Source organism: Nitratireductor sp. GCM10026969, from assembly GCF_042660605.1.
Lineage (GTDB): Bacteria > Pseudomonadota > Alphaproteobacteria > Rhizobiales > Rhizobiaceae > Chelativorans.
Genome location: NZ_JBHSUM010000027.1, coordinates 1 through 41,539, shown reverse-complemented (window position 1 = coordinate 41,539; position 41,539 = coordinate 1). Strand labels below are relative to the sequence as shown.

The window sequence follows — 41,539 nt, the reverse complement described above, 5'->3', positions numbered from 1 at the left end:
GTCCGCTTCCGCCCGGCCGCTGTCATGCGGCGCCACGCCGAAGAGCACCTCCGCCGTCTCGGTGCGCCCGGAGCCCAGAAGCCCGGCAACGCCGACCACCTCGCCCTTGTGGATGTCGAGGTCGAACGGCGCGATGCGCCCCGTGCGCCCGAAATCGCGGAAACGGATCGCCGGCGCTCCCTCCGGGCGGTCGGTGCGGCCGCTTTCGCGTGTCTCCTGCTCCAGTTCGCGGCCGAGCATCATGTTGACGAGCCGCACGCGGTCGAGATCGGCCGTCGCTTCGCTGCCGACAAGCTGGCCGTTGCGCAGGACGGTGATGCGGTCGCTGATCTGGTAGACCTGGTCGAGGAAATGCGAGATGAAGACGATGCCAAGCCCCCGCTCCTTCAATGAGCGCACGACGTCGAACAGCATGCGCACTTCATGGGCATCGAGGCTGGCGGTCGGCTCGTCGAGGATCAGGACCTTGCCGGAAAGCATCACCGCACGGGCGATCGCCACCACCTGTTGCACCGCGACGGAATAATCTTCAAGGTTCCGCCCCACGTCGATATCGAGGGCGTATTGCGACAGCACCGCGCGTGCGCGCGCCTTCATGGCGCGGCCCGAGATCATGCCGAAGCGGGTCGGCTGGTGCCCGAGGAAAAGGTTCTCCGCCACCGTCAGGTTGGGCAGGAGGTTGACCTCCTGATAGACCGTTCCGATGCCGTGGCCCTGCGCCTCCAGCGTGTCGCGCGGGTCAATGACGCTCCCGTCTAGGACGATGTCGCCGCTGTCGCGCCGATAAGCGCCGGTGAGGCACTTGATCAGCGTCGATTTGCCGGCGCCGTTCTCGCCGAGAAGCGCGTGCACCTCGCCCGCCTGCAGCGTGAAGTCCACCCGGTCGAGCGCAACGGTGCCGGGGAATGTCTTCGTCACGGCCGTGGCGCGAAGGCGTGGCTGGCTCTCGCTCACTCCGGTCCTCCCGTATCTTTCTCACGGAGTGCGGTTTCGGACGCGCCGCCGAATGCGTAGGGCGGCGCGTCCCGATCGGCCAATTGGGCCAGGTCGAGCGGCGTCAGGCGCCGGTCAGTAGCCCAGATCCTTCTTGGCTTCGTAGACGGCCATCGGATCGTCTTCCTGGGTGTAGAGCTTCGATTCCGTCTGGATGAACTTCGGCGGCATGGTGCCGTCGTTCAGATACGCTTCCAGCGCATCGAACGCCGGGCCGGCCATGTTCGGCGTCAGCTCCACGGTGGCGTTCGCCTCACCGGCGGCCATGGCGGTGAAGATGTCCGGAACCGCGTCGATGGAGACGACCAGGATGTCCTCGCCGGGCTTGAGGCCCGCTTCCTTGATCGCCTGGATGGCGCCGACGGCCATGTCGTCATTGTGGGCGTAGAGCGCGCAGATGTTCGTGCCGCCACCTTCGGCCTTCAGGAAGCTTTCCATGACCTCCTTGCCCTTCGTGCGGGTGAAGTCGCCCGTCTGGCTGCGGATGATGGTGAGATTGTCGTGGCCGGAGATTGCCTCTTCGAAGCCGTTCTTGCGGTCGATGGCGGGCGATGAGCCGGTGGTCCCCTGGAGCTCGACGATGTTGCAGTCCTCGCCATTCACCGCTTCGACCAGCCATTCGCCGGCAACGCGGCCCTCGTGCACGAGGTCGGAGCCGACGGCGGTGAGATAGAGGTCATCGGGCGCGTCCACCATGCGGTCGAGAAGGACGACCGGGATCTCCGCCTCCTGCGCCTCTTCCAGCACCGAGTCCCATCCGGTCGCCACCACAGGCGCCAGAAGGATCGCGTCCACGCCCTGCGCGATGAAGGAGCGCAGCGCCTTGATCTGGTTTTCCTGCTTCTGCTGCGCGTCGGCGAATTTGAGGTCGATGCCGCGCTTCTCCGCCTCCTGGCGCGTCAGCGTTGTCTCGGCGGCACGCCATCCCGATTCCGACCCGATCTGCGAAAAGCCGATTGTCTGTGCCGCCGCCCCGGACGCCATCAATGCCATCGACGCGAGCGCCGCCGCGCCGAGCCATACTTTCCTGGAAAGCATCTTTCTCCTCCCTGCTTGAAATTGGGCAAAGCCCATGCAGGAAAAAATCATATTATATGCTTTTTGTAAACGGCGAATGGAATAACGGTCCTCGGAGAATCGCGTCGGTTGTAAGACCGGAAGTTCAAGCCGCATGACGAGCCTGCCCTCTCCCCGTCAGTCCTGACCTAAACGGCCTTGCGCAGCAGCGCCACATCCTTGACTGGGATTACACACTGCCACCCGAACCGCCGGGCGAGGTGGTGTATCGTCTCTTCCTTGTAGAAGACGACATGGGTGGGGTCGCGGCGATAATGCCAGTTGGCGAAGCGCGCGTCTTCGGTTCGAAAGCAGGTCATGAGCCCCAGCCAGCCACCGGGTTTCAGGAGCCGGTCCAGCCGTTCGAACTCCACCGCCGGCTCGTGAAAGTGTTCAGCCACCTCGCTGCAGACGATGAAATCGTAGGTGACCGCGAGCGCGGACGGGTCGGGCGCGAAGAAGGGATCGTAGAGACGCATTTCGTGGCCGCGTTCGCGCAGCATCGCCGCCAGCGCCGGCCCTGGCCCGCACCCGTAATCAAGGCCCAGGCTGGCTGGCTTGAGGCGGGCCGCCAGCGGATCGCACAGTTTCGAGAGAAACCGGCGGTAGCGTGGATCGTCGGGATCGTTTTCGTGATGCCGATAGTGGGCCTGTTCCTCTTCGCGCGAGGGCAGGCCGTCCGCGTCGAGCACGACCGCTTCGCACCGCAGGCAGCGCCGATAGTCCCGCTCTCCGATGGATGCGAACATCTCGGTGGCCGATGACCGGCAGACGCGGCAGCGGCGGGACGGGGCCGCGGGATGGTCCGGCATGGAGGATGTTTTCTTCAGCATGGCCATGCCCTTTGCGCCCTAGTATCCGGTGCTGCAAGCGCTTTCATCTCGTGAAGACCTCATGGGGGAGACACGGCCACGAAGTCGGCGGACAGCGCACCCGAGGCGATCACCAGCCCGATGCCGCCGTCTCTGAAAGCCAGCTCGCTTTCGTCACGGGCTTCGATGTCCACGTCGTCGACGCGCGCCTGGATGATGTTCCCGACGGCGCTAGCAGTCACCTGCATCCGTTTTTCCAGAGCGAGGTCGAACGGCGTGCTCGCCAGCACCTTAACTTCCTCGTCACGTACGCGCACGATCTCCAGCCGGTTCTCACGAGTGGCACGCACGCCGTAATAGCGTCTGAGGCCCTGCACACGCAGTGCCACGCCGCCAAAATCGCCCAAGTGCAGCACGCATTCGGTCTCTACGCGATAGTCCGTCCAGTCCCGCGTGCCATGGATGATCATCCCTTCGCCCCGTGCCTGCGAAATGCGGAAGCTCTCGGCGAAGCGGTCGGAAAAGGAATCGACGGCGTTGACCCAGGCCCGGTGCCAGAAATCGCTCTTGCCCGGCGGACGGCGCAGCACGACGTCCGGCGAACCGTCCCAGCGCAGATAGTCGAGCAGCACTTTGCCCTCTACGCCCGACGTGTTTGCGCCAAGCGCGATGCCGACCGCGCCGATGGGCTGGCCATCGAAAGACGGCACGCGCCATTCGAGCGTCTTCGCGCTGCCGGGCGCAAGCCCGACGCGGGCGCAGTCGACGTCGCGCAGTCGGCCGTCCTCGTCATAGACACTGAGGCGCAGACGTGCGGCGACCGTGCCTTGGTTGGACGCCGGTGCGACAAGTCGCGCCTTGAGGTGCTGGCCGGGCGAAAGCAGCGGCGTCGCCATCAGCTCGTAAATGTCCATCACACCCACCTCCGGCGGCGCAAAGGTGGGCGTGGTGACCGCCGCCGGCTGACCTTCCGCGAGCGCCTTGTAGTGGATGGCGAGAGCCCTCGCGCCGGCGAACGGTTCGTTGGAGAGCCTCACCCGGGTTTCGGTGCCCTTCTGCGGCCGGAAGCCCTGAACACTTCCGGGCAGGGAGAAGTGGAAGCGTGCGCCGTCCTTCGGCGGCTCGATGCCGTCGCGGCCGGCGAGCCTGACACCGAGGTCGGCCAGATGATAGCTGACGCGCACCGCGTCGTTGACGGCGTTACCGCCGTCGGCCGAGGAGATGAGCAGCCGGTCGGCCAGGGGTCCGCGCCAGTCCGGTCCCGCATCGAGCCCTTCGAGCCCGAGCATGATGCCCATCAGGCACCCCACATTGCCGGCATTGCAGTCGGTGTCCCAGCCGGACGTGTTGACGATCGTCTGCGCCCTGGCAAAGTCGTCCGGCGCGTAGAGAATGGCCATGATCATCAGGGCGTGGTTCGGTACCACGTGGCAGATGCCGGGATACTTGTCGTAGCCGTAATGGTTCTCGATCGCTTGCCGCGTGGCCTGCCAGTCCGCGTTCTCTCCGCGCCAGCGCCGCACGTCGCCGATCAGGCGCGCGATGCGGCTGTCGGCGGGGATCACGGAAAGACCCGTTTCGAGCAGTTGGTCGACATCGGTCGTGTTGAACGCTGCGGCCTCCATCGCCGCCCACAGCTTGGCGGCGAACACCGCCTCGCCGTCATGGCTCACCCGGGCTGCCTGTTCGGCCAGGCGGGCGGCGAGATGCGGCTGGCCGGGAGCGACCAGCGCCCAGCCGTCGATGAAGATCTGGGCACCGATTTGCTCGGCGATAATCTTTCCGTTGGTGGCGATCGCGCCGGAGGCCGGGGCCTTGATGCCGTGCTTGAGGTTGAGCCAGGCCGTGTGCTCGGTCGAGTTGCCGTTGCCGCCCCACCAGAGCGTCGAGCGGCCCCCGACAATGAAATTGAGCCAGGTCTTGCCGATCTCCTCCGCCGACAGTTCCGGTGAGATGCCATGGTCATCGAGCGCCCGCACGAAAGTGAAGGTGCCGGAAACATCGTCATCCGTCACCACCAGCGGCTGGCCGAGACGCTCGTGAACGTAGTAGGCGATCGGCCCGAGTGTGCGCATGATCCTTGCGTGGCTCCAGCCCTCGATCGGGCGGCCGAGATAGACGCCGATCAGCTTGCCGAGCACCCCGGCATAGACCCGCTCCAAATAATCCTCGGGAATGCGCGTCATTTCCCTCATCACCTGACCTTTGCATGACGGTCCATTCTAGGCCTCGTCGTCGTGCCAGGCCATGGGAGAGCAGATAGCGAAAGGCCGCATTTTCTGCGCGGGTTCGGGGATTCCCAGGCTGAGGTCGTCGCCGTTGTCGCGCAGGCGGTCTGGGGCATGGCCGAGATCTCTGCCCGGACCGGCCATGTCGCCTCAACGGAACCGTAGCGGCGCTCTCCGGTTCGGAGGGGCAGTAGCGACGACAGGAGGAAGCCATGGCCTTCACCCTCGAAAGCCCCGCCTTCAGCGATGGCGGGCGCATCCCGGACAAGTATGCCCGAGATGGCCAGAACGTCTCGCCCCCGCTCGTCTGGAAGGATGCACCGGCCGGCACCAGGAGCTTTGTGCTGGTGGTCGAGGACCCGGACGCCCCTTCGCGCCTGTTCCGTCACTGGGGCGTCTACGACATCGCCGCCGAGCGCGACCGTCTGCCGGAGGGCACGACGGCTGGTGCCAAGACCGAGAGTCTCGGCCATGGCGTGAACGACTTCGGCAACCCCCATTATGACGGGCCGCAGCCGCCCAAGGGGCACGGCGTCCACCACTACCACTTCCGCCTGGTCGCTCTCGACACCGAGACTCTGCATTGCGACGGCAAGGCGAAGGTCGGCGACATGCTCGAAGAGGCACGGCCGCACATCATCGCCGAGGCCGAACTCGTCGGCACCTATGAGAACGGGTAGGCCGATGCGCGCGCTCTCGGGAAAGCCGGATTGCTGCTGGACCGCGAATGCCGGACCGACGGCATACCCGCCGCTCGAAGGTTCGATCCATGCCGAAACGGTGGTGGTGGGTGCCGGCATCGTCGGTCTCACCGCCGCGCTGCGCCTGCTCGAAGCCGGGCGCTCGGTCATCGTGCTGGAAGGGCTCGCGGTCGGCCGGCAGGTGACGGGACGCTCGACGGCAAAGATCACCACGCAGCACCGCCTCATCTATCGCCACCTGATGGACAGCCTTGGGCGGGATCGTGCGCATGATTACGCGACGGCGAATATCACCGGCGCCGAACAGATCCGCCGCTGGATCGATGAACGCGGCATCGCCTGCGCGTTCGAGCAGAAGCCGGCCTACGCCTATACGCAGGATCCCGCCATCCGGGCGGAGATCCAGGCCGAGGCCGAGGCCGCGCGCAGGCTCGGCCTGTCGGCGGAGGTGGTGGAGCGCGCGCCGCTCCCCTTCGAGACGGCGGGCGCGCTCCTGTTCCCCGACCAGGCGCAGTTCAACCCGGCGCAATATCTGATCGGCCTCGCCGAAGCGGTTCGCGCCGCAGGCGGGCACATCTTCGAGAACAGCCGCGCCCGGCTCATCGGTGAAGCGAGCCGCTGGCGCGCCGTCACCGACGGCGGCACGGTGCATGCCGAAAACGTCGTCGTGGCGACCAACATGACCGTCAAGAGCCCTGTCGGCATGGCGCATCGAACCCAACCGCGCAGCCATGTGGCGATGGCCTTCCGCATCGAGGAACCTTCTGTGATCGACGGCATGTTCATCAGCATCGAGGAACCCTCGCGCTCGCTGCGGACCGGCCGCGATACTGACGGCCATTTCCTGGTGGTGCTCGGGCCGCACTTCAGAACCGGCCAGGACGGCGACGTTGCCGCGCGGTTTGTCGAACTGGAGGACTGGACCCGCGCCAACGTGCCGGTCGGCGAGGCGCTCTGGCGCTGGTGCAACGAGGATTACGACACGGCCGACCGCGTTCCCTACGCCGGCGAGCCGGATCCCGAGAAGGCACCGGGCTTCTATATCGCCACCGGTTTCAATGCCTGGGGCATCAGCAACGGCACGGCGGTCGGCATGATGATCGCCGATCGCATCGCCGGCCGTGAGAACCCGTGGACGGCGCTCTACGACCCCACCCGGCCGTACCCTGAGGACTTCCATAAGAGCGGCGACAGCCAATCATATGTCGACAGCCCCGACGAGATCGCGCCGGGAGACGGTGGGGTGATCGCCCGCGGCGAGGAGAAGATCGCCGCCTGGCGGGACGAGGGCGGTAATCTGCACACAATGTCGGCGCACTGCACGCACAAGGGCTGCACGCTCACATGGAACAATGCGGACCGGACTTGGGACTGCCCCTGCCACGGCTCGATCTTCGCCACCGACGGCTCGGTGATTCACGGGCCGGCGCGCGTAGACTTGCCGAAGTTGGACCTCTGACCGATGACGAATTGAAGCAGGTTACCGATGCGCATGCCGGCCCGCCCCCAGCTTGCCAAGGGCGAAGGTGAGGGCACGCATGATCGTCTCCATCCAAGCCTGTCCCGCGCCTCTCGGCCTCAGTACGCCGGTGGATCGCTGGCGGGGAAGGATTCGATCGAGCCCTCTTCGACGACATCCCGGGGCGGCTTGTGCCCGCGCGCCGGCTGTGCCGAGGCGGGCAGTCCTTCGAGCTTCCGGTCCGTCTTCTCCTTGCCGAGCAGGAGGCGCCGGAGCACGTATTGCAGTATGCCGCCATGGCAGAAATAGCGGAACTCCTGGGGTGTATCGATGCGCACGCGCACCTTGAAGTCGGTGCTCTTGCCGTCATGCGCGCGGGCGCGCACGGAGAGCCCGGAATCGCCGGCCAGACCGTTCTCGACGGCTTTGGCCAGTCCCTCGACATCGAAGGTCTCGTGCCCGTCGAGGCCAAGCGTCTCGATGGAATCGCCTTCGGCGAACTGCAAGGGAAGCACGCCCATGCCGATCAGGTTCGAGCGATGGATGCGCTCGAAGCTCTCGGCGATGACGGCGCGCACGCCCTGAAGCGCGACGCCCTTGGCGGCCCAGTCACGGCTCGACCCGGAGCCGTACTCCTTGCCGGCGAGCACCACGAGCGGCGTGCCTTCCTCCTTGTAGCGCATCGCCGCGTCGTAGATCGGCATCATCTCGTCGCTCGGTAAGTGGCGCGTGAAGGGGCCTTCCATATCGGGGACGAGCCGGTTGCGGATGCGCACATTGGCGAAGGTGCCGCGCACCATCACCTCATGGTTTCCGCGCCGCGCGCCGTAGGAGTTGAAGTCCTTGGGTTCGACCCCTTCGGCCACGAGATAGCGGCCGGCCGGCGAATCCTTCTGGATCGAGCCCGCCGGCGAGATGTGGTCGGTCGTCACGCTGTCGCCGAGCATGGCGATCACCCGCGCGCCGGTGATTTCCTCCATCTTCTCGGGAGCCTCCTTGGCCATGCCGTCGAAGAAGGTCGGCTGGCGGATATAGGTGGACTGCGGGTTCCACGGATAAAGCTCGCTCGATTCCACCTCAAGCGCATCCCAGCGCGCGTCGCCCTCGTAGATCCGGTCGTAGTTGCGATGGTACATGTCCGAACCGATGGCATCGGCGACCACACGCTCGACCTCCTTGCTCGAAGGCCAGATATCGCGCAGGAAGACCGGCCGGCCTTCCGTATCTTCGCCGAGCGGTTCGGAATAAAGATCGATATCGATCCGGCCGGCGAGCGCGAAGGCGACCACGAGCGGCGGCGACATCAGATAGTTCGCCCGCACCTCGGAGTTGATGCGGCCCTCGAAATTGCGATTGCCCGACAGGACCGAGGCGACTACCAGCCCGTTCTCCTGGACCGCCTCGGAGACTTCCGCCGGCAACGGCCCGGAATTGCCGATGCAGGTCGTGCAGCCATAGCCGGCCAGATGAAAGCCGAGCGCCTCGAGAGGCCGGGTTAGGCCGGCCTTGTCGTAATAGTCGGTGACGACGCGCGAACCCGGCGCCAGCGAGGTCTTCACCCAGGGCTTGCTTTTCAGCCCCTTCTCCACCGCCTTGCGGGCAAGGAGGCCCGCCGCCATCATCACAGAGGGGTTGGACGTGTTCGTGCAACTCGTGATGGCGGCGATCACCACCGATCCGTGGCCAAGCGCATGCGTCTCCTCGCCGAGGCGGACCTCGGCGAGTTCCGACACGTTCTCGTCGTCCTCGCCCCAGACCCCTTCGGCATGGCCGTGCGTAGTCCGGCCGCTGGCCGCACGCTTCTGTGACCGTGCAGGAGCGTTGGGACGCAGGGACGGCAAGGCGTCCTGAAACGCCTCCTGCGCGTGTGAAAGACGAATGCGGTCCTGCGGGCGCCGGGGACCGGCGATGCTGGGTTCGATCGTGCCGAGGTCGAGCTCCAGCGTGTCCGAATAGACGGGCTCCGGCGAGTCCGGCGTGTGAAACAGCCCTTGCGCCTTCATATACGTTTCCACGAGCGCGATCCGCTCCTCCGGGCGCCCGGTGAACCGCAGGTAATCGAGGGTGACCTTGTCGACCGGGAAGATGGTGCAGGTGGAGCCGTATTCGGGCGACATGTTGCCGATCGTCGCCCGGTCGGCCAGCGCAAGGCTGGAAACACCCGGCCCGTAAAACTCCACGAACTGCCCGACAACGCCCTTCTTGCGCAGCATCTCGGCCACCGTCAGCACGAGGTCGGTGGCGGTCGACCCCTCGGGCAGCGCGCCGGTGAGGCGGACCCCGATGACGCGCGGGATCAGCATGGAGATCGGCTGGCCGAGCATCGCCGCTTCGGCCTCGATGCCGCCCACGCCCCATCCCAGGACACCCAGCCCGTTGACCATGGGTGTATGAGAGTCGGTGCCCACCACCGTATCGGGATAGGCGAGCGGCGGACCGTCTTCCCGGCGCTCTTCATCGCCGCTCAGGCCAAACACCACGCGCGCGAGATATTCCAGGTTGATCTGATGGCAGATGCCGGCGTTGGGCGGTGTGGCGGTGAAGTTGGCGAAGGCCTCGCGGCCCCATTTGATGAAAGCGTAGCGCTCGGCATTGCGCTTGTAGTCGAGCTCTTCGTTGCGGTCGAAGGCCTGTGGGTTGCCGTAGGCGTCCACCTGGATGGAATGGTCGATCACCAGTTCGACCGGCTGCTGCGGATTGATGGCCTTCGGATCGCCGCCGAGAGCGGCCATGGCGTCGCGCATCGCCGCCAGGTCCACCAGCGCGGGAACGCCGGTAAAGTCCTGCAATAGAACGCGCGCCGGCATGAAGGCGATCTCACGCGCGGTCTCCTCGTCCGGATCCCAGCCGGCGAGCGCGCGGATGTCGTCAGCGGTAACGGTCGATCCGTCCTCGTGGCGCAGGAGGTTTTCCAGCAGAATACGCAGAGAATAGGGCAGGCGGTCGATATCGAATCCCTGCGCCTTGAGCGGCGTCAGGCTGCGATATCGGTAGATCTTGTCCTTGACGCGGAGTTCGGAAGCCGTTGCGAAACTGTCCACGAGCTGCCTCCTGTCGCTACAGTGGGTACTCGGCGTTCGAGCGCGGTCGTTCCCTCCCGCGGCCCACAGTTCTTGAACGGCCGCGTGCGGAGGAAAGTTCCCTCCGGCGGGCGAGCGATCAACCCACGGTCCGCTGTTGGGGCGGCGCCGTGGGCTTCATAATCTGGCTGGACGGTTTATCCTTGCTCAGTCTCGACCGGTACGAAGAGAGTGTTTTCGCCACGAGCGACCCTCAAGAGGACCGGTCGTTCCTGCTCGCGGGCCTCTTCCCAGGCAGTGGTGAGATCCTCCACCTGTTCCACCGTGTCGCCGCCGGCCTCCAGAATGACGTCGCCTTGCTGCAGTCCGGCCTCGGCGGCGGGCGTTCCAGGCTGAACCCGCTGGATCATGACGCCCTGTCCCTCTTCCAAGCCGAGTTCGCGCCGCAGCAGCTCCGGCAGCCCGGTGACCGCTACGCCCATGCTCGCACCGTCGGGCTCGGTGGCAGGCTCGGCGTTGGCGGCAGTCTGCTCTACCTCGCGGGTGGCGAGTGTCAGGTCGACCTCGACCGTCTCGCCGTCACGGATGATCGACAAGGTGATCTCCTCGCCGGGGCTGCGCTCGGCGACCGCGCGGGAGAGTTCGCCCGGGTTCTCCATGGATTCGCCGCCCAGAGCCGTGATCACGTCTCCGGCCTGCAGTCCCGCCCGGGAGGCCGGGCTATCCGGCTCGATGTCGGCGACGAGGGCGCCGTCCGTGGATTCAAGCCCGAGCGCCTGGGAGATGGCGTCGGTGATGGGCTGCAGGCTGACGCCGATGAAGCCGCGCTCGACCGAGCCCGTTTCGATGAGCTGCCGCACGATCTCCTGGGCGGTATTGGAAGGGACGGCGAAGCCGATGCCGATATTGGCGCCGATGGGCGAGAAGATGGCCGTGTTCACGCCGACGACCCGTCCCGCCGCGTTGAACAGTGGTCCGCCGGAGTTGCCGCGGTTGATGGAAGCGTCGGTCTGGAGAAAGTTGTCGTAGGGGCCAGCCTGGATGTTGCGCGAGCGCGCGGAAAGGACGCCCACCGTCACCGTGCCGCCCAATCCGAAGGGGCTGCCGATGGCGATGGTCCACGCACCCGGCTGCAACGTATCGGAATCTCCCCATTCGGCGACCGCAAGGTCTTCGGAAGGTTCCATCTTCAGCACCGCCAGATCGGTCGCCGGGTCCGATCCCACCAGTTCCGCCGATCGTGTGCTGCCGTCCGACAGGCGGACGTCGATGGTGTTCGCCCCCTGGATCACGTGGTTATTGGTCACCACGTGGCCATCCTGGCTGATGATGAAGCCGGAACCCAGGGCCACTCCCCTGGGCGGACCGCGATCCGGTTCCTGCTCTCTTCCGAAGGGATTTGGCAGGATGTCTTCGATCGAGGGTTGCTCCTCGATGGGACGATCCGCCGTAATCGCCACCACCGCGGGTGTCATTTCCTCGACGATCCCAGTGAAATCGACCGGTACGTCCTGGGCGGTTGCCGGTACGGGCGCCAGCGGCAGGCATGCGATGGCTGCGGCTGCGACCGCGCCGTGCAGAAACTTAGGGGCCATGGCTTTCCTCCAGTGCTGCGTGGCCACATGCAGGGCAGGTGATCCGCCCGGCGCACGCCGACCCAAGGATTTTTCTGCGGATTTGTTCCTGACGCGCACTGCACGGTGCGCGCATTCGCTGGGCCCGTGAGGAGGAGTTTCGCGCCCCTGCACCAGGCGGCACAAGCCCTCAGGTTCCCTTGTCGAGCGCCAGGCGCGCCCCGAACGCGATCAGCGCCGTGCCGAAAAGCCATTGCTGCATACGCCGCCAGAGCGGTCGCCGCGCCAGGAAGGCGCCGATCCGGTCTCCTGCGATTGCGTAATGCACATCGAAGACGAAGCCGGTGGCGACCAGCACCGCACCCAGAAGCACGAACTGTCCGTAAACGCCCCCATTCTCGACGCGGAGGAACTGCGGCAGGAGAACGGAACAGAAGATGAGCGCCTTCGGGTTGAGGAGGTTGGTCAAGAGACCGCGCAGGACGGCGCGGCGCAGCCCGGCGGCGGGGCCGGCCACGCCCTTTGCGGCACCGGGCGGCAGCGAGGGCGCGCGCAGGATATTGTAGCCCAGCCAGGCGAGGTAGAGAGCGCCGATCAGGCGCACGGCTTCGAATACAGATGGCGAGGAACGCAGCAAAGTGGCAAGCCCCATTGCCGCAAGCGCCACGTGCACGGCCCGCGCCACGCCGAGCCCGATGGCAATGGCGAAGGCTTGGCGGCGCCCGCCAAGGGCGCCTGTCTGCAAGAGCAGAAACATGTCGGGACCGGGTAGAAGATAGGCGATCGCCAGCGCGCCCACAAACAGGATGAGTTCGGACATGACAGGTCTCCATCGACGTGACGAGGCCGCGAACTTAGCCGAGGCGTACCGGACATGTCCTTGCAAAGATGCTATTGAATGGGGACATATCTGGTATGTTATGCCAAAAATGAGCTGGGAAAAGGACGTTGATGCCAAGTATGAACCTGGACGCGATCGACCGGAAGATCCTGGCCGCCCTGCAGCGCGACGGGCGCCTTTCGAATGTGGAACTGGCCCAGGAAGTCGGCCTTTCGCCCTCGCCGTGCCTGCGCCGGGTCCGGCTGCTTGAAAAGGCCGGCATCATTTCCGGCTATCACGCGACGCTTGATCGCGCGGGCCTCGGTCTGGGCCTCACGATCTTCGTGGGCGTGAAGGTCGAGCGCCATCACGAGGAGGAGGCGACGGCCTTTCGCGAGGCGGTGATGGCCTTGCCGGAGGTGGTCTCCTGCCACCTGGTCTCGGGCGAAGCCGATTTTCTGCTCCAGGTGGTGGTGCCCGACCTTGCGGCTTACGAGCGGCTGCTTCTCGGCACACTGCTGAAGCTGCCGGCCGTCAACGATATCCGCTCGAACTTTGCCATACAGACGGTGAAGGACCGCGCTCCCCTGCCGCTGGACCACCTGTCGGGCGGGCGCTAGGGCATGCAGGCAAGCGGATCACTTGCCGTCGTATAAATGCGGCAAAAACAAACAGACAGAGCGGAGGGGCGAGCGCATGCCGCTCCAAGCCTTATTCGCCCAGCAGGCGCTCGACAACCGGCTGCAGCGTGTCCGGGGTGATCGGCTTGCCGACGGTGGCATCGATCGTTGCTCCGTACGGCAGGTCGGACGACGCGGCGGCATCGGCGATCATGAGAACGCGGGGCAGTTTTCGTTCCGAGGCCTTTCGATGCCGAGCGAGTTCGCCAAACAACTGCTCCGCGGCGGGTTCGCCGAGAGGCCCGTCGATGATGACAAGCAGCGGCTGGCTCTTGCGCAGCGCTGCCGGCGCGGCTTCCGGCGTCACCGCTTGCGAGCTCAGGTAGATACGTTCGATCGTCCGGCCGATGACAATGCGGCTGATCGGGGAAGCGGCGACGATGAGAGCCTGCTTCGACCGGATCTGGGCCGCACCGAACGAACCCCGGCCACCTGCAGCGCCGGCCCCTCCCGCGTTTTGATCGTGCATGCTTCCTGACCGTTGATGCCCGGGCGCGATGCCCGGTTGAACGCGGGCGCGATAGTTGGCATTCGCCGAATTTTGTCAATCCGTATAACTGTACGGGTGTGCCCGGAACGCATGGGTAAACGCCCCGCGGGTGACCCGCGGGGCGTTGTCGCCCGGAGAAGACGGCGTCAGTCGCCCGTCAGGCCGTTGGTGACGATCACCGGCACAAGCAGATCGCCCCAGTTTCCCTTGCCGCCATGGTGGCGCGCGGAACGCACCAGTTCGACCGAGACGCCGGCCTCCACGGCCTGCATCACGGACTGGTTGAGACGATGCAGGTCGTTGGCGACCCGGCGCACGATCGCCTGCTGGTCATTGTTCATCGCGCTGGCCTGCTCTTCAGCCCGTTCCTTCACATGGGTTCTTTGCATCATCACTGGCTTTCTCCCGCTTTCTACTCCGCCGCCGGGCGGAACTGGTCGTGTTCGGTGGATTCTCCCATGGCCGTCGTGGAGGACTGGCCGCCCGTAATCGCCATGGAGACCGCATCGAAATAGCCGGTGCCCACTTCGCGCTGGTGCTTGGTTGCCGTGTAGCCGTACGCTTCCGCGGCGAATTCGGCTTCCTGCAGCTCCGAATAGGCTGCCATCTGCCGCTCGGCATAACCGCGCGCCAGTTCGAACATGCCGTGGTTGAGCTGGTGGAAGCCGGCCAGCGTGATGAACTGGAACTTGTAGCCCATGGCGCCAAGCTCGCGCTGGAACCTCGCGATCGTGGAGTCGTCCAGGTTCTTCTTCCAGTTGAAGGAAGGCGAACAGTTGTAGGCGAGCATCTTGCCCGGATGGTGCCGGTGAACGGCCTCCGCGAAGCGCCGCGCCTGGTCGAGGTCCGGCTTCGATGTCTCGCACCAGATGAGGTCGGAATAGGGCGCATAGGCGATGGCGCGCGCGATGCAAGGCTCGAGCCCGTTCCTGATGCGGTAAAAACCTTCCGGTGTGCGCCCGGCTTCGTAGTCGACGAAGGGCCGGTCGCGCTCGTCGATGTCGGAAGTGATCAGTTTGGCGGCCTCCGCGTCCGTGCGGCAGATGACGAGGGCCGGCACGCCCATCACGTCCGCCGCCAGCCTTGCCGCGGTGAGGTTGCGGATGTGCGCCGCCGTCGGGATCAGCACCTTGCCGCCCAGATGCCCGCACTTCTTTTCAGAAGCGAGCTGGTCCTCGAAGTGGACGCCCGCCGCGCCGGCCTCGATATAGGCCTTCATGATCTCGAAGGCGTTGAGCGGCCCGCCGAACCCGGCCTCCGCATCGGCCACGATCGGTGCGAACCACGTCTCGACGGACAGTCCCTTGCCCTCTGCCGTCTCGATCTGGTCGGCCCGCTGGAAGGTACGGTTGATGCGGCCCGCCAGCTCCGGCCCGGCATTGGCGGGATAGAGCGACTGGTCCGGATACATGGCCGAGGCCGTGTTGGCGTCGGCGGCAACCTGCCAACCGGAAAGGTAAATCGCCTTCAACCCCGCGCGCACCATCTGCATCGCCTGGTTGCCGGTCACCGCACCGAGCGCGTTGACGAAATCATCCTCGTGGAGAAGCCGCCACAGCCGCTTCGCCCCTTCCTCGGCGAGTGTGTGCCGGATCTCGATCGAACCGCGCAGCCTGCGCACTTCCTCGGCCATATAGGGCCGCTCGATGCCTGCGAAGCGACCGTCCGCAGCGCCCGGAACGAGGTTGTAAAAATCCGTCATGCAAAGCCTCCGTCAAATGCTTGTTCTCACTGTACCGGAACGGCGGCTCATCCCCGCAGCCGTTTCCTGTGACAGGATTTACGCTGCACTGCACCGAAAATCACGAGGATTGCGGTATGGACGGAGTGGAATAAGGTGGATCTGTATTGCTCTTCACAGCCAACGGAGTAATTTTGTAAACTTAGTAAAACAGGAATTGCCGACGGCTCCATCGGTGCTGTAAAGAACTGTAAAGAGAGATTCGATGGCATCGCAGAAGATCTTTGCTGGCCCGCGCATCAGGCGCATCCGCAATGCCAAGGCGCTTACCCAGACGGCCATGGCCCAGGCCCTCGGCATATCGCCGTCTTATCTCAACCTCATAGAGCGCAACCAGCGGCCGCTCACGGTCCAGCTTATCCTCAAGCTCGCCTCGGTTTACCGGGTGGATCCGGAGGAACTCCACGGCGAAGCCGGCGCGTCGATCACCGCATTGAAGGAAGTCTTTTCTGACCCGCTGCTTGCCGGCGAGCTGCCGGGCGAACATGAATTGGTGGAAATGGCCGAAGCGGCGCCCAATGCAGCGGCGGCGCTCGTCAAGCTCTACCGCGCCTATCGCGAGCAGGCGGCGCGACTGTCGGACCTTTCGGAGATGCTGGCGCGGGAAGGGCGTGCGACTGCCATTTCCGCCGCGCGTCTGCCGCTGGACGAGGTACGCGAGACCTTCGAGCGGCATCCGTACCATTTTCCTGCCCTCGAGGCGGAGGCGGAGGCCTTCCACCGCCTGCTCGAGCCGGGCGAGGATCTTGCCGGCGCGCTGAAGGCGTGGCTCAAACGCGAACACGGTATCGCCGTGCGCGTTCTGCCGGCCGCCACCATGCCCAACTGGCGCCGCCGCTACGACCGCCATTCGCAGCGCCTGTTCGTCTCCGAACGTTTGGCAGAACCCGACCGGTTGCGCGAGATCGCCATGGAGGCGTGCCTGATGCGCATGCAAGTGGCGATCGCGGCCGAAATCGAGACGCTGAAACTCGCCTCCAACGAGGCGCGGCGGCTCGCCCGCTTCGAGCTGGGCCGCTACGCCGCCCAGGCGCTGATGATGCCCTATCAAGCCTTCCTGGCCGCTGCTGAACGCGCGCGCTATGATATCGGCGTGTTGGCCGCGCGTTTCCGGGTTTCCTTCGAGCAGGCGGCAGGCCGGCTCGTCACCCTGGCGCGTGAGGGAGCATCGGCCGTGCCCTTCTTTCTTCTGGAGGTGGACAATGCCGGAAACCGACTGCGTCGCGCTGGCGCTGAGGGCTTTCCCGCGAGCCGCTTCGGCGGCGCCTGCCCCAAGCTTGCCGTTCATGCCGCTTTTGCAGAGCCCGGGCGGGTTCTGGTGGAGGCGGTCACGATGCCCGATGGCGATGCCTTTCTGACCCTGGCGCGCACGGTGGAAGGCCCGCAGGCCGCCTTTGACGAACGCCCGCGCCGCACCGCGCTTCTCCTGGCCTGCGATCTGGCGCACAAGGACCGGCTCGTCTACGCCGATGCCCTTTCCGCCCGCGCGGTGGACGACCCGTTGCCCATCGGCCCTGCCTGCCGGCTGTGCGAGCGTCCGGGCTGTCTGGCCCGCGCCGAACCGCCGGTCACGCGCCCGCTGGGTCTCGATGAAATGGTAACGGGACTGAGCGCCTTCGATTTTCAGTGACTGTCGTCCCGCTTCGCGTTGCGCGGTACGCGGGGCAATAGACTGCATCTCAACCTGGAAGGCGAACAACGAATTCAGAAAGGGCCTATACCGACTGATCTTGGTGCGCCGATTGCTTTCAACCCCGGCCATGGTGCTAAAATCACTGTGAAGAGGTGAGGCGATGAGCAATGACGTGAAGGCTTTGCGGGTGCGTGTGTCCGGCCGTGTCCAGGGCGTCAGCTTTCGCTATTGGACGTTGCGCGAAGCCGAGGCGCTGGGGCTTTCGGGCTGGGTTCGCAACGAGCCGGACGGCACGGTGAGCGCACTTATCAAGGGCGCGGAGCCGGCCGTGGACGCGATGCTGGAGCGGCTGCGCGAGGGGCCGAGCGCGGCGCGGGTCTCGCAGGTGACGAGCCAGTCCGCCGATCCCGCCGAGGCACCGCCGGATTTCCGTATCACGGGTTGAAGCCGAGCATCCCCCATTGACAAGCTAAGGGGCCCCGGCGCAGGCTTCTGGCAACGACAACAGCGCAAAGGCGTGTCTTGCATAGTGTAAAGAGCGGGTCCGCGGGAGGGCGGACATCGCGGAAAGCCAAAACCGCGGCGGACGAATCCGCTGCCACCGCTGGTCCGCTTCACGATAGCGGATTCCTTTCCCCCGATCATAAAGCCGAATACGAAGCCTTCGTCGCCGAACACCCCGATCTGGAGGCGGTGGAGTTTCTGCTCGTCGACCCAAACGGCGTCATCCGCGGCAAGTGGGGACCGGGCGACGGATTGAACAAAGCCTATCAGGAGGGAGTGAATTTCCCACTGTCGCTGCACGGGCTCGACGTCTGGGGCCGCGAGGTCGCCGAGACGGGTCTGCACATCGAGTCGGGTGACCGCGACGGCTATTGCCGCGCCACGCGCGGTTCCCTCGCCATCGTGCCCTGGGCCAAGCGCAAGACCGCGCAGGTGCTCCTGCAGACCTTCACGCCCGAGGGCGAACCCTTCATGGCCGATGGCCGGCAGGTGCTGAAGCACAAGGTGGCCGAGATCAACGCCAAGGGCTACTATCCCACGGTCGCCTTCGAGCTGGAATTCTACCTCCTCGATCCGGAGACCGACTGGGACGACGGCATGCCTGCCCCGGTGGGCGCGGTCGCCGGCCCGGACCGGCTGCGCATGTACGGCCTCGATGATCTTGCCGAGCACGCCGCGCTCTTCGACATGATCCGCGATGCGGCGGATGCGCAGAACCTGCCGATCGACACCATCATCAAGGAGGCGGCACCCGGCCAGTTCGAAGTCAATCTGCGCCACCGGGACGACCCGCTGCGCGCGGCCGACAATGTCATCCTGCTGCGCCGCATCGTAATGGGCTGTGCCCGTGCGCACGGGCTCACCGCCACCTTCATGGCCAAGCCCTTCATCGAATATGCGGGCAATGGCATGCATGTGCACGCCTCCATGTGCGACTCCGACGGCAGGAACATCTTTGCCGGCGAGGGCGGCCGCAGGCGCCTGGAATCGGCGGTTGCCGGCCTGCTCACCACCATGCCGGAATCGCTGCTCCTGTTCATCAACACCTGGAACGGCTTCCGCCGCATCACGCCGGGCTCCTACGCGCCGACGCGCGCTGTGTGGGCGGAGAACAACCGCTCCGTGGCGGTGCGCATTCCCGTTTCCTCGGAAGAGAACCGCCGTGTCGAGCATCGCATCGCCGGCGCCGACGCCAACCCCTACCTCGTCATGAGCGCCATCCTCCAAGCCATGGTGGAAGGAATGGAAAGCGGCGCCAAGGCGCCGCCGCCGGTCGAGGGGAACGCCTACGACGCCGACGGTCCCGAACTGCCCGACGACATGGACGACGCGCTGCAGCTCACCATGCGCTCGCGCTTCGTCGACCGCGCGCTGGGCCCGTTGCTGGCCAAGGTCTACCGCGACCTGAAGCGCGCCGAAATCGTTGCCTTCTGGAGCGAGATCACGCCTCTGGAGCGCACCACATATCTGTGATGCCGGAGGAAAATTCCTTCTTGTCGCACTGCGAAAACGAAAATAGGCTTTAAGCCAAAAGCCGGTCGACCCGGGCGGGAAGGCAGGCCGATAGAAGCCGAAAAAATGGGAGTCCGTTCATGATGAAAAGAGCCGCTCTGCTCTCCGCCGCCTCCGTGGCGACGGCGATGCTCGCGACAGGGGCGCTGGCCCAGGATCGTGTCGTGCACGTCTATAACTGGTCCGACTATATCGACGAATCGATCCTGGCGGATTTCACGGCCGAGACCGGCATCGATGTCGTCTATGACGTGTTCGATTCCAACGAGATCCTCGAGACCAAGCTGCTGGCCGGCGGCACCGGTTACGACGTGGTCGTCCCCTCGGGCGAGTTTCTGGGGCGGCAGATCCAGGCCGGCGTCTTCCAGGAACTGGACAAGTCCAAGCTGCCGAACATCGACAACATGTGGGACATGATCGCGGAGCGCACGGAGGTCTACGACCCCGGCAACGCCTACTCGGTCAACTACATGTGGGGCACCACGGGCATCGGCTACAATGTCGCCGACGTGCAGGAAGCGCTCGGCATCGACAAGATCGATTCGTGGGACGTGGTCTTCGATCCCGAGAAGCTCTCGAAGCTGGCCGATTGCGGCGTCCATGTGCTCGATGCGCCGGCCGAGACGGTGCGCGCGGCGCTGCACCATCTCGGTCTTGATCCCGATTCCCGCGATCCGGAGGACCTGGAGAAGGCGGAGGAGCTTTGGCTGTCCGTCCGCCCCTATATCCGCAAGTTCCACTCCTCCGAATATATCAACGCCCTTGCCAATGGCGACATCTGCCTGGCTGTGGGCTGGTCGGGCGACGTTTTCCAGGCCCGCGACCGCGCCGCCGAGGCCGGCCAGGGCGTGGAGATCGCCTATTCCATTCCCAAGGAAGGCGCGCAGATGTGGTTCGACCAGATGGCCATCCCCGCTGATGCGCCGCATCCGGAAGAAGCGCATGAGTTCATCAACTACATCATGCGGCCGGAGGTGATCGCCAAGGCGTCGAACTATGTCTATTACGCCAACGGCAACGAGGCCTCGCAGGAACTGCTGGATCCGGAGGTTGTCGAAGACCCTGCCGTCTACCCCGATGCCGAGAGCCTCGAAAAACTCTACACCACCACGCCTTACGATCCGCGCACCCAGCGTCTGGTGACGCGGCTTTGGACCAGGGTCGTCACGGGGCAGTAGCGGCAAACGGCCGGGGCCCGCTCCACCGCGGGCCCAAGCCGCCACGATACGGGGACGCGGAGCGGGAATGACATCCCTTGGCAGCACGCGCAGGAGCTTCGCCCCGTGGGCCGATCCATCCGCGCAGCCTTATATCCACTTTGACGGCGTCACCAAACGCTTCGGCGATTTCACCGCCGTCGACACCCTTTCGCTCACCATTTATGAGCGCGAGTTCTTCGCGCTCCTCGGCGCGTCGGGCTGCGGCAAGACCACGCTTCTGCGCATGCTGGGCGGCTTCGAGCAGCCGAGTTCCGGCCGCATCCTCCTCGACGGCCAGGATATGCAGGGCATCCCGCCCTATCGCCGCCCCGTCAACATGATGTTCCAGTCCTATGCGCTCTTTCCGCATATGAGCGTGGAGGCAAACATCGCCTTCGGGCTGAAGCAGGACGGGATGCCGAAGGCTCAGATCGCCGAGCGCGTCGCCCAGATGCTGAAGCTGGTGAAGCTGGAGCGCTTCGCCAAGCGCAAGCCGCAGCAGCTTTCCGGCGGTCAGCGCCAGCGTGTGGCACTCGCCCGTTCGCTCGCCAAGCGGCCGAAGGTGCTGCTCCTCGACGAGCCGCTGGGCGCGCTCGACAAGAAGCTGCGCGAGGAGACCCAGTTCGAATTGATGGACCTGCAGCACGATCTCGGCCTCACCTTCGTCGTTGTCACCCACGACCAGGAAGAGGCGATGACCATGGCCGACCGCATCGCCGTGATGGACAGGGGCCAGGTCCTGCAGGTCGCAACCCCGGCGGAGATCTACGAGGCGCCGACCTCCCGTTTCGTGGCCGATTTTGTAGGCAGCATCAATATGTTCGAGGGCACGCTGCACGAGGATGGCGGGCGGCTGGCGATCAACGACGGAAATGGCTCTGCCTTCCGGATTGAAGATGCTGGCAGCGCGGCGGCCGGCGAGACAGTCTGGCTTGCCGTGCGCCCTGAGAAGGTCCGCGTTTCGCGGAACCGACCGGAGGCGGACAATGCGCTCGAAGGCGAGATATGGGACATCGCCTATCTAGGCGACATGACCGTCTACAACGTCAAACTGGACGATGGCCGGATCGTCAAGGCGAGCACCGTCAACAGCACGCGCCGCCTCGACGACGCGCTCACCTGGCACGACCGCGCCTGGATTGCCTTTGCCGCCGATGCCGGCGTGGTCTTGAAACGGTAGGCGCGATGAGACGGCTCCTCTCCTCCATCGGCAGCCGTCTCGTCATCGCGGTGCCCTATCTGTGGCTGTTCGTCTTCTTCCTCGTCCCCTTCGTCATCGTCTTCAAGATATCGCTGTCGCAGACCGCCATTGCCATGCCGCCCTATATACCGGTCTTCGACCTTGGGAGCGGCATCTCCGGTTTCCTGGAGAACCTGCGCGCACTTTCGCTTGAAAACTATCTCTGGCTGGCCGGTGATCCGCTTTATGTGAACGCCTATCTTTCCAGCCTCTTCATCGCCGGCGTTTCCACCTTTCTGACGCTGCTGGTGGGTTACCCGCTCGCCTATGGGATGGCGCGCGCGCCGGAGAATCTGCGCCCCATTCTCCTGATGCTGGTGATCCTGCCCTTCTGGACCAGCTTTTTGATCCGCGTCTATGCCTGGATCGGCATTCTCAAGCCGGAAGGCCTGCTCAACCAGTTCCTTCTCTTTCTCGGGGTCATCGACGAGCCGCTCATCATCCTCAACACCACGACCGCGATCTATATCGGCATCGTGTATTCCTATCTGCCCTTCATGGTGCTGCCGCTCTACGCCTCTCTGGAGAAGATGGATTATTCGCTGATCGAGGCGGCCGAGGACCTCGGCTGCACACCGCTCTCCGCCTTCTGGAAGATCACCTTTCCGCTCTCGCGCGCCGGCATCGTCGCCGGATGCATGCTCGTCTTCATTCCGGCGGTCGGCGAGTTCGTGATTCCCGATCTTCTGGGCGGTCCGCGGACACTGATGATCGGCAAGACGCTGTGGAACGAGTTCTTCTCCAACCGTGACTGGCCGGTCTCCTCGGCCGTCGCCATCATCCTGTTGCTCATCCTCGTCCTGCCGATCGTCTATTTCCAGCGCGCTCAGGCACGAGCGCGGGAGGAGGGCTAGCGGCGATGGCTGGCACCTGGGGACGTTTCAACATCACCGCCCTCGTTCTGGGCTTCGCCTTCCTCTATCTGCCCATCGTCCTGCTGGTCATCTATTCCTTCAACGAATCGCAGCTGGTGACCGTCTGGGCCGGCTTTTCCACCAAATGGTATGCGGCGATGCTCAGCAACCGCGGGCTCATGGATGCCGCCTGGGTGACGGCGCGCGTGGCACTCCTCTCGGCGAGCGTGGCGACCGTGCTCGGCACCATGGCGGCCGTGGCATTGACCCGATACACGCGTTTTCGCGGCCGGCTGCTCTTTTCCGGCATGGTGTTCGCGCCGCTGGTCATGCCCGAAGTGATCACCGGACTTTCGCTGCTGCTTCTGTTCGTCGCCATCAATTTCGACCGTGGCTTTGCAACCGTGACTATCGCCCACATCACCTTTTCCATGTGCTTCGTGGCCGTCGTGGTGCAATCGCGCCTCCTGTCCTTCGACCAGTCGCTGGAAGAGGCGGCACTCGATCTCGGCGCGACACCGGTCAAGGCGTTCTTCCAGGTGACCTTGCCGGTCATCTTTCCGGCCGTGATCGCCGGCTGGATGCTGGCCTTCACCCTCTCGCTCGACGATCTGGTGATCGCCAGCTTCACTTCCGGTCCGGGCGCGACGACGTTGCCGATGAAGATCTACAGCCAGGTCCGCCTCGGCGTTACGCCTGAGATCAACGCCGTCAGCACGGTCCTCGTCGGGATCGTCACGGTCGGGGTGGTGATCGCCTCGCTCGCCAACAAGCGGCGGGACGTGTTGAAGCGACGCGCGGAAAAGTTGGCCTGACCTCTCTTCCCTCGTCGCGTATCGGCAAGCTATCGCGCGTCCGACCCCGTGGCGGGCGGCAGAAAGGAGGCAATGAAAGGCGCATCCCACGAGCCGCCGACGAAGAACGTCAGGGGATTGGCCGGCTCGGTCGATGAAGGGGCGCCGTCGGCGGCACGCACCGTGCCGTAAAGGGCGAGACTGCGACCGGCCAGCGGCACGAGACCGTTGACCGAGATGCGGTGCTGTCCGGAAAGCGCTTCCGCCTTCTCGATCTCTGCAACGCCGTTCGCGATGCTCGCCTTCATTTCGGCGCTGTTGATCGCCAGCGTTGCATCCTGCAGTGCTTCGAGCGGGAAGAAATCGCCTTCTATGCTGCGCTCAAGCAATCCTTCGACGCTGAGACCCGGCACGTTGCCGGCGCCGATCGTGGCCGAGAAGCTGCCGCCAAGGGAATTCGCCAACTCGGCGCCATTGCTGCCGGCCGCCTTCAGGACGGTGGAAAACGTGCTGCGTGCCTGCGGCACCAGCTTCTGCATGCCCAACGTGGCGAACAGCTTGCCCGTGTCGATGTTCTCGCCCGCCATGCGCAGCTCCACGAGCTGTTTCGGGCCGCTGCGGTCGGCCCTGAGTCCGAGCTGAATCGTGCCGCCGAAGGCGGTCGCATCGGAGATGTCGAAGCTCGACAAGCCGTCCTTCACCTTGACGGCTGCCGCGAGGTTGGTCAGCGCCGCGGAGCCGAAAGGGGCGTTCACGGCCGAAAGCCGCAGGTCGAAGTCGTAGCCGCTGGCGGCCATTGGCGGGGTGGCGGGTGGTATCGGCGAAGGCTCGGGCGCCAAAGGGCTGAAGGCATTCGCCAGGGCACGCATGTCGAGCGTGTCGAAAGCGAGCGTTCCGGCGATGCTCGGCCGGCCGCTTGTTCCCAGGCCCACTTCCAGCAGACCTTTGCCCGTGCTGCTGCCCAAGCCCAGCGTGGTCTCGCTCAACTGCAGCCGGCGCATTCCGCCGGTGACACGCGCATCGACCGACACAGGGCCGATGCTGTCGCCCGGCAAAAACGTGCCATGCGTCCATTCCGCCAGACGATTGAGGGAGGGAGCGGAGAACGTCAGTCGCCCGTCGAAATAGTTGTTCCCCGACAGGTTCACCGCACCTTGGAAGGACGCGTTTGCCGGCGGTGCCTGCAGGGACAGGCGCACAGGGGTGCTGCCGCCCCCCAGAAGGAGGAGCGGCTGCTCACTGGTGACCTCCAGATTGACGGTCTCGCCCCTCCAGATGCCGTTAGCCGACAGCCTGGCTTGCCGGTTCAGTGCCGGCCATTCGAATTCGCCGGTCAGGCTGGTGACGATATCCACATGCCGGTCGCCTGTCCTCCTGATGATACGTGCATCGTCGAACTCGATCTCGCCAAAGCTGTCGGCCGGCAAGGCGTCTGTGTTCGGGTCGGTGGGCGCAGCGGAAACGATATCGCGTGCCGAGGCAATGGAGCGCGCCATCCGTCCCCAGTTCTGCGGGGGCGGCAAGTTGGGATGCTCCGCCCTTCCGCGCAAGCGCAGGACCGGACGGATCAGCCGCATCTTCGTAAAGACGATTTCGCCCTGCAGGGCCGCCAGGGCCGAAAGGTCCACCTCCACCCGTTCCGCCTCGAGAACCGGCACCGGATCGCCGTTGCCCCATTCCGACAGACTCACATCGTTGAGCACGGCCTGAAAGGTCGGCCAAACGCGCAGGTTCGGCGTCTCCTCCAGGCGCACGCGGTAGCCGCTCCATGCACTTAGCTGATAGGCGATGCCGTCGCGTACGATCTGCGTGGAAGCGATCAGGGGAAGGGCGATCACTGTCAGGATCGTCAGCACCACCACGATGCCGACGGCCCATAAGCTTCGTCTTGCCAAAGAAACCGGCATTGTCCCTCGCCCGATGGCCGGTTCGGCCGCTGCCCGCCCGCGAAAGCGGTTTAAACCATACGCCTTTTATTTCAACCCTTTGTGGCCGAGTTAAGCCGAGCACGCTTGCCCATCCATTTCTCCACAGGCATAAACCGCTCAATACAGGAGGAGCATTACGATGCAGCAACAGGAGCCGCTTTGGACACCGTCCGCCGAGAAGGTTGAAGCCGCGCCGGTTACCGCGTTCGCGCGGGCGGCAGCGCAGGTTTCCGGCCGGGTGCTTGGCGATTATGCAGCCCTGCATCGCTGGTCAGTGGAGGAACGCGCAGCATTCTGGTCGCTGGTCTGGGAATTCTGCGGCATCATCGGCGAGCGGGGAGAGGAGATCCTGCGCGATGGCGACAGGATGCCGGGCACCGCGTTCTTCCCCGATGCGAAGCTGAACTACACCGAGAACATGCTGCGCAAGGGCGGCACGGGTGACGCGATCGTCTTTCGCGGCGAGGACAAGGTCGAGCGTCGCCTGTCGTGGGATGCGCTGCGCGAGCTCGTCTCGCGCCTGCAGCAGCTCTTCCGGGCCGAGGGCGTGAAGCCCGGCGACCGCGTTGCCGCCATGATGCCGAACATGCCCGAGACCGTGGCGGCGATGCTGGCGGCAGCCTCGATCGGCGCCATCTGGTCGTCCTGCTCGCCCGATTTCGGCGTGCGCGGCGTGCTCGACCGTTTCGGCCAGATCGAGCCGGTCATCTTCATCGTGCCCGACGGTTACTGGTATAACGGCAAGTCCTTCCCTGTGGAGGAAAAGACGGCGGAGATCACCGCCGCGCTGCCCAGCGTGCGCAAGGTCCTGGTGGTCGACTACCTTGGCACCGCGCGGCAGGCGGCGGGTGGCATCGACCGGGCCGAGGCGCTGGAGGATGCGCTGGCGCCCTTCGCACCGCGGGAACCCGAATACGAACGCCTGCCCTTCGCGCATCCCCTTTACATCCTCTTTTCCTCCGGCACGACCGGCATCCCGAAGTGCATCGTCCATTCGGCCGGCGGCGCGCTGCTCCAGCACGTGAAGGAGCAGCGGCTGCACGCCGGCGTCGAGGACGGCGACCGCCTCTTCTATTTCACCACCTGCGGTTGGATGATGTGGAATTGGCTGGCCTCCGGCCTCGCCTCCGGCGCCACGCTGCTGCTCTACGACGGCTCGCCCTTCCATCCTGACGGCAACGCGCTTTTCAATTTTGCCGAAGCCGAGCGTATGACTCATTTCGGCACTTCCGCGAAGTTCATCGACGCCGTGCGCAAGGCGGATCTGGAGCCCGCCCGAACCCACGATCTGGCATCGCTCAAGACCCTGGCTTCGACCGGATCGCCGCTGGCGCCGGAGAATTTCGAGTTCGTCTATCGCGCCATCAAGAAGGATGTGCATCTGGCCTCCATCTCCGGCGGCACGGACATCGTCTCGTGCTTCGTGCTGGGCGTTCCGACCCTTCCGGTCTGGAAAGGCGAGATCCAGGCGCCCGGTCTCGGTATGGCTGTCGATGTCTGGGACGAGGCGGGGCGACCGCTGCCGAGCGGCAAGGGCGAACTCGTCTGCACCCGACCCTTTCCGGTGATGCCCGTGGGTTTCTGGAACGATCCGACGGGCGAGAAATACCGCGCCGCCTATTTCGCCCGCTTCGACAATGTCTGGTGCCATGGCGATTTCGCCGAGTGGACGTCCCATGGCGGCATCGTCATTCACGGGCGCTCGGACGCCACCCTCAATCCCGGCGGCGTGCGCATCGGCACGGCGGAGATCTACAACCAGGTGGAACAGTTGCCTGAAGTCCTGGAATCGATCTGCATCGGCCAGGAATGGGACGACGACGTGCGCGTGGTGCTGTTCGTCCGGCTGGCCGAGGGCATCTCGCTCGACGACGCCCTGAGCAAGAAGATCCGCGACAAGATCAAAACCGGCGCCAGCCCGCGCCATGTGCCGGCGAAGATCGTCTCGGTGCCGGACATCCCGCGCACCAAGTCCGGCAAGATCACCGAGCTTGCCGTGCGCGACGTCGTCCACGGCCGAGAGGTGAAGAACAAGGAGGCGCTGGCCAATCCCGAGGCGCTGGAGCTCTTCCGGGATCTGCCCGAACTGAAAGGTTAACAAAAGCCTGCCGCCGAATTTACCGAGAATCCGGGGTGTTAGGCGCTCAGTTAAAATTCGGTGCCGTGCGGTAAGGTCCTGTTAGGGATTGGCCCTGATAGTCGGGGGCAACTTGACGGATCGGTTGCCTTCGGCGGCCCCCGAACATTCCGCCAAGCCCGTTCTGACAGCACCCCTTTCTGCTTCCATGCGCCCCGACCGGGGCGCTTTTTTTATGCGTCCCGGTCGCGCATCAAGGGGCCGGAAAGCAGGATCACCGGCACGATCGCCACGACGATGATCAAGAGCGCGGCCATGGCGCCGTCTTCCACCGCGCCGCGCGAGGCGTTCTCGTAGACGTAGGTGGCGAGCGTGTTGAAACCGAAGGGGCGCAACACGATCGTCGCCGAAAGCTCCTTCACCGTATCCACGAAGACGAGAATGCCGGCGGTGAGGATCGCCGGATTGAGCAGCGGCAGGAGCACCGTGGCCGCACTTGCCGGTGCCGTGCGGCCGAGGCTGCGCGCCGCTTCGTCCAGGTTGGGTGGAAGCTTCTCGATTCCCGCCTGGATCGCGCCTTCCGCCAGGGCCAGGAACCGGATGGCGCAGGCCAGCACCACCGCTGTCGCCGATCCGGTGAACAAGAGCCCGGTGGAAAAGCCCGCATATTCGCGCGCAAGCGCATCGATGAAATTGTCGAACCGGGCCAGCGTGACGAGCAGGCCAAGTGCCAGAATCGTGCCGGGCATGGCGTAGCCGATGGTGGCAATGCGCACCAGCAGCGCCATCTTGCGCGTGCGCACGAGCCGCGCCGTGTAGAGCAGCAGGAGGGCGGCGGCGATGGCGAGGACGGCGGTCGCCAGGGCGGTTAGGACACTTGTCGCCAGCGCCTCCGTCATGGCCGGTTCGCCGAACTGTTCCAGGCGGTTCAGCGCGAAACGTCCGAAGACGGCGAGCGGAATGCCGAAGCCGGCAAGGACAGGCAGGAGGCCGGCGAGGAACGCCGCACCGGCGCGCCATCCCGCAAGCCGCAGGCGTGGCGGCCGCGCCTTCATCTGGCTCGCGCGCCCGGAATGGAAACGCTGCTTGCGCCGCGCCATCTGCTCGCCCGTCAAAAGCATGAATACGAGGAAGAGCATGATGACGGCGATCTGCGCCGCCCCTTCCAGGCTGCCGCGGTTGAGCCAGGTGGAATAGATCGCCAGTGTAAGCGTTTCCACACCAAGATGCTGCACCGCGCCGAAATCGTTCACCGTCTCCATCAGCACGAGCGCCACCCCGGCGATGATGGCGGGGCGCGCCACTGGCAGGAGCACGCGCCAGAACACCCGGGCCGGCCCGGCGCCGAGCGTGCGGGCCACGTCGGCGACGTTGCGTCCCTGCATGATGAAGACGACGCGCGCGGTGAGATAGACGTAGGGGAACGTGACCGCACTGATGACGATGGCCGCACCCGTGACGGTGCGGATTTCGGGAAACCAGTAGTCATTTGGCCGCGTGTAGCCGAAAAGGGCCCGCAGCGCCGACTGAACAGGCCCCACATAGTGGAAGAACTCCGCATAGGCATAGGCCGCCAGATAAGGCGGAACGGCAAGCGGCAGCACCAGCGCCCAGGAAAGCGTGCGGCGGAAGGGAAAATCGTAGGCGACCACCAGCCAGGCGCATGTCACGCCGACGATGGCCGTGGCCATTGTCACCATGACGAGCAGATGAAGGGTCGTCGCCGCGGATTGCGGCAGAACGTAGCGCGCCAGGTGCGGCCAGTCGGCGCCCGTGCCGGAGAGCGCGATGAGGATGGTGGCGCAGAGGGGCAGAAGAACGACTGTCGCGACCAGAGCCGTCGCCGCCAGGGTCAGGGGGTGGCGTTGCCTGCGCGTCTTCCCGGCGCGCGTGCTCTTGGGGGGCAGGGGAGCCTTCAGGGTGAAGCTGCTCATCGGGAGCCCGGAGAAAGGCAAAAGCCGGACCGGCAGGCCCGGCCCGGCTTTGCATCTTGTTGGACGTGGCGTAAGCGCGACTTAGCTCTCCGGGCCTTCGTCGAGGCCGACCCGGTCCACCATCTCCGAGGCCGCCTTGCGATGCTTGGCGATTTCGGCCAGCGGCAGGTCATCCGGGTGGATCTCCCCCCAACTCGCAACGAGATCGGAGACTTCGGCATCCTCGCGCACGGGATATTCGAAGTTCACCTCGGCGTAGATGGCCTGCGCCTCGGGGCTGGCCAGGAATTCCATCAGCTTGACCGCGTTCTCCTTGTTGGGAGCATGCTTGGCCAGCGCCATGCCGGAGACGTTCACATGGGTGCCGCGAGCGTCGTTGTTCGGAAAGAGGACCTTGATGGCGTCGGCCCATTCCTTCTGCTCCGGCTCCTTGTCGTTGGTCATCATCTTGCCGACGTAATAGGTGTTTCCGAGACCAAGGTCGCACTCGCCGGCGTAGATGGCCTGGGCCTGGCCGCGGTCGTTGCCGCTCGGCTTGCGTGCGAGGTTGGTTTTCAGACCTTTCATCCACTCTTCCGCTTCCGCTTCGCCGTGATGGGCGATCATGGAGGCGAAGAGGGCGATGTTGTACATGTGCTGGCCGCTGCGCATGCAGATCTTGCCCTCCCACTTGGGATCGGCCAGTTCCTCATAGGTGATTGTGTCCTGCTCGACGCGGTCCTTCGAGGCGTAGATCACCCGGCCACGTGTCGTGACGCCGAACCAGTGACCTTCCGGGTCGCGATACTGCTCGGGAATGCCGGCATTGATGGCTTCGCTTTCGATCGGCTGCGTCACGCCTTCCTCCACGACGCCCACGAGACGGCCGATGTCGACCGTGAGGATCACGTCGGCGGGCGAGTTCTCGCCTTCGGCGGCGATGCGCTCGGGCAAACCGTCCTTGAGAAAAAGGACCTCCGTCTCGATGCCGGTTTCCTCGGTGAACGCGTCGAGGAGCGGCTCGATGAGAAAGGGCTGGCGCTGCGAATAGATGTTCACCGTTCCTTCGGCCTGTGCGGCCTGCGGCAACAGGAACGGACCGGTGAGCGCGAGGGCCGCCAAACCCGCTTTCAGCTTTGCTTGAATGTTGGACATCATCACTTCTCCTGACCGATGGGAGGCAAGGTCCCAGGGAGGTTGAAAACACGCGGAGAACAGCGGTTCCGCAAACCTTCTAATGAGGGAAATTCGAGAGGGGGTCAAGGGAAGCGCAATGAAATCAGTACTTTAGAATTATTCTAAACTGAAGTTGTCAAGTTATGTCAGCCATTTAGGTTTTGAAGCCGCAGGATCGGCCGGCCGTGTGCGGCGGCTGCCCGTATCCTCGCCGACACCACCGCCGCCCTCCGAGGGGGCTTTGACACGAAGAGGAGCCGCAGGCGGCGTTGCCATCCGTGCTGGGCCTTCCGTGTCGGCCCTACTCGGCCAGCACGCGCGTGGACGGGAAGGTGACTTCCACCAACGTTCCCTCGCCGGGGGTGGAGGTGATGGAGAATTGTGCCCGATTGGCCTCCACCATAGCGCGTGTGAGGGGCAGGCCGAGGCCGGTGCCGTCCCCACGCTTGCGGCGCAGCGTGTTGATCTGCTTGAAGGGCTTGAGCGCCTCATCGAGCTCCGCCGAACTCATGCCGACGCCCGTATCGCGGATGCGCAGCACGACCGATCCGTCGGGATCGTAGGCGGTGGAGACGATCACCTGCCCCCCGGCGGCCGTATAGCGCACGGCATTGGAAAGCAGGTTGAGGGCGATCTGCCGCACGCTGCGCACGTCCGCCACCACGTCCGGCAGCCGCGATGCGAAGCTGGAGCGGATAATGACGCGCTCGCTGTTGGCCTGCGGCTGCATCATCGCCACGACCTGCCCCAGCGACTCGTTGAGAGAGACCGCCTCGTACTGCATCTCCTGCTGGCCGGCCTCGATCTTGGAAATGTCCAGAAGGTCGTTGACGAGATCAAGCACGTGATTGCCCGAACGCTTGATGTCGCGCAGATAGTCCCTGTACCGGCCATTGCCGATCGGGCCGAACCGCTCGTCGATCATCAGTTCGGAAAAGCCGATGATGGCGTTCAGCGGCGTGCGGATCTCGTGGCTGACGCGGGCGAGGAACTCGCTTTTCTGCGCGGAGGCGCGCTCGGCCTCGGCGCGCGCCTGGGTGAGTTCCTCCTCGACGCGTTTCCAGTGCGTGATGTCGCGCAGCACGGCGCAATAGCCGCTCGCGTTGGGCAGGCGGCCGATGGTGATGAAGAGCGGAATGAAGCGGCCCTGCGCCTCACGTCCGATCACCTGGCGGCCGTCATTGAGCACGCTCGCCACGCCGTTGTCCGAAAGCGCCGTAAGGTAGTCCTGCACGGTGCGCTGGCTTTCGATAGCGAAGAGCGAGGCGAAGGGCTTGCCGGTCACATGCTCTGCCTCGAAGCCGAAAAGCGCTTCTGCCGGGCGGCTGATGGAGCGGATCGTGCCGTCATTGTCGATGACGGCAACGCCGTCGGTCGCCGTGTCTATGATGGCACGCATCTCCGACAGGCGTGTCTCCGACTGGGCGACGTCGGGCACGGTGTGCATGGCCAGCATCAGCGCCTTACCGCCCTCCCAGTCGATCGATTGCAGATGCGCTTCGACTGCCACCTCCTTGCCCTGTGCGGTTCGCAGGCGCAGGGAGCGGGCAGGGGCCGTCTCATCCTCTTCGGTGTGCGGTTCCCCGAACAGCGTGCCCAGCCCGCCGGCCGCTTCAAGTGTGGCGAGATCGGTATAGCCGGTCAGCTTCAAGAACGCACCGTTGGCATAGTGGAGCCGGTCACCCGAATGGATGAGAACGGGCAGGGGCAGATTGGCGATCGGGCTCGGATCCACGCCCTTTTGCCGGTCCCGGCGCTGTTCGAAGAAAGCCGAGGGAACCACGTTAGCCGCGGGTGGTAGACTGGTCGCTGCCTGTGCATCGAGCGCCGTTTCCCCCGCAGGCGGCACTTCGGCAGCGGTGTCTGGCGCCGGTTCCTCCTGCGTGGTTTCCGACGTGACCTCGGCTGCCGTCGGCGTCACGGTTTGCGCCTCCTGCGCGTCGTCTTCCCGCGCCCCGTCCTCCGCCGCCCGGGCTGCCATGGCCTCGCTGGCCCGCCGCAGCCGTTCGCCGATTTCGCGAAACGCGGTGCGTTCCGACGCTGACAGGCCGTTTTCGCGCACGACCTCGCGGTGTTCGGCCAGGCGGATCACCTTGTCCGTTGCGCGACGTTCCGGGCTGGTCGAAACGCTGATCGCCGGGGTCTCGCCGAGGAAAGGATCAGTCTCGGGTGCCGGCCGGGCGCCGTCATGCGGAGCCGTATCGTTCATGGCTGTGCCTTCCCGGACGCCGTCCTCGTCGGACCGGCCGACTTGCGTCTCCTGCGGGCTCGCCTTCGTTTCCACCAGAACGGTACCGATTGCCTCCGGGTCGTGCTGCGCTTCGTCGAGCCGGGCGATCCCGAATCCGCGAAAGCCCTCGAAAACGCGCCCGCGCCCGTAGACCGGCAGCGCCGCCAGGTCGACCGGCACCTTCAAATCGGTGCCGGACAGCGGCCACATCACTGTTCGCCCCGACCAGGTGTCGCGCCGCTCCAGGAGCCGCCCGATCGCGCCGTCGGGATCCAGCCCGAAAGCAGTGGACACCTCTCGGAAGCTGCGGCCGATCACGTCCGCTGCCGGCTTGCCGATCGCCTCGGCGAACTCCTCCGACAGTGCCGAAAAGCGCCCGTCCTGATCCGTGCGCCAGGCGAAGCGCACGGTGGGCGCCGCCGGCCTTTCGCGCGCGGCCGGCGCAGGGGAACTCTCATCCCGTGATGCCCCGTCGTTCGCGTCCTCTTGCTCTTTCTGCCCGGTCTCCGTTTCGTCCGTCTGTTCCGTATGCGGGGTCACGGCGACGGGCGTCGCATCGGTCTGCGCCGGCGCGGCGGCGGACCCGTCGTCGACGACGACCAGAAGATGCAAGGCGGGATCATCGGTCAGCCGTGCGATCCCGGCAGGCAGGCGGCGCGTGGCGATGCGCTTCTTGACCAGCCGGTCGTCCTCCGTGCGTACTTCGTCCACCAGCGCCTTCAGCGTTTCGGGTTCGACTTCCAACGAATCGAACCCCTGGGAAGCGGCCGCTACGCGCCCCCCGGCATCGAGCAATGCCGCGAAATGGCCGGGCTCGCCGAAGCCGGCGACGATGCGCGCGCCGACATCCGCCTCCTCCGAGGTGGGGGAGGGGAGGGCAAGCAGCAGCGCCTTCTCGCCGCGCGGCAGCGTTATCGCGCTGGCCTGCAGTGTCACGATGCGGCTCTTCAATCCCCCGGTCATCCTGAGTGTCATCGGCCTGTCGCGGCCGATATCCGGAAAACCCGGCGTTGCCGCGATCTGCCTGAGCGCTACGGGGGGAAGCCGCGGACTGCCGCCGATCGCCGCGGCAATGTCCGGGTAGCCGAGCCATGTCGCGCCGGTGCCGTTCGCCCACAGGATTTCCTGAAGATCGGCGGCCAGGACCGCCAGGGCGTCGCCCGCCGCAAACCGCTCGCGCACCTCGTCGAGGACCGCTATGTCGAGGAACGAATACGCTGACGCCATCGGGACCGACCCATCCTTCGCATGGGGACTCGCAGGATTAACCGCTTGTTAATAAGAGCACGCCTCGCCGACGTCCACAAACCCTCCCCGTGCGCGGCGGTTGAATCTGCCTGCTTGGTTAACCCGGACCCTTGTTTTGCTGCACTGCAAAATTAATGTTGCAATGCACAAAATGAATGCTATATTGGCTTCCAGATGAATGTGACGCTGCCATCCCTTTAAGGGTGCAGAAAGCAAGGAGCTAAGCAATGTCCAAGGCCACCGAAAAGCAGGAAACGACCGAATTCCCCACCTTCGACGCTGCCAAGGCGGCGGAGCAATTCCGTACGATCGCTGAGCGCAACGCCGAGCAGACCCGCGAGACCTTCGAGCGGATGCGCTCCGGCGCCGAGGATACGCGCAAGGCGTTCGAGGCGTCCTTCGAGAGCGCGCGCAATGCCGGCGATGAGCTGGTGCGCAAGTCGATCGCCGCTGTGCGTACCGGCACTGAGGTGAACCTGGCGCAGTTCGACGCGCTGATGGGGGCCAAGTCCCTGACCGAGGTCATGGAGCTGCAGACCGGCTATCTGCGCAAGCAGATGGAACTCGCCACCGAGCAGGCCAAGGACTTTCAGACCTTTTCGCAGAAGACGGCCACCCAGGTGACGAAGCCTGTGAAGGACGCCTTCGACAAGGCGTTGAACCAGGTTTCCGCCTGAGGCGAACGGTCGCGCTGCGCAAGCGCGCCACCGGCCCTATATGGAGCCGGTTCGCAAGAACACACGGGGCTGGCTCCTCCTAACCTCCCACCGGCCCCCCGTGACGAAAAGACCGGGTTCCTCCCCCCGGTCTTTTCTTTTGCCCGCCCGAAAAATGCTGCACAATTGAGCGAAGCCTTTCTGAACGAGGCTCTTGAAAAAGCCGGCGATTGTCCGTAATGACGCGGCAGATGAACCACGCGTGCGGTTGTAGCTCAGTTGGTTAGAGCGCAGGATTGTGGCTCCTGAGGTCGGTGGTTCGAATCCACCCAACCGTACCATCTACCCTGGGTACATACCGGACACACGTGCGACACTTGCGGCCCTATTGCCGTAGAGTGATTCCGCCTTAATCTCCTCTTAGACCTGCGCCAGCCGGGGACTGCCGATATCCGGATGAAGTGCGATTCGGGCTTGAGCGTTTTCGTTTCCCGCTAGTGCGCGCGATTGTTCACAAGCGCACAGGTGTATTCCCGCTCGCGCTTATGGCCGATCCGGTTGGCAATTCGGTTTTCACGATCGCAGGAACGGGTGCGGCAGCGCCGCATTGATCCATTTCAATCGGCGCGGACCGCTATGCGCGCCGTGCAAAAATGGTTCGTCGCAGGTTGTTCCGTGGCGCAGGCAAGGAAAGAGTCGTGAACCCGGTTGCCGCAGGTTTTCTCGCAAGCCTGGCTGCCGGCCTGATGACCGGGGTGGGCGCGCTGCCTGTCCTGGTCGGCACGGCCGTAACCCGGCGTGCCAACGACGTGCTGCTCGGTTTGGCCGTGGGGGTGATGCTGTCGGCTTCGTTCTTTTCGCTGCTTCTGCCGGCCATCGACACGGCACGCGAATCATATGGGGGCGACGTGCTGGCGGCGGCGATTGCGGTCGGCGGCACCGTGCTCGGCGCGGCCGTCATCGCCGCCATCAACGAATGGGTTCCCCACGAGCATTTTTCTCAAGGGCTGCACGGACCGCGATCCGAGGCGCTGGCGCGCATCTGGCTGTTCGTCATCGCCATCACCATCCATAACGCGCCGGAGGGGCTCGCCGTCGGCGTCGGTTTCGGCGCTGGCGACATTGCCGCCGGCACCACACTCGCCTTCGGCATCGGACTGCAGAACATGCCGGAAGGCCTTGCCGTCGCTGTTGCCCTGCGCGGCAGCGGCTATGCCAAGGCGCATGCGTTCGCCATCGCTGGGTTGACGGGCCTGGTGGAGCCGATTGCCGGGCTGGCCGGCGCCTACGCCGTCAGTCTCTCCCATGTCGTCCTGCCCTGGGGATTGAGCTTTGCCGCGGGGGCGATGATCTATGTCATCAGCCACGAGATCATTCCCGAGACACACCGGAACGGCTTCGCCCGGGAATCGACGGTCGGCATGATCGTCGGCCTCGTCGTCATGATGTTCCTCGATGTGGCGTTCGGGTGAATGGATAAGTTCATGTGCGGTCAAGTTTGGTCCGGCTGCCGGTGATGACAGCCGGACCAAGCACCTCAGCCGCCGAAGCGAAGCGTGGCGCCGAGCTTGACGGTCACGCCGGGCTGATAGATGGACCCGCCCGCCACGTCGGCGGTCGGCAGGATGTATTTCTCGTCGAAGAGGTTGTCGACGCGGAAATCGACCCGCAGGTTCTCCGTCGCCTGGTAATTGGCGTAGAGATTGACGAGCGTGTAGTCGTCCGCGAACGTCGCCCCCCTCGGCGCATCGTTATATTGCACTTCGCCGCCGATGGTCAGCCGCTCCTCCAGGAAACGCATGCCGAGATCGGCCGTGACGCTGGTGGCCGGAATGGTCGAAAGTTCCGAACGCGTTCCGTCCTGGGCGATCTCGTGCCCGTCGATGGCCGAGATGCTGAGCCCGCCGAAGTAGCGGCCTGCATCATAGTAGGCCTCGAGCTCGAAACCACGGATCTCGGCAGCCAGCGCGTTCTGGTACTGCACGCACACGCCGATGGCGGAGAAGGAACAGGACGTGCCGGGAATGACCGGGACGTATTCCTCTGTGATGTAATTGTCCACGTCGTTGTGGAAGTAGGCGGCCTTCAGCCTCAACGAGTCGCCGGGCTGCACGACATCGTCGATGGCGTAATTGATGCCGGCTTCCCAGGTCTTTCCGGTTTCAGGCTTCAGATCCGGATTGGGCAGGAACGGAAACGGCGGGACCGGATGCATGCCGCTGATGAAGGCTTCGGCAGTCGTCGGCGCGCGGTAGCCTTCCGCATAGGAGCCGTAGACCTGCAAACCCGTAAGCGGTCCCTGATCGAAGGGCGAGACCCCGACGCTGATGCGCGGCGAAAGCCGGCTGCCGGTGTTTTCCTCCGACGCCTTCATTTCGAAGGAATCGTACCGGAGCCCGGCGACCACTTCCAGCCAGTCATAGGTGAGCCTGTCCTGTACATAGGCGCCCCAGACCGTCCGCTTGCCCGACGGGTTGAAGAGGTCGCCGCCGCCGGAAGGCGCGTGGGAGGTGAAGTCGTCATGGACCCAGTCTCCACCGACGGTCAGTTCATGCCGGACATGCCCGGTATCGAAATAGGAGGTGTTCCACACGTCGAAACTGGATGTGCGAAGATCGTATTCGGTGACGTCCCCGGCCTCGATTTCGCGCAGGTCGCTCCTGTTGAGCGCCGCCTTCACATTGAGGTTGAGCCATTTCTCCTCCTCGTCGGTGACGGTGAACTCTCCCGTGAAGGTGTTGTCCTTCAGTTCGTTGTCGGTCGAGGAGGAGGTGGACCATTCGTTTCGCGCGCCGGTCCAGCCCAGCGTCAACTCGCTCAGTTCCGTGGGCTTGAAGGTGCCCTTGAGATGGCCGCTCAGCACGTCGAAGCTGGAGTTCTCGACCGTATTGCCGCCGCCGTCCTCGTAGTCGCCATAGTCACGCCAGACGATATTGCCGAGAACGGCGGCGCTGTCGGTGAAGCGGTAGGCGCCCGTCGCGCTCGTCGTCCAGCCGGAGCCGTTCGATTCGTAGCGTGCCGTCGTGGAGAGCGCGTAGGTTTCCTCCTCGCGCAGGAAATCGTCCGGATCCTTCGTGTCGAAATAGACGACGCCGCCGATGGCACCGGAGCCGAAGGTGTTGGCGCTCGGGCCGCGCTGGACGTTGACTTCTTGGATGAGGGCGGGGTCGAGCCAGAACATCCGCGACACTTCGTGGCCGGATTTGTGAAAGTTCTGGCGTGCGCCGTCGATGATCACCGCGACGCGGCCGGCGTCCTGCAGCCCGCGAATGTTCACATTGCTGACGGACGGGCGCCCGTCGGAATAGATGCTGATACCCGGTGTGCCGAACAGGAGGTCGCCCGGCGTCGTCGCCATGCGCCTTTCAAGCTGTTCTTCGTCGATGCGGCTCACCGAAGCCAGCGATTCGATCGGCGTCTCACCGGTGCGGCTTATGACGGTGATCCGGTCGAGAAGCGTGCCTTGCCGCACGGCGGCGCCGGCCGCGCCCTCCTGTTCGGCATTCTGCGCCGCCGCGCCCTCAGCGGCTTCCTGAGCTGCCGCGTCCCCGGCGGCGACAAGCGCGACAAGCGCCACCTGCGCAACCAATGCCGTCCGATTTCGAGCCACTGACCCCTTCATGCAAAACCCCCGTTCCCGCGGCTTTGCTTGCTGGCCCTGAATGCCGGCGTGCTGGCTCTTGCCGAGACGTGTTAATATTGACTATTTTCATCCAGTATTGCGCTACGTATTTAATATGAATATTAGTGTCAAGAAATCATATGGAATTCGCAGCGCGCCAAGCCGGGCGCCGTGGAAAGGCAGTGTGCATGACCATTGGGAACCTTACGAAACGCCCGGGCAGCTGCCGGTGTCGATTGTCGCTTCGTGACCGGTCTCGCCAGGCAGGCCGCCTGCTTCGGCTCGCCGCGGCCATGATCCTGTTTGCCCATGGCGCCGCGGCGGCGGAGGATCTGCCTGACGCCTTCGCCGATTCCTCCCGGCTTGTCGCCATCGGCGGCTCGCTGACCGAGATCGTCTATGCGCTCGGCGAAGGGGAGCGTCTGGTGGCGCGCGATTCCACCAGCACCTTTCCGCCCGAGGCCGAGGAACTGCCCGACATCGGCTATATGCGTCAACTCGCGCCCGAAGGCGTGCTGTCCGTCGCGCCGAGCGCCATCCTGGCCCTGGAGGGCAGCGGGCCGCCGGAAACGATGGATGTGCTGGCGAAGGCGAGCGTTCCGATGGTGGTCGTCCCCGAAGGCCACGACCGCCAGGGCATCCTGCGCAAGATCCGCTTCGTGGGCGCGGCACTCGACATGGAGGAGAAGGCGGCGGAACTGGCCGCGGGCGTTTCAAAGGAGATCGCCGCGGCCGAGCAACTGACCGAGGATGTTCGCGATCGAAAGCGCGTGCTCTTCATTCTCGGCATGCAGGGCGGGCGCATCATGGCCTCGGGCACCGGAACCGCCGCCCATGGCATCATCCGCATGGCCGGCGGCGTCAACGCGATCGATGCCTTCTCCGGCTACAAGCAGCTTTCCGACGAGGCGGTGGCCGAGGCGCGGCCGGATGTCGTCTTGATGATGAAGCGAGGCGGCGACCTCGATGTCGAGAACGCCGAGCTGTTCGACAATCCGGCGATCGCCGCCACGCCGGCCGGGCAGGAAGGCGCGGTGGTGCGCATGGACGGCAGCTATCTGCTCGGTTTCGGTCCGCGCACCGCCGGCGCGGTTCGCGATCTGGCCGCCGCGCTCTACGGCGCGCAAGCGTCGAACTGACGCGATGCCGGTGCAATTGGCCCGGTCGCGGCGGATGGCCGGCGCTCCGGAAGGTGATCGCTCGGCGCGGGCGCGCCTCGCGCTGATACTGCTTGTGCTTCTGCTCGCTTCGGTTGCCGCTGCGAGCATCGCCACCGGTGCGTCCGACGCCTCCGCGCTTTCTGTTCTCCAAAGCTGGTTCAGCAAGGACGCGGAGACGCTGCTTTCGGCGCGCGACCGCCTGATCATCTACGATATCCGCCTGCCGCGCATCGCCCTCGGCATTCTCGTGGGCGCCGCGCTCGCCGTTTCCGGTGCCGTGATGCAGGGTCTGTTTCGAAACCCGCTGGCCGATCCGGGTATTGTCGGCGTCTCCGCGGGGGCAGGGCTGGGCGCCATCGCCGTCATTGTGCTCGGCAATACAATGCTCGGCCCGTTCGTGGCCCTCCTCGGCATCTATGCCTTGCCCCTGGCGGCCTTCGCCGGCGGACTGGTGACCACTTTGCTGCTCTACCAGGTAGCCACCCGGCACGGCCGGACCTCGATCGCCACCATGCTGCTTGCCGGCATCGCGCTTGCAGCCCTGTCGGGCGCGCTATCGGGCATTCTCGTCTATATGGCGGACGATCGGCAGCTGCGCGACCTTACCTTCTGGGGACTCGGCTCGCTGGGTGGCGCGACCTGGACGAAGATCATGACCGCCGGGCCGATCGTTGCCGCCGCGCTGGCTGCTACGCCCCTTCTGGCCCGCGGGCTCGATGCGCTGGCCCTCGGGGAGGCTTCCGCCCGGCACCTGGGCGTGCCGGTCCAGCGCATGAAGGTGCTTGCCGTTCTCTCGGTGGCCGCGGCCACCGGAGCAGCCGTCGCCGTCTCGGGCGGCATCGGCTTCGTCGGTATTGTCGTGCCGCATCTCCTGCGGCTCGTGATCGGTCCCGATCACCGCTTCCTGTTGCCCGGTTCGGCACTTCTGGGCGCAAGCCTTCTGTTGCTGGCCGATGCGGTCAGCCGCACCATCGTCGCCCCCGCGGAACTACCCATCGGTATCGTCACCGCCGTCTTCGGCGCGCCCTTCTTCCTCTGGGTGCTCCTGCGCCGGCGCGGTATCGTCGACCTGTGAGGAGATCCGGCCATGATCGAAGTGCGCAAGCTGAGTGTCGCCATTGCCGGCAAGGATATCCTTCGGGAGGTCGACTTTTCCGCCCCGGCGGGCCGGGTGACGGCCGTGCTCGGGCCGAACGGCTCCGGCAAGTCGACGCTGATCAAGGCGCTTTCGGGGGATCTGTCCTATCGTGGCAGCATTCTCGTGAACGGTCGCGAGCTTTCAACAATCGACCCCGCCAACGCGGCGGCCATGCGGGCTGTCCTGCCGCAGGCGGCGACGCTCTCCTTTCCCTACACGGTGCGCGAGGTGGTGCGGCTGGGGCTGTTGGGCGGCCGTTCCGGCGCGCCGGCCGGGCAGGAGGAGCATCTGCCGGAAAAGGCGCTCGCCAAGGTGGATCTCGCCGGCTTCGCCGGCCGCTTCTATCACGAGCTTTCCGGCGGCCAGCAGCAGCGCGTGCAGCTGGCGCGCGTTCTGTGCCAGGTCTGGGCGCCGTCGCTGGACGGCAGGCCGCGTCACCTGTTCCTCGACGAACCGGTCTCCAGCCTCGACATCAAGCATCAGCTCATTGTGATGCGAATAGCGCGCGACTTCGCCCGTAGCGGCGGCGGCGTGATCGCCGTGCTCCATGATCTCAACCTGGCCGCGACCTTTGCCGACCGGGTGGCGCTCATGCAGCGCGGCCGACAGGTGGCTGCCGGCACGCCGGAAGAGGTAATGCGCGACGCGCTCCTGTCGGAAGTGTTCGAATGCGGGCTGCGGGTGGGGGTGGCGCCGTCGGCAAGCACACCCTATCTCCTGCCGCAGACGGCCGCCTTTTGACGCCGCACGGCGCCCGTGACGCGGCCGTTCTGCTGGGGCGGCCGCCGGTTTCGAGGCGTCGCCCGGGCTGTCATGCCGCTGTTAAAATCCTTCACATATGGCCATTGACAAGCCTCTCGGCATTCCCATATAAGTCCTCTCGACGGTGACGCCGCCCTGGCGCGCGCCTCCGTCACTTTCTCATGAGATCCCGTTCGCTATACGGTTCGTCCGGTGCGTAGGATCGCGCTCTCGCAAAGGCGGGGGTGAGGGTGTTTCTGCCCTCTGTTCTTTGACAATTGCATATAGAAGAAAGAGAAGCGTGGGCGGCGGAGCTCGTGTTTCCGGGGCTTTCGGGTTC

The 41,539-nt window shown here is 65.1% G+C and carries 31 protein-coding genes and 1 tRNA gene; 17 read left to right on the top strand and 15 right to left on the bottom strand.

Annotated elements, in window-relative coordinates; genetic code table 11:
* The 4 genes from ACFP9U_RS08710 to ACFP9U_RS08695 all read right to left on the bottom strand — a co-directional run.
* On the bottom strand, window positions 1-954 hold a 954-nt coding region (locus ACFP9U_RS08710), incomplete at its 3' end, for a sugar ABC transporter ATP-binding protein (protein ID WP_378620642.1).
* A 114-nt stretch (window positions 955-1,068) separates the two neighbouring features.
* The gene (ytfQ, locus tag ACFP9U_RS08705) at window positions 1,069-2,031 is read right to left on the bottom strand and encodes a galactofuranose ABC transporter, galactofuranose-binding protein YtfQ (protein WP_378620641.1); all 963 of its coding nucleotides are present in this window, start codon (window positions 2,029-2,031) and stop codon (window positions 1,069-1,071) included.
* Between the two features lie 167 nt (window positions 2,032-2,198).
* On the bottom strand, window positions 2,199-2,882 hold the full coding sequence (locus tag ACFP9U_RS08700) for a class I SAM-dependent methyltransferase (protein WP_378620639.1): 684 nt from the start codon (window positions 2,880-2,882) through the stop codon (window positions 2,199-2,201).
* A 59-nt stretch (window positions 2,883-2,941) separates the two neighbouring features.
* On the bottom strand, window positions 2,942-5,047 hold the full coding sequence (locus ACFP9U_RS08695) for an ADP-ribosylglycohydrolase family protein (RefSeq protein WP_378620637.1): 2,106 nt from the start codon (window positions 5,045-5,047) through the stop codon (window positions 2,942-2,944).
* Between the two features lie 254 nt (window positions 5,048-5,301).
* Here ACFP9U_RS08695 and ACFP9U_RS08690 point away from each other — a divergent pair, with 254 nt between their 5' ends.
* Both ACFP9U_RS08690 and ACFP9U_RS08685 read left to right on the top strand, forming a co-directional pair.
* Entirely contained in the window at window positions 5,302-5,769 is a 468-nt protein-coding gene (locus ACFP9U_RS08690) for a YbhB/YbcL family Raf kinase inhibitor-like protein (protein WP_378620635.1), read from the top strand.
* Window positions 5,770-5,773: 4 nt separating this feature from the next.
* On the top strand, window positions 5,774-7,249 hold the full coding sequence (locus tag ACFP9U_RS08685; RefSeq protein ID WP_378620634.1) for an FAD-dependent oxidoreductase: 1,476 nt from the start codon (window positions 5,774-5,776) through the stop codon (window positions 7,247-7,249).
* 119 nt (window positions 7,250-7,368) lie between these two features.
* Here the strand turns inward: ACFP9U_RS08685 and acnA are convergent, their stop codons facing one another.
* The 3 genes from acnA to ACFP9U_RS08670 form a co-directional block, all read right to left on the bottom strand.
* Window positions 7,369-10,290 (bottom strand): aconitate hydratase AcnA, encoded by a 2,922-nt coding sequence (gene acnA, locus ACFP9U_RS08680; RefSeq protein WP_378620632.1) that lies wholly within the window; start codon window positions 10,288-10,290, stop codon window positions 7,369-7,371.
* A gap of 176 nt (window positions 10,291-10,466) precedes the next feature.
* Entirely contained in the window at window positions 10,467-11,864 is a 1,398-nt protein-coding gene (locus ACFP9U_RS08675) for a Do family serine endopeptidase (protein ID WP_378620630.1), read from the bottom strand.
* A gap of 169 nt (window positions 11,865-12,033) precedes the next feature.
* Complete coding sequence (locus ACFP9U_RS08670; protein WP_378620628.1) at window positions 12,034-12,663, bottom strand: LysE family translocator; 630 nt, start codon at window positions 12,661-12,663, stop codon at window positions 12,034-12,036.
* A 131-nt stretch (window positions 12,664-12,794) separates the two neighbouring features.
* On the opposite strand from ACFP9U_RS08670, the gene ACFP9U_RS08665 reads away from it, so the two are divergent.
* Window positions 12,795-13,283, top strand: a complete 489-nt coding sequence (locus ACFP9U_RS08665) for an Lrp/AsnC family transcriptional regulator (protein ID WP_378620626.1) — start codon at window positions 12,795-12,797, stop codon at window positions 13,281-13,283.
* A 91-nt stretch (window positions 13,284-13,374) separates the two neighbouring features.
* On the opposite strand, the gene ACFP9U_RS08660 is transcribed toward ACFP9U_RS08665, so the two are convergent.
* The 3 genes from ACFP9U_RS08660 to aceA all read right to left on the bottom strand — a co-directional run bounded on the left by ACFP9U_RS08660 (window position 13,375) and on the right by aceA (window position 15,535).
* A complete protein-coding gene (locus ACFP9U_RS08660) occupies window positions 13,375-13,812 on the bottom strand; it encodes a response regulator (RefSeq protein ID WP_378620625.1) in 438 nt (145 codons plus the stop codon).
* Between the two features lie 167 nt (window positions 13,813-13,979).
* On the bottom strand, window positions 13,980-14,225 hold the full coding sequence (locus ACFP9U_RS08655) for a hypothetical protein (protein WP_322453712.1): 246 nt from the start codon (window positions 14,223-14,225) through the stop codon (window positions 13,980-13,982).
* Window positions 14,226-14,245: 20 nt separating this feature from the next.
* Complete coding sequence (gene aceA, locus ACFP9U_RS08650) at window positions 14,246-15,535, bottom strand: isocitrate lyase (protein ID WP_378620622.1); 1,290 nt, start codon at window positions 15,533-15,535, stop codon at window positions 14,246-14,248.
* 244 nt (window positions 15,536-15,779) lie between these two features.
* Between aceA and ACFP9U_RS08645 the strand changes: the two genes are divergently transcribed.
* The 7 genes from ACFP9U_RS08645 to ACFP9U_RS08615 all read left to right on the top strand — a co-directional run bounded on the left by ACFP9U_RS08645 (window position 15,780) and on the right by ACFP9U_RS08615 (window position 23,331).
* Entirely contained in the window at window positions 15,780-17,204 is a 1,425-nt protein-coding gene (locus tag ACFP9U_RS08645) for a helix-turn-helix domain-containing protein (RefSeq protein WP_378620621.1), read from the top strand.
* 163 nt (window positions 17,205-17,367) lie between these two features.
* Window positions 17,368-17,652 carry an acylphosphatase gene (locus tag ACFP9U_RS08640; protein WP_378620619.1) on the top strand — a complete coding sequence of 95 codons (285 nt, stop codon included), beginning with the start codon at window positions 17,368-17,370 and terminating at the stop codon, window positions 17,650-17,652.
* A 248-nt stretch (window positions 17,653-17,900) separates the two neighbouring features.
* Complete coding sequence (locus ACFP9U_RS08635; protein WP_378620616.1) at window positions 17,901-19,184, top strand: glutamine synthetase family protein; 1,284 nt, start codon at window positions 17,901-17,903, stop codon at window positions 19,182-19,184.
* A gap of 119 nt (window positions 19,185-19,303) precedes the next feature.
* The gene (locus ACFP9U_RS08630) at window positions 19,304-20,401 is read left to right on the top strand and encodes a polyamine ABC transporter substrate-binding protein (protein ID WP_378620614.1); all 1,098 of its coding nucleotides are present in this window, start codon (window positions 19,304-19,306) and stop codon (window positions 20,399-20,401) included.
* A 67-nt stretch (window positions 20,402-20,468) separates the two neighbouring features.
* Window positions 20,469-21,602 (top strand): ABC transporter ATP-binding protein, encoded by a 1,134-nt coding sequence (locus ACFP9U_RS08625; RefSeq protein WP_378620613.1) that lies wholly within the window; start codon window positions 20,469-20,471, stop codon window positions 21,600-21,602.
* 5 nt (window positions 21,603-21,607) lie between these two features.
* On the top strand, window positions 21,608-22,516 hold the full coding sequence (locus ACFP9U_RS08620; protein WP_378620611.1) for an ABC transporter permease subunit: 909 nt from the start codon (window positions 21,608-21,610) through the stop codon (window positions 22,514-22,516).
* Between the two features lie 5 nt (window positions 22,517-22,521).
* Window positions 22,522-23,331, top strand: coding sequence for an ABC transporter permease (locus tag ACFP9U_RS08615; protein WP_378620610.1), 810 nt, complete (start codon window positions 22,522-22,524; stop codon window positions 23,329-23,331).
* 29 nt (window positions 23,332-23,360) lie between these two features.
* On the opposite strand, the gene ACFP9U_RS08610 is transcribed toward ACFP9U_RS08615, so the two are convergent.
* Window positions 23,361-25,217, bottom strand: coding sequence for an AsmA family protein (locus ACFP9U_RS08610; protein ID WP_378620608.1), 1,857 nt, complete (start codon window positions 25,215-25,217; stop codon window positions 23,361-23,363).
* Window positions 25,218-25,377: 160 nt separating this feature from the next.
* On the opposite strand from ACFP9U_RS08610, the gene ACFP9U_RS08605 reads away from it, so the two are divergent.
* The gene (locus ACFP9U_RS08605) at window positions 25,378-27,336 is read left to right on the top strand and encodes an acetoacetate--CoA ligase (protein WP_378620607.1); all 1,959 of its coding nucleotides are present in this window, start codon (window positions 25,378-25,380) and stop codon (window positions 27,334-27,336) included.
* 212 nt (window positions 27,337-27,548) lie between these two features.
* Here ACFP9U_RS08605 and ACFP9U_RS08600 read toward each other — a convergent pair whose 3' ends face one another.
* The 3 genes from ACFP9U_RS08600 to ACFP9U_RS08590 form a co-directional block, all read right to left on the bottom strand.
* A complete protein-coding gene (locus ACFP9U_RS08600) occupies window positions 27,549-29,249 on the bottom strand; it encodes an ABC transporter permease (RefSeq protein WP_378620605.1) in 1,701 nt (566 codons plus the stop codon).
* An 81-nt stretch (window positions 29,250-29,330) separates the two neighbouring features.
* A complete protein-coding gene (locus ACFP9U_RS08595) occupies window positions 29,331-30,383 on the bottom strand; it encodes a Fe(3+) ABC transporter substrate-binding protein (protein WP_378620603.1) in 1,053 nt (350 codons plus the stop codon).
* Window positions 30,384-30,705: 322 nt separating this feature from the next.
* Window positions 30,706-33,861: a PAS domain S-box protein gene (locus tag ACFP9U_RS08590; protein ID WP_378620601.1), complete on the bottom strand. Its 3,156-nt coding sequence runs from the start codon at window positions 33,859-33,861 to the stop codon at window positions 30,706-30,708.
* A gap of 248 nt (window positions 33,862-34,109) precedes the next feature.
* Here ACFP9U_RS08590 and ACFP9U_RS08585 point away from each other — a divergent pair, with 248 nt between their 5' ends.
* From ACFP9U_RS08585 to ACFP9U_RS08575, 3 genes are all read left to right on the top strand, one after another.
* Window positions 34,110-34,559, top strand: a complete 450-nt coding sequence (locus ACFP9U_RS08585) for a phasin (RefSeq protein ID WP_378620598.1) — start codon at window positions 34,110-34,112, stop codon at window positions 34,557-34,559.
* 243 nt (window positions 34,560-34,802) lie between these two features.
* Window positions 34,803-34,879, top strand: a tRNA-His gene (locus ACFP9U_RS08580).
* Between the two features lie 357 nt (window positions 34,880-35,236).
* A complete protein-coding gene (locus ACFP9U_RS08575; protein ID WP_378620597.1) occupies window positions 35,237-36,010 on the top strand; it encodes a ZIP family metal transporter in 774 nt (257 codons plus the stop codon).
* Between the two features lie 65 nt (window positions 36,011-36,075).
* Here the strand turns inward: ACFP9U_RS08575 and ACFP9U_RS08570 are convergent, their stop codons facing one another.
* The gene (locus ACFP9U_RS08570; protein WP_378620595.1) at window positions 36,076-38,160 is read right to left on the bottom strand and encodes a TonB-dependent receptor domain-containing protein; all 2,085 of its coding nucleotides are present in this window, start codon (window positions 38,158-38,160) and stop codon (window positions 36,076-36,078) included.
* A gap of 293 nt (window positions 38,161-38,453) precedes the next feature.
* Here ACFP9U_RS08570 and ACFP9U_RS08565 point away from each other — a divergent pair, with 293 nt between their 5' ends.
* From ACFP9U_RS08565 to ACFP9U_RS08555, 3 genes are read left to right on the top strand one after another with little or no spacing between them, the layout of a single operon-like run.
* Window positions 38,454-39,299 carry a heme/hemin ABC transporter substrate-binding protein gene (locus ACFP9U_RS08565; protein WP_378620643.1) on the top strand — a complete coding sequence of 282 codons (846 nt, stop codon included), beginning with the start codon at window positions 38,454-38,456 and terminating at the stop codon, window positions 39,297-39,299.
* A 4-nt stretch (window positions 39,300-39,303) separates the two neighbouring features.
* Window positions 39,304-40,395: a FecCD family ABC transporter permease gene (locus tag ACFP9U_RS08560; RefSeq protein ID WP_378620594.1), complete on the top strand. Its 1,092-nt coding sequence runs from the start codon at window positions 39,304-39,306 to the stop codon at window positions 40,393-40,395.
* Window positions 40,396-40,407: 12 nt separating this feature from the next.
* Entirely contained in the window at window positions 40,408-41,199 is a 792-nt protein-coding gene (locus ACFP9U_RS08555) for a heme ABC transporter ATP-binding protein (protein WP_378620592.1), read from the top strand.
* Window positions 41,200-41,539 lie beyond the last annotated feature (340 nt).

Excerpts from the sequence above, each read along its gene's own strand:
- ytfQ (WP_378620641.1), bottom strand. The coding sequence starts at position 2,031 with ATGCTTTCCAGGAAAGTATGGCTCGGCGCGGCGGCGCTCGCGTCGATG.
- ACFP9U_RS08700 (WP_378620639.1), bottom strand. The coding sequence starts at position 2,882 with ATGCTGAAGAAAACATCCTCCATGCCGGACCATCCCGCGGCCCCGTCC.
- ACFP9U_RS08695 (WP_378620637.1), bottom strand. The coding sequence starts at position 5,047 with ATGACGCGCATTCCCGAGGATTATTTGGAGCGGGTCTATGCCGGGGTG.
- ACFP9U_RS08690 (WP_378620635.1), top strand. The coding sequence starts at position 5,302 with ATGGCCTTCACCCTCGAAAGCCCCGCCTTCAGCGATGGCGGGCGCATC.
- ACFP9U_RS08685 (WP_378620634.1), top strand. The coding sequence starts at position 5,774 with ATGCGCGCGCTCTCGGGAAAGCCGGATTGCTGCTGGACCGCGAATGCC.
- ACFP9U_RS08675 (WP_378620630.1), bottom strand. The coding sequence starts at position 11,864 with ATGGCCCCTAAGTTTCTGCACGGCGCGGTCGCAGCCGCAGCCATCGCA.
- ACFP9U_RS08670 (WP_378620628.1), bottom strand. The coding sequence starts at position 12,663 with ATGTCCGAACTCATCCTGTTTGTGGGCGCGCTGGCGATCGCCTATCTT.
- ACFP9U_RS08665 (WP_378620626.1), top strand. The coding sequence starts at position 12,795 with ATGCCAAGTATGAACCTGGACGCGATCGACCGGAAGATCCTGGCCGCC.
- ACFP9U_RS08660 (WP_378620625.1), bottom strand. The coding sequence starts at position 13,812 with ATGCACGATCAAAACGCGGGAGGGGCCGGCGCTGCAGGTGGCCGGGGT.
- ACFP9U_RS08655 (WP_322453712.1), bottom strand. The coding sequence starts at position 14,225 with ATGATGCAAAGAACCCATGTGAAGGAACGGGCTGAAGAGCAGGCCAGC.
- aceA (WP_378620622.1), bottom strand. The coding sequence starts at position 15,535 with ATGACGGATTTTTACAACCTCGTTCCGGGCGCTGCGGACGGTCGCTTC.
- ACFP9U_RS08645 (WP_378620621.1), top strand. The coding sequence starts at position 15,780 with ATGGCATCGCAGAAGATCTTTGCTGGCCCGCGCATCAGGCGCATCCGC.
- ACFP9U_RS08640 (WP_378620619.1), top strand. The coding sequence starts at position 17,368 with ATGAGCAATGACGTGAAGGCTTTGCGGGTGCGTGTGTCCGGCCGTGTC.
- ACFP9U_RS08630 (WP_378620614.1), top strand. The coding sequence starts at position 19,304 with ATGATGAAAAGAGCCGCTCTGCTCTCCGCCGCCTCCGTGGCGACGGCG.
- ACFP9U_RS08625 (WP_378620613.1), top strand. The coding sequence starts at position 20,469 with ATGACATCCCTTGGCAGCACGCGCAGGAGCTTCGCCCCGTGGGCCGAT.
- ACFP9U_RS08620 (WP_378620611.1), top strand. The coding sequence starts at position 21,608 with ATGAGACGGCTCCTCTCCTCCATCGGCAGCCGTCTCGTCATCGCGGTG.
- ACFP9U_RS08615 (WP_378620610.1), top strand. The coding sequence starts at position 22,522 with ATGGCTGGCACCTGGGGACGTTTCAACATCACCGCCCTCGTTCTGGGC.
- ACFP9U_RS08610 (WP_378620608.1), bottom strand. The coding sequence starts at position 25,217 with ATGCCGGTTTCTTTGGCAAGACGAAGCTTATGGGCCGTCGGCATCGTG.
- ACFP9U_RS08605 (WP_378620607.1), top strand. The coding sequence starts at position 25,378 with ATGCAGCAACAGGAGCCGCTTTGGACACCGTCCGCCGAGAAGGTTGAA.
- ACFP9U_RS08600 (WP_378620605.1), bottom strand. The coding sequence starts at position 29,249 with ATGAGCAGCTTCACCCTGAAGGCTCCCCTGCCCCCCAAGAGCACGCGC.
- ACFP9U_RS08595 (WP_378620603.1), bottom strand. The coding sequence starts at position 30,383 with ATGTCCAACATTCAAGCAAAGCTGAAAGCGGGTTTGGCGGCCCTCGCG.
- ACFP9U_RS08590 (WP_378620601.1), bottom strand. The coding sequence starts at position 33,861 with ATGGCGTCAGCGTATTCGTTCCTCGACATAGCGGTCCTCGACGAGGTG.
- ACFP9U_RS08585 (WP_378620598.1), top strand. The coding sequence starts at position 34,110 with ATGTCCAAGGCCACCGAAAAGCAGGAAACGACCGAATTCCCCACCTTC.
- ACFP9U_RS08570 (WP_378620595.1), bottom strand. The coding sequence starts at position 38,160 with ATGAAGGGGTCAGTGGCTCGAAATCGGACGGCATTGGTTGCGCAGGTG.
- ACFP9U_RS08565 (WP_378620643.1), top strand. The coding sequence starts at position 38,454 with ATGATCCTGTTTGCCCATGGCGCCGCGGCGGCGGAGGATCTGCCTGAC.
- ACFP9U_RS08560 (WP_378620594.1), top strand. The coding sequence starts at position 39,304 with ATGCCGGTGCAATTGGCCCGGTCGCGGCGGATGGCCGGCGCTCCGGAA.
- ACFP9U_RS08555 (WP_378620592.1), top strand. The coding sequence starts at position 40,408 with ATGATCGAAGTGCGCAAGCTGAGTGTCGCCATTGCCGGCAAGGATATC.